Here is a 57,671-nt window from a genome sequence, read left to right on the forward strand (position 1 = left end):
AGCAAAAATATAGCCGCTATATTAAAGGCGCACCGCAGGATAAGGATTTACAACGTAAAGCAAGGACTGCGGTGGCAGCGAAGATGGCGCGTGTAGTGTATGGATTAGTGAAGTCAAAACAGATGTATCAAGGTTACTATGAAAAAGCTTTACCCAGTGGATCGATCCCTCTCTGTAGGGCCGTAGAGGCCGCAAGGACCTCGTAGATAATGTTTGGACCTTCCACTGGGACCTCAGATTGTTTTAAGTAGGGTAAAGACCAAAACGTGAAGTGGCGGATCTTGTGTTAATTATGGTTAATCGGGACCCCTGATTTATTTGTGGAAGTGACCGTTTGGGTATAGACAAGTAGTAAGTTTGATTTTTTTAACTGCAAATTGCAGTTACGGTATGGCTTTGCCTATCGCTGGAAAAAGTTCTTGCATTTAGTACGTTGTCCATATGCAATGCGTGCCCGTATGGCCCTGCACTACGCTGGCATTGAGGTGGAGCATCGTGAGATTACATTACGAAATAAACCCCGATCAATGTTGCTTGCGTCTCCCAAGGGCACGGTTCCAGTATTGTGTGTTGACGGGGCAGTGTTGGATCAAAGCATGGATATCATGCGATGGGCGTTGCAGCATTCAGATCGAGATGCTTGGGGCTTGGTTGATCCGAACAGCGCAAATGCCTGGATTGAGAAAAACGACGGACCATTTAAAAAGCTGTTAGACCAATATAAATATCCCAATAGATACCCCGAACTCAATCAAGCAGAAGTGTTGGGGGAGGCTATGGATTTGATGCTTCTACCCATGGAAATGGTGCTGCAATCTCATTCTTATTTAATGGGGGAAGGGCTTACTTATGTAGATGTAGCCATTTTTCCATTTATTAGACAGTTTTCCATGGTTAATCCACAGGAGTTTGAACGATTGCCAATTCCTTTTGTTAAGAGATGGTTAAATTCGTTGATTGAATCTGAGTTATTTAGAGCGGTGATGCAAAAACATCCAACCTACTTAGACTAATGCCATATGAGGAATGTATATGTCTCGGGAACGTAAACCAATATTGCTTGTAACAGGCGGTGCTAGAGGCATTGGTGCAGCCATTGTTCGGCTTGCAGCTAAAGCAGGCTATGCGGTTGCAATTAATTATCTGCATGCTGCAAATGAAGCTCATGCTCTGGCTCAATCCATTCAACAGCAAGGTGGTCTAGCATTCGCGATCCAAGCAGATGTGAGCAATGAGGAAGATGTAGTGAAGATGTTTAAGGAGGTAGATCAACATTTAGGCACTATTACAGCCCTTGTAAATAACGCTGGCATTGTGGATCAAAAAGCGCGCGTTTCAGAAATGCATTTAGATCGACTGCAAAAGATCTTTGCCACCAATGTATTTGGTAGCTTCTTGTGTTCACGTGAAGCCGTCTTGCGGATGTCAACTCAATCAGGTGGTCATGGCGGCGTTATTGTGAATATTTCTTCGATTGCATCTCGTTTGGGTTCTCCGGGGCAGTATGTTGACTATGCTGCATCTAAGGCAGCTATTGATACTTTGACAACAGGATTGGCAAAAGAAGTTGCCAGTGAGGGTATTCGAGTCAATGCAATATCACCTGGAATAATCGATACTGAGATTCATGCGAGTGGTGGCGAGCCAGATCGCGTTAAAGAAGCTGGCCCAATGATTCCGATTGGACGAGTTGGTACTGCAGAGGAAGTTGCAAATGCAGTACTCTGGGTTCTGTCTGATAAAGCTTCTTACGTTACGGGTGCCTGTATAGACGTTAGCGGCGGCAGATAGATCATTGAGTAATATCTGTAATTAAAAATGCCATCCCGGGGGTTGGCATTTTGCTTTAGAGGGACTTACCCTCAAAGTCGCTTGAATCATGTCGCTCAAGTAATTGCTCTGATGACTCACCCCAGGTTCGATTCACAATTCGACCGCGCTTGACAGCTGGGCGCTCAAGAATGGCATCAGCCCAACGTAAGACGTTTTTGTAATCATGTACGCTTAAAAATTCTGCGGCTCCATATAAGAAGCCCTTCACCAAGGCTCCATACCAGGGGAATACTGCAATATCAGCGATGGTGTAATCTGGGCCAGCAAGATAGGTGCTTTGTGCAAGGCGTTGGTCTAGTACATCCAGTTGTCGTTTGGCTTCCATTGCAAAACGATCGATGGGGTATTCCATTTTGTATGGCGCATACGCATAAAAATGACCAAAGCCTCCACCCAAATAAGGGGCACTTCCCATTTGCCAGAAAAGCCAATTCATGGTTTCGGTTCTTCCAGCAAGATCTTTGGGAAGAAAAGCATCAAATTTTTCGGCGAGATAAAGCAAGATAGAGCCAGATTCAAATACACGGAGTGGGGGAGAGACGCTGTGATCTAGTAGTGCAGGTATTTTTGAGTTTGGATTAATGTTCACAAAATCCGAACCAAATTGGTCGCCGTCACTAATCTTAATTAACCAGGCATCGTATTCTGCGCCAGTGTGACCTAGAGCAAGTAATTCTTCGAGCATGATGGTGACTTTGACGCCATTTGGTGTGCCCATAGAATAGAGTTGTAATGGGTGACGACCCACTGGCAGTAATTTTTGCTCCCGCGAGCCAGCAGTCGGGCGATTGATATTTGCAAACTTGCCGCCATTAGGCTGCTCCCAAGTCCAAACTTGAGGTGGTACGTATTCAGCTTGATTGGTCATGTTTTCACCTTATTAATGTATTAGTGATTTTAATCTAGCTAGCCTTCAATCCATTGATCAGAAGTGCTGCTGCATTGCCACATAAATGCCTTATTTAGGACTAAAGTCTATGCAATCACCCCTAGTAGGTGTAGATTGATATTAGGGTGAGATCTAGATAGGGTGACTTAAATGAAAACATATCCAATAGCGATAGAGCTGACTGCATGGGTTGAGTTGGGTCTTAATCAGTACGAGGTCACGATTGACGAAATTTCAAAAATCACTGTCAAGCGAACGGATGATGTATTGCACGCCAAAGAACTTACAGACGATCAGGCACAGCAGTTGATTGAGGCAATTGAGTTGATTGCGGCGCCAGTCATGTTAAATCCAGCCGATAAAACACTCAATAAAGCTGATTCTAGCTATGAATTAATTATTGAGTCAGCTCATTTTTCTATGGAGTTTAATTGGGAGGATGTGGAGGTGAATCATTCGCAAGCATTTCAAACACTAGTCAAACTCGCTGACTTGATTCAGAGTTTGGGTCAATTTCATTAATTTTTTGCATGGACAATGATGGAAGATAGTTCAAAACAGGATCAACCCCAATATTCAGGAAAAAATCTATCTGAGGAAGATTTGGCTGTGCTCGAGCGCGCACTAGAATTAGAGCAGTTAGAAGAGCGAGAATATCAAGGCACTTACCGCAATGACCAAGCATAACTAAGGCCAGTGAATTGGAGGCGGAAACCTAGAATCGAACCAGGGTATTAAGATTTGCAATCTTATGCATTGCCATTCCGCCATAGGCTATTTTAATGCTTACAAACGTCGTTATTCTGACAAAAGTATGCCTAAATGTGACTAACTGTCACATTCTTTTTGTAAGGTGACTGAATAATCACAGGAAAATTATGACTCGTTACTTTGTTTGGCAATTATCGATTGCCATGAGCCTCTATTTTGGAGTTCTCCTTGTTTTGGAGGGGGCTTCTAAAAATACTTTAATTCCTTTATGTATTTTCTTTGCCCTCAGTGTAGTGGGGGTAATAGATCAATTACAAAAAAAGCATGCAATTTTGCGAAACTATCCAATCATTGGGCACTTGCGTTTTTGGCTTGAGTTCATTCGTCCAGAAATACGCCAATATTTTCTCGAGTCGGATAGTGAAAAATTACCTTTTTCTCGAAACCAGCGCGCCTTGGTTTATCAACGCTCCAAAAATTTATCCGATCAAAGACCATTCGGAACCATTGAAAATGTGTATTGCAATGGTTATGAATGGTTGAGTTATTCGAATTCCCCATCACAGGTGGTGATTAAGCCGAATGACTTGCGTGTCAGCATCGGTAGCGAGACCTGTTCTCAACCTTATTCAATTTCGGTATTTAATATCTCAGCCATGAGCTTTGGTTCTTTGTCGGCCAATGCCATTCTGGCATTAAATAAAGGTGCAAAGTTGGGTGGGTTTGCTCAGGATACTGGTGAGGGATCAGTATCCGAATATCACAAAGTGCATGATGGTGATCTCATTTGGGAGATTGGTTCTGGCTATTTTGGCTGTAGAACCGAAGACGGGCACTTTGATATGAATAAGTTTATCCACGTGGCTTCTGATCCGCAAATCAAAATGATCGAGATTAAGTTATCTCAAGGTGCAAAACCTGGGCATGGTGGTATTTTACCGGCCGCTAAGATTACTCCAGAAATTGCGCAAACACGCGGAGTGCCAATGGGGGTCGATTGCATTTCTCCCAGTCGCCATACAGCATTCAATAGCCCAGTCGAAATGCTTCAATTCATAGCTACATTAAGAGAGAAGTCTAATGGTAAGCCAGTGGGCTTCAAGATGTGCGTGGGAAAACCAGAGGATTGGTTCGCCATATTAAAGGCGATGATCGAAACCAAATTGACTCCAGATTTTATTGTGGTGGATGGTAGTGAGGGGGGTACTGGAGCAGCTCCAGTGGAGTTCATAGATCATATTGGTATGCCCATGCGGGATAGCTTAAGATTAATCCACGCCACTTTACTTGGCGCCAACCTGCGGGACATTATTCGAATTGGCGCTGCTGGAAAAATTATTTCCGCGTTTGATATTGTGAGGGTGTGTTCGATCGGCGCCGATTGGTGTAACTCAGCACGTGGCTTCATGTTTGCGATTGGCTGCATTCAATCGCGTACCTGCAATACAGACATGTGCCCTACTGGGGTAGCAACACAAAACCAGTTAAGGCAAAAAGCCCTTGATCCAATTGATAAGGGTCAGCGTGTTTATCACTACCATCAAAATACACTCCATGCCCTTTCTGAAATTCTGATGGCTGCGGGCTTGAGTCACACTTCTGAATTAAACCCAGATTACATCATGAAGCGCGATGAAAATAGCGTTGCTCAACCATTTTCCAAAAATCTGATGCATATGGAAGCTGGGGCTCTAATTGATCAATCTCCAGAGTTGGCATTTAAAGCGGATTATCAATATCTGGCGCGCGCTTGGAGGCGCGCCAATCCAAGTCAATGGTAGTTGAGTCTGTTGGCCAGTGACTAGGTAATGATGGGGCTGGGTATTGGCTGTCGTCCAGAGGCAATTAAGTCCTCAAGCATTTCAAGACGATCCTGCCCCCAAAAAGGCTCGCCTTCATAAATGAAGAAGGGTGTGCCGAAGACCTGTTTTTCAAGACCCTCTTGCGTAAGGGCATTCAGCTTTTCTGTAATGGACTCTGCCTTATTTTGCTCATATAGTGCTGGCCCATCCAATCCGGAGCGATTTGCTACTGCAATCATGACATCGGGATCTGCGAGATTGAGATCATCAACCCAGAGTACTTTTAATGCATTACCAACAAAATCTTTGATATCTTGTTGATTGGCTATTGCAGCCAATAGCATGCGATGTCCAATCTCAGCGCTACAAGGATGATATTTTGGTTTTAATACCAGGGGAATATTTCTGATCAATGCCCAGCGCTGCATTTCAACCAAGCGATAGGATTGTCTTTGCGGCGGTCTTTTGCTAACGGGCAGTCCCCCGCTGGCTGTAAAGATCGCATGCAGATCAATCGGTTTGTAATTTACCTCTAAATCTAGGCGTTGTGCTAGATCTTGAAATGCTTCATAACCAATATAGGTATAGAGGGATACAAAGCTGAAATAGAAATCCACAACCTTTTTCTTACTCATCGTTACCTTTTCACTATTTATTCGGTTTGTTGGTGACGCCTTGGGTCGTAAAATCGATTGCATGTGGAAGATTTTGACTTGCAAAATTAATCATTTCAGTAGGCTCAATTCTTAATCTTCCCTGGAAGGGGTGTCCAAAGATCACAATAAGAAATAGAGTTGCTGCCAGGGATGCAGAGATGAATCCAGTTGATACCAGATGCATTGCAAAACTCTCTGCAGTGTAAAGGTAGCTTACAGCAATCGTTAAAAATCCAGACAGGAACATGACTGCCCAAATAACAGGTGGTACGTGATTTTTAGTTGCGAGGGTGCGATCACGCCGAGCATCAAAGAGCTCACTAATTCTGTCTAGTAGCTTTGATTCTGTGTTGGCTATTACAAGATCATTCGTTTTATAGTGGAGCAAACGCTCTCTACTGCGGATAATAATCAATCTAGCTTTATCTGGAATGGCTTCATTTGCAACCATTGCCGGCCATTCCTCTTTAGTAACAACCTCGATATACTCACTAATATCACTAGCTAATTGAGATTTAATCGGCTCGGGCATGCCTTGTGATAGGTGATAAAAATCCTCTACCTTGCGCGCCTCGGCATTGACGATCGTGTCGGTGTCATTATAAGAGTTCCACGTGTTAATAACGATTAAGGAAATTAACACCGAACTAAATAATCCTACCGTTCCTAAAGAAAGACTGATGCAATCATTATTTGCTTTATTAAATGAATGTGTCAGCAATTTTTTAAAGACAAATAATCCTATGAGGCAAAACGATACTGATATGCATACTGCGATGAGGCACATGACCCATGCGGGGATATTCGTATTGTTGACGTAGAGCAGATTAATCAAGTACATGTGCTGACACCTTTTTATTTGATCTTAGTTATTGTCTTTGGCGCAGGTAATTTTGCCCGTCTTGATTGCATGCAAAAAGGTGTCGTAATCGGCAGCATTTTGTTTGCTATATGCAATTGAAAAAGCAACAAGCGCATCATCTAAGGCTTCACCTCGGCCACAATATCCAGCTAGCACGGCAGGATCTCCTGAACGAGCATGTGCATTGGCTAAAGCCCAGCCGAATAGTTTCGCAAAGGGGGGGAATTCATCGACACCAATATCATCTGCGCTAATGGAAATACCACCCTTCATATCCCGTAACTGTCGAATGTAAAAATCCATTTCCCTTGTTTGGCCAAACCCCAAGAAAGCATCAGGCGCACCCTGGATTAGTCGTTGACCGAGTACCACTCTTTCACCTTGAGAGGAGTAGGTGTGCTCTGGAAAAAAGGGCGCAAGAACCGATGGTTGCGCTTGCTTGCTTTGCAGAAAAAGAGGGTCATTTTCAGAAGTCCCCTCCATATATAAAACCCAGCAGGCTGTGCCAACGCTGCCAACCCCAACAACCTTGCGAGCCCAATCAACTAATTTGTAGCGCATCAAAAGCTGTTTGCGGTCTGCTGAGAGAGACTGCGCATAGGAATTAAACCCCGCATCATTTAGCTCTGTGATCTTATGGCCATGGATGGAAATTTTAGGATGCTCAATTAACGGCGGCTGATTAATTAAGCGAACACCCAAGGGTGTTTTTTCGGTTAATTTGCCAACGACCCCCCAATTAGTATTACTTTTTGCCTTGTTGACTAATTTGGAGAGCATCTTTTGAACGGCAGGTATGGTGTAAGCAGCATGCTTTGATAGCCTGCCTTCATCAAGATAGGCGCGCGCCAAATCGATGAAAGGGGTATGGGCATACTCATTCATATAGCGTCGGTAAGTGCTGGAGATATTGCGAACAATCATTTCTCCGTATGCCTGGTCTTGGCCAAGCATTTGTGATGCAATCATTGCACTGGCTATCAGACGTTTTAAATCCCAATCAAAGTGACCGGGTAGGGTTTCATCAAAGTCGTTAATGCCAAATACCAGTTGGCGCTCTGTTGTGGAAAAGAATCCAAAATTACTAACATGCATATCGCCACACAGTTGCACGGTAATAGGGGGGCTTGGAGTCGTTGCCAAATCCGTAGCCATAATGCCGGCACCTCCACGAAAAAACGCAAATGGATTTGCCGCCATCCGAGCATGGCGTATTGGGACATATTCAGGAATGCGGGTTTTTGCCTGTTCAAGCAGAATATCTATGGGAGTTTGGCGCTTGGCTTTGATGGTAAATTCGGCCAGCGAAGATCGATTTGCTAGCTTACGTATCGATTTTCCGTGATCGAGCCTTTCTCGAATGCTAGGGCGCTTGCTAGTGAGGGACTTGTAGAGCTCGCTGGTCATACGCTTATGATGCCACAGGGGCTTGGCTCATAGGGCTCAATAGGAGCACCCCAGAAAGGATGCGGGATGGATTCGCCTGTTTATCCATTCATGGTATCGTGAATGTAAGTACTGAAAAAAGCCGTTCATAGCCCAAAAGTAATGCAGAATGTGTCATATCAATCATCGGAAAACTGTCGTCTATTTATGAAGCAATTGTTTCAGCCTTTAAAGCTCATATTGGTTGGAATGGGCTCCACTTTGTTTGCGACATCATGCATGATGGTTGGCCCCGATTTTGCTCGTCCTGCAAGTAAGGTTGAAACTACTTATAACAAGCCTACCAGTTCTGAATTTACAGCGGCTATCCCTGAATCACAGAATGCCTATTTAAATCCCGCACAATGGTGGGCTAGTTTTGATGACCCCACTTTGACCAAATTGCTTGAAAAGGCATCCGGTCAAAATTTGACCCTGCAACAAGCTGCATTGCGTGTTTTCCAAATGCAAGCGCAGTTAGGCGTGAGTGATGCATCGGTCTTGCCAACAGTGGAACTCAGCGCTTCATCTGCTCAATACCGAAATAGTGTTTTTCAAGAGATCACCAATAACTCTAACAACCTAATTACCAAAAACGTAGTAGTACAGGCTAATTGGGAAATTGATTTCTGGGGTAAATTGCGTCGTGGTGTAGAGAGTAATCTGTCGAGCTATTTATCGGCTGTGGCTGCTTACTATGCCTCTGATGTATCCATCAGCGCAGATGTTGCAAATGCCTATATCAACGTGCGTAATAACGAGGCACTCATTGAGGTAGCCAAGACCAATCTGGCGCTCCAGGCTGAGAGCTTGCGGATTGCCAATGCGCGTTTTAATTATGGCGCCACCTCCATGCTGGACTTGAGTCAGGCCACCTCTCAATATGAACAGACTAAGTCTGAGATTCCACCCCTGATTGCTTCCCTTAGAAAGTCGGAATATGCATTAAGTGTTTTATTGGGTGAGCCGCCTGATTACTATGCCAAACACTTTGGCGCCACCAAGGGCGCTTTAAAACCGCCCCCTGAGCTTGGCGTGGGCATCCCGAGAGACCTTTTGCGCCGCCGTCCAGACGTCTTGCAGGCAGAATATGCTGCTGCTGCCCAGTCTGCTCTCATTGGTGTCAATAAGGCGGCACTCTTTCCTAGTTTTACTTTGGGCGGCATATTTGGTTTTGCAACTTCAAACTACGGCAGTGTTAATCAGGGTCCGATGTTTTCTTGGGGCAACACCTCTTCTGGGCTAACTGGAGGCTTAGTCTTTCCACTCTTTTATCGTGGCGCGATCATTGATCAAATAAGAGTGCAGGATGCCGTTTTCCAGCAAAGCGTATTGGCATATCAAAATCAAGTATTGATGGCGCAAAAAGAGGTTGAAGAATCGCTCATTACGATTTCAACTTCAAAGAGTTCCGTTGAGGATTTGAAAAAATCAGTGGTAGCGGCCAAAAGTGCTGCTGAGTTAGCGCTCGAGCGCTACAAAGCAGGTCAAAATGACTACAGCACTGTCATTAGTGCACAGCAATCTCTATTGCGCGTCCAAAACTCCAGCGTTCAGATGCAAACCAACCAGCTGTTGGGCTATGTAGGTGCCTTTAAATCCCTGGGCGGTGGATGGGCTGCCGATATGAAGGTGCCGCAATTGCCCAAACAAATGGTCAGCGAGATGGAGGAGAGGACGGATTGGGGAAGCGTGCTCACTCAAACCGGCGATCCTACGAATGTGAGGATTGGAAAAGTGCTTACTGGCACCCCAGATTCATCGGCAACATCAGGTAAATGAAATGACTAATCTCAATTTAAAAAATACGCAACACACTCTTCAAGTTCTCTTAGTCTGCACTGCGCTAATGCTGATGACTGCGTGCGGGAAAAAGACCGTGGAGACAGGTGTTGCGGTGACGGTAGCCAAGCCCTTAAGCCAAGCCGTGTATGCCTATCAGCTATTTGATGGCACGGTTTCTCCTTTGCTGACCGTGAATTTAGATGCGCGCGTCCCAGGCTACCTCACTAAGATCTTGTTCCAAGATGGGGGTATGGTTAAAAAAGATGATTTGCTTTTTGTCATCGAACAGGACCAATACCAGCAGCAAGTCAAGTTGAATCAAGCGGTTTATGAGGAGGCCAAGATTGAGCATGCCCGTCAAAAGCATTTGCTAAAAGAAAATGCTACCTCTCAAGCTTCAGTTGATAAGGCTCTATCTTCTCTGCTGCAGGCTGAGGCCAACTTAAAGCTCGCGAAGATTAATTTAGGTTATACGGAGGTGAGGGCGCCGTTTGACGGCTTGATGGGGCGTCATTTAATTGATGTGGGTAGTTATCTTGGTAGTGACCCACAGGGCGTGAAGTTAGCCACCATTCAAAAAATTAGACCTATTTATGTTTACTTCTCAATAAACGAGCGTGATTTATTAACATTTAAATCAACCCATCCCGTTGATCTTGAGCATAAAACTTTGGTGAATACATTGCCAGTCTATGCTCAGTTACAGGGCGAAAAGGGCTATCCCCATAAAGGTATTTTGGACTACAGCGCCAATTTAGTCTCGACAGATACAGGCTCCCTACAATTGCGAGCTGAAATGCCAAATGAGGATTTGAGTTTGATTCCTGGCTTGTATGCGCGGGTTCTAGTGCAGTCCGGTGATTCACATCCAGCCATTCTGATTCCTTATTTGGCGGTGTTGTCCGATCAGCAGGGCAATTATGTGTATGTTTTGGATGCTCAGAAAAAAGCTACTCGCCAAAATATCACTTTGGGTCAAAAATTTAATCAATTGGTCGAAGTCACTAAGGGGTTGGATCCCAATCAAGTTATAGTCATCAATGGGTTTATTAACTTAAGTGAAGGCCAAGTAGCCGATCCAAAAGAAATTACCCTAGAACCATTGGCCGGTCAGTAAGTCATGCTATCTAAGTTTTTTATCGAAAGACCTGTATTGGCGAATGTGATCGCTTTGATCACCATGCTCATCGGCGCAGTATCTATTCTGGGCTTGCCGATTTCTCAATACCCAGCCATGACGCCGCCCACCATTCAGGTAACTACTTCTTATCCAGGTGCCAGTGCAGCACTGGTGCAGCAGTTGGTAGCTAGCAATATTGAAAATCAAGTCAATGGTGTACCCGGCATGCTGTATATGCAGTCCGACTCGACCAATGACGGTCGCTACACTTTGACGGTGACATTTGAGGTGGGTACTGACCCTGACCTCGCTCAGGTAAACGTGCAAAACCGAGTCGCCATTGCGGTGCCTTCACTCCCTTCAGCCGTGCAAAAGCAGGGGGTCACTACTAAAACTCAATCGACTGCCATTTTGCAGTTTGTGACATTAACCTCAAGCAATCCCGAACATGATGCATTGTTCTTAAGTAACTTTGCTAATTTGCAAATGCAAAATCGTTTAGCACGCCTTCCCGGTGTTGCTGCTGCAAATGTCTTTGGAGTTGGTAATTACAGCATGCGTATCTGGTTAGATCCAGCGCAAATGCAAATGCGCGGTCTTACCCCTAGTGATGTCATGACTGCCATCAATCGCCAGAACGTTTTACTATCTGCCGGTCAGGTTGGCGCTCCCCCGGTTCCAAAAGGTCAGGACTTTCAGCTCACTCTGAATGTCACCAGCGCATTAGATAACCCAGAAGAATTTGGCCGCATTATTTTGAAGGCAAATTCTCAGGGAGAAATTACGCGTCTAAGTGATGTTGCGCGCATTGAAATGGGTAGTCAAAATTACAGCCAGTTCTTTAAGATTGATGATAAGCCTGCTGGTGGTATAGCGATATACCAAACACCTGGTGCTAATGCGATTCAAACTGCGAATGCTGTTCGTGCCGAGATGGAGAAGATCTCCAAAACTTTCCCTAAAGAGCTTCATTGGGATATTCCATTTGACACCACTTTATTTGTCAGTGCCTCTATCCATGAGGTCTATCGCACTCTGTTTGAAGCTGGCATTTTAGTTTTGCTTGTCATCATGGTTTTCCTGCAAAATTGGCGCGCTACTCTGGTTCCCGCAACTACCGTACCAGTCACTATTATTGGCGCTTTTGCTGCTATGGCTGCAATGGGTTTCTCGATTAATTTATTAACCCTGTTTGCGATTGTGCTGTGTATTGGTATTGTGGTGGACGATGCAATTGTGGTTGTTGAAGCGGTCTCGAAGAAGGTTGAGCATGGCGAGGACCCAAGGGAGGGTGCTATCGATGCCATGACTGAATTGATGGGCCCAATCATTGGTATCACTCTGGTCTTAATGGCGGTGTTTTTGCCTGCATCGTTTATTGCAGGTATTACCGGTCAAATGTATCGTCAATTTGCTTTGGTCATAGCAGCTACAGCTCTGATTAGTGGTATTAATGCGATCACACTAAAGCCAACGCAGGCCGCATCGTATCTAAAGCCGCTTGATCCTCATGCCAAGAAAAATGCCCTGTATCTCAAGTTTGATTTTTATTTTGAGAAGTTGTCATCCTGGTACGGTCACATGATGGAGTACTTAATGGCGCATCGTTTTATTGCGGCCAGTTGTGGTGCGGTATTGATTTTGGTATCGATCATCGGTTTAGCTTTGGTGCCAACCGGCTTTATTCCCAACGAAGATCAAGGGTATTTAGTCGTAGCCACCCAATTGCCTGATGCCTCCTCTTTAGAGCGCACTGAGGTCGGCATGAAAAAAGTGGTGGATGTGATCAAGGCTGTGCCTGGTGTCGATCAAGTGGTCTCAATTGGCGGGGTAAATGCCTTAAATAACAATAGCTCACAGTCGAACTCTGGAACGCTTTACGTCATTATGAAAAGTTGGGATAAGCGTGGCAAGGGTGAGGACTTGAAGAATATTTATCTGAATATGAATCAAGCCCTGAAGCAGGTTCAAGAGGTTAAATCACTCGTTATTTTGCCACCAGCCATTCCGGGTCTTGGCTTGTCGGGCGGCTTTCAGATGCAATTGATTTTGACTGATGGTAGCAATGACTTCAAAAAACTTAGCGCTGCCACCCAAAATTTCTTAAAGAAAGCCCGAGAACTGCCTGAGATTGAACAAATCTTTACTCCGTTTCGGGATGACGTTCCGCAACTGCAGTTGACTTTTAATACTGCACGCGCAGAAACACTTGGAGTGGCTATTGGGGATGCATATGATGTGCTTCAATCCTACTTGGGATCTTCATATGTAAATCAATTCTTTAAATATGGTCAGACCTATCAAGTCTATGTCCAGGCAGATGGTCAGTTCCGCAATAGTGCTGACAAGATTGCGCGCCTCTATGTAAAAAATAAAGTGGGGGATATGGTTCCACTAGGATCATTCATTGATATTGAGGAAACTACTGGACCTCAAATTGCCTCTCAGTATCAGCTTTATCCTACTGCAGCAATTTTAGGTGGATCGAAAAGTGGCTATAGCTCCGGTCAAGTTATTGCCGCCTTGGAGGGTTTAGTAAAGACTGCATTACCAGCGGGCATGAGCTATCAGTGGACAGCAATGTCTTATCAAGAGAAGTTAGTTGGTAATACAGTGGTTTTGGTATTCGCTTTATCTATCTTGCTGGTGTACTTGGTGCTGGCTGCACAGTACGAATCATGGGTCTCGCCCCTTGCTGTCATTACTGCAGTACCACTCTCTTTATCAGGGATTGTGATTGCCTTATTTTTGACTGGAATGGCCAATAATATTTACGTTCAAATTGGTTTGGTCTTAATGATTGCGCTGTCATCCAAGAATGCCATTCTGATTGTGGAGGTTGCACTTGAGTCTAAGAGGGCTGGCATGAGTCTGGTTGACTCTGCTCTGAAAGCTTCACATGAGCGGTTCAGGCCGATTGTGATGACCTCTATTGCCTTCATCCTGGGGGTAGTTCCACTATTGACCTCTACTGGTGCAGGCGCTGCAGCTCGTGTATCGATCGGTATTACGGTTTTTAGTGGAATGATTGCATCTACTTGCTTAGCAGTTGCTTTGGTGCCGGTATTCTTTGTGCAGATTGAAGGTTGGTTTGAGAAAATGGCTCAGAAAAAAACACTGCCCAAAAAGTGAGTGAGTCCGATGGGCCTAAATCGCTTGCTTTGATTGAGTGTCGCTTGAGTTGTACATCATCAAAAGCAATATCACCACCATTGGAGGTAGCACAAAGCACCACATTTGTAGGAAGTTAAAAATGGCTGCTCCGCTGGCGCATCCAATTGCAAAGGTGATGATGACTGGAATCATATTTTTCAGCCGGCCATAAATCAAGGTTTTTTGCTCCCCATCAACCCCATGCAGAAGATCGGTAATGTCGAGCATGACTTGGGTAACCGTCATGGTCATTACTGTGGAGGGTGGCGCAGTAGATAGATGGACTCTATGCACAGCGTTTTGCAATGCCATGGCAGCTACAAAAATCAAGCCAGTAAATACCGCAATGAGTGCATTGCCATCTACAAATGGACCATAATGAATTGCTAGTGTCGCGCCAAGCGATAAGAGCATGAATTTGACTAAAAGCATCCTGCTAAATACGTCGATATTGTTGCGTACGAGTAGGTGGCGAAAAAGCCGACAGAGCACGATGGCTAAGCAAAAGACAGGTAGGGCCAGGGCTTTATCGATTGTGCCAGTTGACCCGCTTACCAGAGCGGCCCCCAGGGTGGCAAAGTTGCCTGTCACATGGCCGGTAAAGAGGCCATTTAAAGCCAAAAAACCGGCAGTATCAACATAGCCGCCATTAAAGCCCAGAACCGCTGGAATCCATTTTTTATTCCACATGGCCTATTTCCTAATGAAAAATTATATTAGGGGGTGAGGCGAAAGTTTAATGCTCCGCTAGGAGAGGCTAGAGCGGGATCAAGCGGCGTGATGAATCTAGGTGGTTGAATTATTTTGAGTAAATTGCGCTGAACATTGATCTGCTCTTTCAAGTAGGTTCCAACGTTCGGTGGTCGTAAACGCAAGTTTGCTTCAGAATCGCCCATCATATTGCGAGGCTTTAATCCATGTTTTTCACATAGGATCTTGATGGGACGGTTCCAACTGATGCAATGCATGTATAAATCTGTATAAAAGCGATTGCGAGACCAGGTGATTGCCTGATCCATCATGGCGCTTGCAATGCCTTTTTGGCGATATTGCTGCCCAACGATCACGCCAAATTCAACTTCTTGGTCATGCGTGGCGATATGAATAGTGCCGGCCCAGTTGCCATCAATCTTGGCAACCAGAATCCGGTTATTTTTTGGATCTGCTGAGAATTTCTCCACCAGAGTGTCGATTGCCTGAGTTCCAATGGCACATCCAAAGTAAAGGTGAATGGTTTCAGGGTCTTGGCTATTAAGCCAAGCCCCGTATTCAGGGAATTGATTCCGCGAGAGAAACTCAGTAGTTAGCACGTCTTAATCCCAATGCAGACCAAAGTCAGCATGCTTTTCTTGCCAAGCTTTTGCTTCGATCCAAGCATCTTTTAAGTCGCGGATGACGGTAATGATTGTTTTCATGCTTATAGACCCCTATAAGCTAGATAGTGCGCGAGGTAGTCGCTTGAATCAACTTCTTTATTAGTAGAAGCTTGATTGGTATTGATGAATTGCTGAAAACCATTGTTTTTGCTCTGGTTAGCAAACACTTGGCTGAAAAGGTTCAATAATTGTGTCATTTGAAGACTCCTTAATAATTACTAGGGTTAGTACCTAGGTATTATCACTTAATTTTGAAAATGTTGCAAGGCACCATTTAAGTTACCTATTGAGTAAAACCACCTTTAACGATTGAAAAATCAGGTTTTTGACCTCTATAGGTCTTTTCAAACAAATTGCTTAGATATTTTTTATAAATCATGGCTAATAGTCCTCATTTTTGGGAAAAATGACCTATGCGCTTTCCTTGAGGGTGTTTTCTAGTGTATTTTCGCTACCTGCAACTACAATCCAAACTCATTTTTAACTGAGGTAATTTATTTATGACGACTCCAAAGAGTGGTGGCTGGCATCCAATCTGGCTAATCCTTTTGCTTCCTTATATAGCCTTGTTATGGCTGCCTTTCTACAACCAAGCAATGCCAAATGTTTTGGGATTCCCTTTCTTCTATTGGTATCAATTTATTTGGGTTCCGCTGACATCTCTCTTAATCTACGTTGTTTATAAGGTTGCCAAATGAATATTGACGCTATTAATCCAATTGCAATGGCGGTATTTCTGGCCTTTTTTGCATTCGTAACCATTCTTGGTTTTGTGGCATCTCGCTGGAAGCGGGGCGATTTGACCCAGCTACATGAGTGGGGTTTGGGTGGCCGCCAGTTTGGCGGTGTGATCACTTGGTTCTTGGTAGGCGGCGATTTTTATACCGCCTACACTGTAATTGCTGTGCCCGCTTTGGTTTATTCGGTAGGCGCTTACGGTTTCTTCGCCTTGCCTTACACAATCATTGTGTATCCCGTGGTCTTTGCGATCATGCCAAAGCTCTGGGAAGTCTGCCATCGCAAAAATCATATTACTGCTGCCGACTTTGTGCAGGGTGAGCATGGTGGAAAGTGGTTCCCAGCTGCGATTGCTATTACCGGCATTATTGCAACTATGCCTTATATTGCCTTGCAATTAATCGGTATGCAGGTAGTGATCAAAGGGCTGGGTGTTTCTGGTGAACTTCCTTTGATTATTGCTTTCTTGGTGTTGGCTTTCTATACATACTCAAGTGGCTTGCGCGCACCTGCCATGATTGCCTTTGTAAAAGACATCATGATTTATATCGTAGTGATCGCGGCGGTTTGGATTATTCCTGAGAAGTTGGGTGGATACGGTTCTGTATTTGATGCGGCTGATAGCTATTTCACAGCTAAAGGCGGTGTTACTGGTATCTTGTTAAAGCCAACGCAATTTACCGCTTTTGCTTCTTTAGCACTGGGCTCTGCTTTGGCTGCCTTTATGTATCCGCATACATTAACTGGCATCCTCTCATCTAAATCTGCTAAGACAATAAAGATGAATGCCGTTTTCTTGCCAGCTTATACAGTTTTGCTTGGTTTGATTGCGTTGTTGGGTTATATGGCAATTGCAGCAGGAGTGCAAGCTAGTCCTGCTTCAGATGTGGTGCCAACCTTATTCAATAAGATTTTCCCGGCCTGGTTTGTTGGATTTGCTGCCGCTGCGATTGCTATTAGTGCATTAGTTCCTGCAGCGATTATGTCGATCGGTGCAGCAAACTTATTTACTCGCAATTTATGGCGTCCTCTAGTTAATCCAAATATTACTGATGAGCAAGAGTCCAAGAATGCTAAGGTCGTTTCCTTGTTTGTAAAGTTGGGCGCATTAAGTTTCATCATCTTCTTGCCAACCCAATTTGCAATTGATCTCCAGCTTCTTGGCGGCGTATGGATTTTGCAGATTTTCCCTGCTGTAGTGTTCTCGCTGTATACAAAGAGACTGTCCACCGTGCCACTGTTCTTCGGCTGGGTGACAGGTATTGTTTTGGGTACTACATTAGCCTTTATGCAGAATCTAAAGCCGGTTTATACATTGCACTTTGGCGATTTTGCTTTGCCTTTGTACATTGGTTTAATCGCATTTGCTGCCAACATTGTTGTAACAGCGATCTTTACTGTGATTCTGCCTAAGAAGAAATAAGCTGCTTAGTAGTGAGCAATGTAAAACCCCACCCAATCAGGTGGGGTTTTTGTTTTGGGGTCAGCCTACTTGGCACTTAATCCCACCGTTCTTCCTGGATACCCCGCAACATCAAAGTACATTTGCTCGCCCATTCGTTGGCGAATCAAAATGGTGGCGTGACCCTCTTGATCAGTTGTCGAGCGAACTTCTTCTTTAATAGCCTTGCCGATGAATCCGCCGGGTAGGGCTTCTGATAAAAAACGTCCTTTTAAATTACCCTTGGAGGCAATGGGAAGTTTTAAGAGCTCTGCGATCGTAATGCCAAGATCTGCATTGCTAGCAGGGAGTGGATCAATGTAATGTTTTTTGAAGCTTGGGCCAATGGCGCCCATCGTGTTCCGAGTGTCAGCTCGAGAAAAGCTACCATGCATTCCCTGACCTTGTTGCAGCAGGGTATCGGAAACCGTCACAGCGCATGTTGTTGGATCGAGACAGGTTTGCTCAAAGCTAGCAAAGTTCACAACAATATCTGGGGTCGGGGTAACCGCGCTGCCGAGCATGCCAATACTCGACATTGGTAATGTGCCAGCAAATCTACCAAGACGATCATTCACGAATATGCCGCTCACATAATCTTGTGAGGAGAGTGTATGGATGATTTTTTCAGCAACAGCTTTGTTGACTGTGGGTAAGTAAATTAAATCTGAGCCACCATTGGCTGCAACAATCGCCAGGGGGTTTGCGGGGTCTGCTCCAATCAGTCCATTGCCCTTTGACAGGCTAGCTCCTGGGCCTACTAAACCATTTTGATTATCAGGATCAAACAAAGGCATACCCAAGCTATGAGCAATATCCATTGCAAGAAAGCCGGGGGGTAGTTGGCCTGTGATCACATTTTTATATTGGCCCTTTGCTGATGGGCTAGTTTTGCTCTGCTTGGAGATAGTAGAAAAACCATGATCAGATACCAAAATAATATCGGTAGTGCTGTCCAGCTCAAGGTCTTGAACCGTTTTTTGAATCGCTGCTAAATCAGTATCTGCATTTTTAATCGCAGCCATACTGGTAGGGCCATTAATGCCTGGCATCAATTGGTTGAGACTATCGCCTTGATTGTGTTGTGAGCCATCTGGATCGCGTGACCAAAATACCAAAACGAAAGACTTCCCTTTTTCTTTGAAGGAGGGCAGGATTGCTCTGGTAGTGACATTGACAAAATAGTTTTGTTGTTCAGTATTGGCAACAGTAGTTCCGGGAGTGCTGCTGTTACCAGAATTTCCATTGAGACCTCGAGTCGGAGCAGTGTCCGGGAGGCCAAGAGCCTGTAATTGAGATTTCAATTCCGTTGACAGAGGAATGCCTGCACGACCAGTTGAATCATCAATGATGATGGACTCATCCCCACTGCGCGCCAAATGATCAAACATCAAAGTGGGCCCAAGCTTGCCAATAGCCGCCGTCATTAAACCTTTTTTACGTGCTGCCGCCAGAATTGTCTCTTCATTCAGATAATCCCCGGCAAAATGAGAGTCTAGTTCTCCTAGCACCGAGTCATTTTCAATAAATGGCGTCACAGAATTAGCAGCACTCTTGGTTGGGAAGTTTACAAAAATAGTATTGCTAAAAATGCCGTTGTCACCCAACAGGTGGCCTGAACTCATGCTGGCCGCATTGGCCATCGTAAAAGTTGGGAAGATGGAGTGGGAGTTTTCAAAGCGAACCCCATTTTTAAGTAGTGTCGCCATTGCAGGGGCATTTTTCTCATTAATGAGTCCTGGGCGCAGACCATCTGCAACAAATAGGATGACGTTGTGTGGTTTTTCATCTGCAATGGCCCAATTACAACTAAAAATGCACATTCCAAGGGTAAAGTAGATGTATGTTGCTAGCTTCATATCAGCCTCAATGTAATGAATAATCTCTAAGATAATGTATTGCATATCTGTGACATATTCATTGCATTTTCTAGGAAGTTTGGTTGGTAGCCTGAACATCTTCAAATCCAATCAGTTAACGCACTATGATGAGCTTTCATTCTGCAAATGGAGTATTTTGAAATTGAAGTCTAGATTCTGTGCTTTGCTCGTGCTTTCAACCTGCGCTATGGTGAGTCAGGCGCAATCTATTAATCCGCTGCCGATTGTCGATGACGAGGTGCGTTACTCTGTTGGCGTATCTGCTTGGTCACCTGCCTCAAAAACCAGTTCCTTTTTGGCAAATAATGTATACGCTGGATCCACTCAAGCAAGCGTTCCAGACAACATACAGAGGACTGGTGGTTTTGCAATGATCAATGCAGAGGCCCATCAAGATAACTGGGGTGTGATGGCTGATTTGGTTTATTGGCAAGTCAATAACGGCAGCACCAATACAACATCGTATATCAATAAGAAAACATCGGTATATGAGTCTCAAGGTGCAAATACCGATCAAACTATCTTAAGCGGAGCATTGACCTATACCGTTTTTAATGACGATGCTCTGTATGCCGACGCCTTGTTCGGAGTGCGCTATATCTCCTCTACGACTTCAGCAAACGTTAATTCAGTTATCACTACTACCCAAGGCAAGCGGGTAATAAAACAAGCAGCCACAGGCTATTATTCAGCTACACAGTCGGAGGCGAGCCCAATTATTGGATTGAAGGGGCGCTATCGTATAAATGAATCAGAGTGGTTTTTACCTTTCTATGTGGATGTGGGACAAGGATTTGATGCTGACAACCTAACTTGGCAAGCATTAGGTGGAGTAGGTTATGCATTTTCATGGGGCGATGTAGCCTTAACATACCGCGCTATGTATTTTGAATTAGGCGGCTCTCAAGGGTTAACAAAATATTCAAATTACGGTCCTCAGCTTGGCATCACCATCAACTTCTAATTTCGCTACAAATAATTCTGACTGATCCGCTGAACTGACTTAGAATGAATCGGCAAATAATCGCGCCGCAATGTTTTGCATTTAAGTAGCGCTTAATCAGGATTTCAAATGAAAAAACTCAGTACGTATTTATTCCTTATCTCGTTTCTTGGAGTTTTAGGGGCATGCAGTAATACGCCAAAATTGGCTAGTGAGCCAATGCCAAAATCAGGTTTCTTGCCGAACTACTCGGTTCTCCAGTCAATGTCGGTAAGCGAGTCTGATGCCAGAGTATGGCGCTACCGTAAGGCAAGCGTGAACCCTGGGTCTTACACAGCAGTGATTTTGGATCCGATTTACTTAAATCAGAATGCCACTCAAAATATTGGCGCAGATGTGATTGGCCAAACTAAGCTCGCTTTGCAGCAATCGATGATCGAGGCAATTAATAATAGAGGCAATGTGCGCATTGTGTCTCAGCCTGGCCCTGGCGTTGTGCGACTTTCTGTAGGTATTACGGGTGGTGAATTATCAAACGATAGCCTACAACCTTGGAATTTCACACCGGTTGGCTTGGCATTAAAAGCTGCGGCTTATGCAGGTGGTGTAAATTCTAAAACCCCAGCGTTGTTGGTCGAAAGCAAAATTACTGATAGCCAATCAAACGACCTGCTAGGGGAGGGCTTGGTTACCTTGCAGGGCGAGTCATTCAGAACGGGTTCTGGCTCAGTCGAATCTTTTGTAGCTATGGCAAAAAAAGTCGTTCGCCTTGCTATGGAGACATCAGCTAATCCAACACCAACATCGAGCAAATAAGAGGATGGGGCTTTCAATGCAACTCAACTTAAAACGGATTGTTTTTATAGGTGCTTGCACTATCCTTTGCATGCCATCTTTTTCTTATGCTGATAATGCTTCACGCAATCGCGAGATCGAAGAACGTTTTGCGGCAGCTGATAAAAACCATGATGGCAAATTAACGCTTGCAGAGGCTCAGGTAGGGATGCCTCGGGTGGCAGCCCATTTCAATGAAATTGATGTTGACCATAAAGGCTATGTGACCGTTGCTGAAATCGAGGCAATGGCCGATCGCTAAAATAGCGCGCTATGACTTTTCTGATTCCGGGATTTGAAAATAAATCGGTTTGTATCGAAACTAATGATGGGCCGATCGACATCGCCTATCAAATTGGCGGTTCTGGGCCGCCGATGCTTTTGCTGCATGGTTTTCCACAAACCAAGGCAATTTGGCATCGCACAGCACCAGAGCTTGCAAAGCACTATACGGTAATAGCTTCGGATTTAAGAGGGTACGGCCAATCTTCGCGGCCGCACGGCAAACCGGATCATTCTACTTATTCAAAGCGGGCAATGGCAGCCGATCAACATGCTTTGATGAGTGCACTAGGTTACTCACAATTTTTTCTAGTTGGTCATGACCGTGGTGGAAGGGTATCTCACCGTCTAGCAATGGATTTTCCTGAAAGCGTCCTGCGATTAATGGTCTTGGATATTTCTCCTACCTTGAACATGTATGAAAGCACCACGCAGCAGTTTGCAACTGGGTACTGGCATTGGTTCTTTTTGATTCAACCAGAGCCCATTCCTGAGGCAATGATTGGGAGTAATCCGGAATTTTGGATTCAGAACCATATGGGTCGTTATGCTGGTACTGGCGTATTTGAAAAGGCCTGTTGGTCTGAATATGTAGATCAAATCAGCGACCCAAAGAGCGTGCATGCGATGTGTGAAGATTACCGCGCAGCTGCGTCTATCGATCTAGAACATGATCGCGCTGATCGACAGATGGAAAAGATGCTGCAAATGCCTGTGCACGTATTGTGGGGTGAGCATGGCTTGGTGAATGCATGCTTTTCGCCAATCCATGATTGGCAGGCTGTTGCCAAGGAGGTGAGTGGTAAATCTTTGCCGTGTGGGCACTACATACCCGAAGAGCTTCCCAATGACTTGCTGAGTGAAATAAAAGCTTTCTTCCCTCTGGGCCTAGGGGAATAACTTAGGCAATTTTTTCGATTGTGGGATTACTGTCTGCAAGATCTTAGGATCGACTTTGAATATTTTTTTCGCCTTAAGAGGGTAGTTCACCCGAGATAATAGGTTGGCAATTAGGTTGAGGTGGGTAAGCTTTTTATCATTGGCGTCAATCACAGTCCAAGGCGCATCCAGAGTGCTGGTATTTAATAGCATTTGATCGCGCGCAATGCTATAGGCTTTCCACTTTCGTTGCGCCTGCTCATCAATTGGACTAATTTTCCACTGCTTCAGTGGATCAGTAGCGCGACTCTTGAGGCGAAGTGCTTGCTCTTGTTTGCTGATATCGAGGTAATACTTAATAATTTGTATGCCAGAGCCCACCAGTAAAGATTCGAATTCATTGACCGTAGCCATAAATTGCTGGTATTGAAGAGGGGTGCAAAATCCCATGACTTTTTCAACGCCTGCTCTGTTGTACCAACTGCGGTTAAAGATGGTGAACTCGCCAGCGGCTGGCAGCTCAGCGACATAACGTTGGAAATACCATTCACCTTCTTCACGCTCGGATGGTTTTCCCAAGGCAACTATGCGTGTATCTCTTGGACTTAAATGTTCGGTAATGCGTTTGATGGTGCCATCTTTGCCGGCAGTATCGCGACCTTCAAGAATGACCAGTAAACGGGTGCCTTTTGCAATGATTTGACGTTGTAGCTTGACTAGCTCAATTTGCAAAAGTCTTAACTCTGCATCGTAAGAAGTGTCATGCTTGGATGACTTTGCAGCTTTGCTCACGAGGCAGAGTTAATAGCGACTAGATTAAGAGGCGCTAGTTGGGGTTGCTGTAGCTGCCACTTTTTTAGCTGGCGCTTTTTTAGCCGCTACTTTTTTGACGGCTGCCTTTTTCGCTGGTGCCTTTTTAGCAGCAACCTTTTTTACGGCTGTTTTTTTAGAAGGAGCTTTCTTAACAGGGGTCTTTTTAGGGGTCTCCTTTTTGTCCATCTTATCTAAGGCTTTAGCAAGCTTGTCGATTAACTTCTCTCTATCGGCTTCTAGTTTGTCTAATTTTTTTAGTAATTGTTTTACTAGTTTCTTCTGGCTCATGAAATTCCTATCTTTATAAAATGAGAGCGCGATCAAAGCATCTGCTCCCATATGCTTGATCCTACGATTTATTGCTCTTTCTTACAAGCATTTATGACATCAAGCGCCTACTTTGTGTGCGTTCTAAATGTAGATTGACTCATCAATAAATGGATGAGAAAGATAGCTCGAAAAGCTTTTCCCTCAAGCGGGGACGTATGTCCGGTAAGGAAAAAACCCTAAATAAATGAATATTTAGGGTTTTGAAGAACTTTTACTCTGGGTGAAAGTTATTGCTTGCCATGAAGCTAATGGTGCGCTCAAAACCAAGAATTCGGATGTAGCGCCATGCGATATCTCGGTATTTGCTGTCTAAATAGCCAATTGCTACTTCAGGGTCGGTCTTTTTTGACAGATCGATCTCTTGAATTGCGCGGGCCCAACGTTTCAGTCTTGTTGACATATTTGCTACCTCCATGGGCATACAACGCATTGGAAAGCAGTCGAGATGACAGAAAAACAAAAAATTACCGATCATTTGAAGAAATTCTGAGAAATGGCTGTTTAACGCCCCAAAACCCTAGTTTTCTTGTGCGGCGAGCTCTTTTGCCAAAGTTTTGGCTCTGGTTTTGATTGGCTTGAGGTAAATGAGCAAGCAAATAAAGGCTAAAGTTGCCAAAATCACCTCTACAAGCGCCATCCAAAAGTTCAGGCCAGTTTCTAGAATACGAACCAAGCCTTCTGTAATGTAAAGGAGGATCAACATAGATGCCCACTGCATTGTGTATACCTTGCCCCTCCAGAGCCCTGGTATGGCAAAAAGGAGTGGTACCCCCTTCAAAACCAACCAAGAGCCGCCAGGACGCAGGGGTGAGATAAACCATTCCCAGGACACGCAAAGAATGAATAAATCAATAAATGCTGCAGTTGCTAAGAGTTGATAGGGATTCTTTGAGAGGATGCTTTGAAGAAAGTGGTTCTGGCGCATGCTTATGCCTCGATTAACTTCAAGGCTGTTTGGGCCAGGCGCTTGCCCTGAGCAATGGCTAGGCGCTGCTCCTCTGGGCTAATCGGGGCATTTCCAGCGGCGTGGGCAAGATGCGTGACGCCGTAAGGGCTGCCGCCCGTGCTTGAGCTCATCAGGTCGGGCTCGCTGTAAGGTAGTCCCAGCACCAACATCCCATGGTGCAGTAAGGGAATCATCATGGTGAGTAAGGTGCTTTCTTGGCCGCCATGCATGCTGCCGGTGCTAGTAAAGACACACGCTGGCTTACCAATCAAGGCTCCGCCGAGCCATTGGGAGGAGCTCCCATCCCAAAAGTACTTCATGGGAGCGGCCATATTCCCAAAGCGAGTAGGGGAGCCTAGGGCAAGGCCGATGCATTCTTGTAGGTCAGTGTATTCAGCATAAGGGGCACCATCGCTGGGTACAGCCGCTTGTGTCGCCTCGCAAACCGTGGAGATTGCAGGAACTGTGCGCAGGCGGGCATTAGCTCCTGGTACGCTTTCGATACCTTCAGCAATCAGGCGCGCCAAATCTCTGGTGGCGCCGTAGCGGGAGTAGTACAAAACTAAAATATCGTGATGACTCATATTGATCTCTTATGATACGGCGATGCGCCTATTTCGTAACCCCCAATTATGGCTTGCTCTTGCGAAAGAGATATGGGAGCGTAATCGCGGCCAAAATCTACAGCAAGTTGCGGCCAGCCTAGCATTCACCACAACCTTGTCGCTGGTTCCGATGGTTACGGTTGCCTCGATTTTGCTCAGTTACCTACCCAGGGTGATTCAGATCAAAAATGCGGTGCAAAACTGGCTGCTCGATACCTATATGCCGGGTGGTTTAAATACCCAGGTTTTCTTGTACATCAATCAATTTTCATCAAAGGCAAAAGGTCTCACCCTGGTAGGTTCCTTGGGGCTGGTGATCACTACCATGATGACCATGATGGTGATTGAGAGGGCATTCAATCAGTTATTTCGGGTTCAGAAAAGGCGCCCATTCATCAATAAAATAGCGATTTATTTGACTGCCACGATCCTTGGTCCAATCCTCCTGGGTTGTGGAATTTATCTAAGCGGTCTCTTGTTAAGTGCTGCAGAGGGGTGGACTCCAGCGCTCACCTTTGGCTTAGGCTTGTTTGCTACGGTTGCTCCGGTGTTTTTGGCAGTTGCTGTTTATGCCGTCGCTTACAAGTATTTGCCCTATGCCAAAATACTATGGAAGGATGCCCTGAGCGGTGCGCTGTTTGCTGCGCTGGCATTTGAAATCATGAAATTTGGTTTCGGCTTCTTCTTGACCAATGCCGTGTTTTATAAGACGGTCTACGGGGCCTTTGCCATCTTCCCTTTGGCGCTGACATGGATTTATCTAACCTGGTGGATCACCTTGGCTGGGGCCGTATTAGTGGCTAATCTACCGAAGATTCGTAGCGGTCTTATTAGGGTTATTCGCTACTGAATCAAACTATCCTGTTCTTGATTCTATTTAGGCTTGGGAATATATTGAAGCTATCAATCTAATGCTGGAGACCAAATGAAAGTTCGTGACATCTTGCGCGTGAAGGGTAGCACCCTGTTTACCGTAGCTCCAGAGACAGCATTACAAACTGCTGTGCTTGTCATGAGTGAGCATGATATTGGTTCATTGGTGGTGATGGAGTACGACAAGTTAGTAGGAATTCTCACCTTCCGTGAGGTGATATCTGCGCTTGCCAAGCATCATGGCAAGTTGGATGGATTGCAAGTCAATTCGGTAATGAATGCGACGCCACTGACCTGCAATATGGAAACTGAGATTGAGGAAGTGCGCAGAATGATGCTGGTGGAGCATGCTCGCTACTTACCGGTTATTGATCAAAAAATGTTGATGGGTGTCATTTCTTTCTACGACGTGGCTAAGTCGGTTGTAGAGGCTCAGGACTTTGAGAATACGATGCTCAAGGGTTACATTCGCGATTGGCCGGAAGATACAACAAAGGCAACTACTTAAAATTCAATCAGGCGGGGCCTCGATACACGCTCTACCCACTCCCGGCCGACAGATGACATAATGTCGATATGTCAGGAAATACATTAGGCCTTCTCTTTACGGTCACCACATTTGGTGAGTCCCATGGTCCCGCTATTGGTGCGGTAGTTGATGGTTGCCCTCCTGGAATGGCGCTGTGCGAAGCTGATCTACAGATCGATTTAGATCGCCGTAAGCCAGGAACCTCCCGTCATGTTACCCAGCGCAAAGAAGAGGATAAGGTTGAAATTTTGTCAGGCGTATACGAAGGCAAAACGACTGGTGCCCCTATTGGTTTGTTGATTCGCAATACCGATCAGCGCAGCCAAGATTATGGCAATATTTTGCAAACCTTTAGACCTGGTCATGCAGACTATGCCTATCACTACAAATATGGTTTACGTGACCCGCGTGGCGGTGGTCGTTCTTCCGCACGCTTAACTGCGCCAGTTGTCGCAGCCGCCGCGATTGCAAAAAAATGGTTGTATGAAAAATATGGCACGCAGTTTTATGGTTACATGAGTCAATTGGGTGAAGTTGAAATTCCTTTTGAAGACGCTGCGCAGATTGAGAAAAATCCCTTTTTTGCCGCTAATAGCGCAATCATTCCAAAGTTAGAAGCCTACATGGATGATTTGCGTAAATCAGGCGATTCATGTGGAGCAAAAATTGAGGTGCGGGCGCGCAATGTGCCAATTGGTTTGGGTGAGCCGCTCTTCGATAAATTAGATGCCGATATTGCACATGCCATGATGGGAATCAATGCCGTGAAAGGTGTTGAGATTGGCTCTGGATTTAAGTCTGTTGCGCAGCGTGGTAGTGAGCATGGAGATGAATTGCATCCCGATGGTTTTGCTAGTAATCATGCTGGTGGCACCCTTGGAGGAATTAGCAGCGGTCAAGATTTGCGCGTATCGATTGCAATAAAGCCTACCTCTAGTATTTTGAGCCCCAAACAATCTATTGATTGGGAGGGTAAGCCAATTACGGTTCAGACTAAGGGCCGTCATGACCCTTGCGTGGGCATTCGTGCTACACCCATTGCCGAAGCCATGTTGGCCTTGGTATTGATGGATCATGTTTTGCGCCATCGAGCTCAATGTGGCGATGTTTCTTTACCAATTCCGCCTATTCCAGCTGCTCGCCCTGGCTCAGTGAGCGATTAAATGATTCAAAAAGAAAAATGACGCCTTCTGTGCGCTGGGCCTTCGGGTCCTTTTTCTTTTTATATTTTGCTTATGTTGGCTTGGTTTCTCCATACGCCAGCCTCTTTTTCTTAGGTCGCGACTTTTCTGTCATGGAGATCGCGGTCTTAATGTCGATGCTCCAAATTACTCGCATCATTGGACCATTTTCTTGGGGTTGGTTATCTGATTACCTCTCCAACCGAATTGGCATTATTCGATTTTGTGCTTGCTTAGCTGCATTGGTTTTTTTGGCCATTTTTTTCTTGCACACCTACCTCGCTTTTTTTCTGTGGATGTTTATTCTCCACACGATTCTCAGTAGTTTGATGCCTTTGGGGGAGTCAGCAACCGTGCATGCTTTATTCAGAGATAACTCTTTTGATAAGCGTTATGGCCGCCTGCGTCTCTGGGGTTCCATTGGGTTTATAGCGATGGTGCTATTTGCTGGAGATCTTTTTCAGCGAATGGGAATTGAGTACTACCCACTCGTTGGTGCAATTGTGCTGATTTTTCTGGCGCTCGTAACATTTCGCTTACATGAGCCTAAACGCGAGCGTCATAAAATGGTGAAGGGCGAACTATTGGTGGTACTCTTGAATCCAGATGTGCGTTGGTTTTTGGTATCTGGATTTTTTATGGTTTTTGCCCATGCCGCTTTATATGTTTTCTATTCTTTGTACTTGGCAAATTTGGGTTATGACAAGTTTCAAATTGGATTATTTTGGGCGCTCGGGGTTTTTGCCGAAGTCATCTTCTTTTTTTATCAAAGTAAGGTACTGAGTCGCCTTGACTCAGAGGTGGTCTTGCAGGGCGCCTTTGGGATTGGCGTGATTCGATTTGTATTAATTGCTTTCTTTCCTGTAAGTTGGGTATTAATCTTGGCTCAAGTTATGCACGCGGGGACCTTTGCAGCGCACCACAGTGCTGCAACCAAGTTATTGCAACGCTGGTTTACTGGACCATTGCAGGCTCGGGGTCAAGCGCTGATGGCTACCGTCTCCTATGGATTGGGGGGAACACTTGGTGGTTTGTGTGCTGGCTGGATCTGGGATCAATTCCAGCCGCGAGATGTATTCGTTATGTCTGCACTGGCATGCGCTCTGGCGGGCATGGCAATTCAAAAACTAAGGCCGCGCCGCTACCCTTTGCGCAAAGAGTAGGGACGCCTTGTTGTAGGTTCCCTACATCGAGGCGTAATTAGGGCCGCCACCACCTTCAGGCGTTACCCAAATAATATTTTGGGTAGGATCTTTAATGTCACAAGTTTTGCAATGTACGCAATTTTGCGAATTAATTTGCAAGCGCGCTTTGCCATCAGTCTCGATGTATTCATAAACGCCAGCAGGGCAGTAACGCTGCTCTGGGCCTGCATAGTTTTTGAGATTGATATCAACCGGAACAGAGGCATTTTTGAGGGTTAAATGAATGGGTTGATTTTCAGCGTGATTGGTATTAGAAATAAATACAGATGAAAGGCGATCAAATGTAAGCTTGCCATCAGGCTTTGGATAATTAATTGGTTTATGCAGGGCAGCTGGTTCGAGGCACTCATGGTCTGCATGTTTTAAATGGATTGTCCATGGCATATTGCCACCGAGAATCTTTTGTTCAAGGCCAACCATGATGGTGCCCATATACAAGCCTTTAGACATCCAAGGTTTAAAGTTACGGGCTTGGTTCAGTTCCGTATGTAGCCAGCTATGCTCGAATGACTGTGGGTAGGTGGTTAGTAAGTCAGCAGAGCGATTTTCATTGATGGCTGCTACAGCAGCTTGCGCTGCCAACATGCCGGTTTTAATGGCCGCGTGACTGCCCTTGATGCGGGAGGCGTTTAAGAAGCCTGCATCGTCACCAATTAAGGCGCCACCTGGGAAGATTGTTTTGGGCAGGCTATTAAGACCCCCTGCAGTGAGGGCACGAGCACCATAGGCAATGCGTTTACCACCCTCAAAAGTTTCGCGAATTTTTGGATGTAATTTATAGCGTTGAAACTCTTCAAAAGGGGAGAGGTAGGGGTTCTTATATGAAAGACCAACCACCAGGCCTACTGCAACCTGGTTATCGCCCAGGTGGTAGAGGAAGGAGCCGCCGTACGTATCGCTGTCTAAGGGCCAGCCTGCTGTGTGAACAACTAATCCAGGCTTGCTCTTAGAGGGCTCAATCTCCCAAAGCTCCTTAATACCAATACCGTAACTTTGTGGATCGGCATCCTTATCCAGGGCATATTTAGAGATCAATTGCTTGCCTAGATGTCCGCGTGAGCCTTCAGCAAATAAGGTGTATTTGGCCCGCAGTTCCATGCCCAGTTGAAATTGGTCGGTGGGCTGCCCCTCTTTATCCAGACCCATAGAGCCAGTAATAACGCCACACACCGCACCTTGCTCATCGTACAAAATTTGTGCCGCCGGAAACCCAGGGAAAATTTCCACGCCGAGGGCTTCTGCCTGCTCGCCAAGCCAGCGAGTAATGTTAGCCAAGCTAACAATGTAATTTCCTTCGTTTTTAAAACAATGCGGCAAAAGCCAGTTAGGGACTTGATAAGATTGATTTGCGGTAAGAAATAAAAATTGGTCTGCTCTTACTTCGGTATTGAGTGGTGCGCCAAGCTCTTTCCAGTTCGGGAATAGTTCCGTAAGCGCTTTAGGATCCATCACTGCGCCAGACAAAATATGCGCGCCGATTTCAGAGCCTTTTTCTAGGACGCAAACGCTGATTTCTTTACCGGATTCATTGGCAAGCTGCTTTGCTTTGATAGCTGCGGATAGACCTGCTGGCCCACCCCCAACAATTACCAGGTCGTAGTCCATTGAGTCTCTTGGACCAAACTGTTCGAGTAATTCCTGGGCGTTCATGCAAATTCTCCGAGATATCTTAAAAATTGGGTATTACAGCCATCATAGTTTATTTCTGAGCCAAAAAACCCAGCTTGGTGCCTGCTAGGGTTGCCCCGAAGGGCTAAAGCGTTATGATTGGTTTTTTACTCTTATTGGCAATATTAGGAAAAGCTATGAATAAAACCTACCCATCGGCCGTAGAAGCCTTGCGGGATATTTTGAAGGATGGTCAAAAACTGGCTGTTGGCGGTTTTGGCTTGTGTGGAATCCCAGAGGCTTTGATTTTGGCGGTCAAAGATTTGGGTGCTCAAAATTTGACGGCTGTTTCTAATAATGCTGGGGTAGATGGTTTTGGTTTAGGTATTTTGCTGAACTCCCGCCAAGTTAAAAAAATGATCGCTTCATACGTTGGAGAAAATAAAGAGTTTGAGCGCCAATACTTAGCAGGTGAACTCGAGTTGGAATTTACGCCACAAGGAACCTTGGCTGAAAAGTTGCGCGCAGGAGGTTGCGGTATTCCGGCTTTTTACACGAAGACTGGTGTTGGTACTTTGGTTGCTGAGGGTAAAGAAGAAAAAGAATTTGATGGTGAGAAATACATCATGGAGCGTTCGATTGTTTCCGATATCTCGTTAGTGAAGGCATGGAAAGCTGATCGTTCGGGTAATCTGGTGTATCGACACACTGCTCGCAATTTCAATCCAGTCGTAGCAATGGCTGGCAAGATCACCGTTGCTGAGGTCGAAGAGATTGTTGAGAACGGTCATTTGGATCCAGCGGAAATTCATACTCCAGGAATTTATGTGCATCGCTTGGTGGTGAACAAAAATCCTGAGAAGCGCATTGAACAAAGAACCTTGGCCCCTTAATTGCGGCCCATTCATACAGCACTGATAGATATTAAGGAAGATCGATATGCCTTGGAATAGAGATGAGATGGCAGCACGCGCTGCTAAAGAGTTAAAAGATGGCTATTACGTAAACCTCGGAATTGGTATACCAACCCTTGTGGCCAATCATGTGCCGCCCGGAATGGAAGTTTGGCTTCAATCTGAAAATGGTCTGTTGGGAATCGGCCCCTTTCCAACGGAAGATCAGATAGATGCTGATTTGATTAATGCCGGCAAGCAAACTATTACAACCCTGCCAGGTTCCTCCATTTTTTCATCTGCCGATGCATTTGGAATGATTCGTGGCGGCAAAATCAATATTGCTTTCTTGGGTGCAATGCAGGTCAGTGAGCACGGTGATATTGCCAACTGGATGATTCCAGGAAAAATGGTGAAGGGCATGGGTGGGGCCATGGATTTGGTTGCTGGAGTCAAGCACGTGGTCGTGCTGATGGAGCACGTTGCCAAGAAAAAAGACGGCACTGAAGAAATCAAGATTCTGCCCAAATGCACATTGCCCTTAACTGGCCTGCGCGTGATTAGTCGCATCATTACTGATTTGTGCGTATTGGATATCACTCCAAAGGGTTTAAAACTAGTTGAATTGGCGCCTGGCGTCAGCAAGGAAGAAGTGATTGCCAAAACAGGCGCCCCTGTTGACACTACTGGTTTCTAACTGCTGCATCCAATTGATGGAATAATGGAAGCACCATGTCTGGCTTCCATCATCATTCCCACGGAAAAAAACACCATCACTCTCATCGGGCTGTAGAGAGTGACCCCGCTTTGCATGCCCATAAAAAAGGGGATGCAAAGCATTGCCATACAAAAGAAGCTTCAAATCAAAACCTGCTTCTCATCGCACTCGTTTTAACATTAGGGTTTTCTGTAGTTGAGGGTGCAGCAGCCTATTTCGCTGGTTCCCTTGCGCTGATTTCAGATGCCGGTCACATGGTGACTGATGCCGCTGCTTTAGGTTTGGCGCTCTTTGCACAAATTATTTCTCGGCGACCACCATCATCTAAACATTCATTTGGATTTGGTCGTGCAGAGGCCTTGGCAGCCTTTGTTAATAGTATTGCCATGCTTGTATTGGTAGCGTGGATTGTGATTGAGGCTATTAGTCGTTTCTATACACCACACGTCGTTGATGGTTATACCGTTTCCGTGGTCGCAGCGATTGGTTTACTCATGAATATCGTAGTGGCCTTGGTGCTTTCTCGGGATCAGCGCAGTGTCAATACACGCGCAGCCTTGGTCCATGTGATGGGCGATCTTCTTGGATCAGTAGCTGCTTTGGCTGCAGGCTTAATCATTCAATTTACTGGTTGGATGCCAATTGATGCCATTCTCTCGATATTGGTCTCGCTGCTCATTCTGAGGTCGACCATTTCGATTCTGCATGAGTCCTTCCATTTTTTGATGGAAGGGGTTCCACTGCATATTAATTACCTTGAGGTAGGGGGTGAGTTAAAAAAAATTGCGGGGGTATCAGCCGTGCATGATTTGCATGTATGGGAAATGACGCCAAATTTTCCAGCCCTGATTGGCCATATTGAAATTGAAGATATGCATCAATGGCCCGAAATTATGTCGCGCATTCGTGTGATGCTGCTTGAAAAATACGGCATTGACCACGTCACCTTGCAACCAGAACAAATTGGCCCAGATGATGTTCATGAGCATGATCATGCCCATGAACATGTTGAACATTGCGGCGATACCCTCTATGTGCTGTGTGGTGAGGGTGAGGGCGTGCATCGCATGGCATACCACGCCTGGGGTAATCCTGAGAATCCCAGGGTATTGATTTGTGTTCATGGCCTGACAAGGCGTGGTAGCGATTTCAATACGCTTGCGCAAGCAATGTGCAAAGACTATTACGTGGTGTGTCCTGATATCGTTGGTCGTGGAAATTCGGATCGCTTAAGTAATCCAATGCTGTATGCGGTGCCCCAATATGTTGCCGACATGATGAGCCTTGTGAAGCATTTAGGCGTATCTCATGTTGATTGGTTTGGTACCTCAATGGGTGGCTTGATTGGGATAGTTTATGCATCCATGCCAAATTCGCCTATTCGTCGCATGCTCATTAATGATGTGGGTCCGCGAATTGAGCCCGAGTCACTCAAGCGCTTAGGTTCCTATGTTGGCCAGCCTTTTGCATTTGCTAATCGGGCAGACGCATTGGAACGCCTTAATCAAATTTGCACCACCTTTGGCGAGCATACCCCCCAAGAGTGGGAAATCTATAACGGTCCAATGTTGGTTGAGCGAGATGGAATGTGGGTAATGCATTACGACCCAGCGATTTCGGTTCCATTTGCCTCTATTAACCCAGTCATGGCAAAAGCGGGTGAAGTTGCTATGTGGCACGCCTTCAAGCAAATTCACTGTCCTATGTTGATTGTGCGGGGTGGGAATTCGGATTTACTCTCATCGGCTACGGCTGCAGAAATGTGCAAAGTCAATCCACATGCAAGAGTGATTGAAATACCCGGTGTTGGTCATGCTCCCGCCTTTGTCAAGACGGAGCAGATTGCTTTAGCAAAAGAATTCTTTAGCTAATCTTTTACTCTTTCTTAGATTCATTTCGGGAGAGATTCATGATTGAGGAATAGCGGAAGCGGTAATGGCAATTTCAACTCAAAAAATTCAGATAGTCGACGGCTGGTATGGTGAGCCTGCTGAGCAGCATGCTGCTGGAGTAGTGACGCTTTTGGAAATGTTGAATTTGGATTCGGCCACACTATTGGCGGCGAAAAATATTGCCCGTACACATGGTAAAGAATCCTTAGTTAAATTAATTGGTGAAGAGCCCGCCAAGTTGCTAATTGGTTATCGCGGCCTACGTCAGGCGCAAGCTAAGTTAGTTCGGGAAGATGGTGGGCTAAGCGTTTCCGGCCAGGAAGAAATGCTGCGCAAAATGCTTTTGGCTTTTGGTGATGATTTGCGGGTCGTCTTAATTTACTTGGCATCTCGCTTGCAAACTCTACGCTGGATTACCCAAGAGAAGATCCCTATGCCTGCACCATGGGCACAAGAGATTCTTGATATTGATGCTTCATTGGCCAATAGACTGGGTATCTGGCAAATGAAGTGGGAGATGGAAGATTTAGCATTCCGGACTTTATCCCCCCAGATTTATCGTGATATCGCCAAAATGCTCGATGCCAAAAGAATTGAGCGAGAAGCTTTTATTGAGCAGATTGTTGCTCGCCTCAAAGAGGAATTAAGTGCAGTCAATATCGCAGGGGAAGTGCTTGGTCGCCCTAAGCACATCTACAGCATTTGGAAAAAGATGCAAGGAAAGTCCTTAGACTTTGCTAACTTATACGATGTGCGCGCGTTTCGAGTAATGGTAGACGATGTCAAATCGTGTTACGCCATTTTGGGAATTGTGCACAATGTCTGGCAACCTGTGCCACGCGAGTTTGATGATTACATTGCAAGGCCCAAGCCTAATGGCTATCAATCCCTGCACACCGTTGTAATGGATGAGGATGGCACTGCATTTGAAATTCAGATTCGTACTCATGAGATGCATCAACAAGCGGAGTATGGCCTGGCTGCGCACTGGCGCTATAAAGAGGGTGCTTATGTTGGCATGGCAACGCCAGCAAAATCAAGTAATACCGCCAATCCTCATCATGCAACCGGAACACATAGTGCCCAAGTAGCTTATGAGCGACAAATTGCCTGGGCTAGGCAATTAATTTCTTGGAAAGAGGATGCTTGGGAGCAACTCAAGCATCACGAGATCGACGATCATATTTATGTCCTTACGCCATTGGGAAAAGTAATCTCACTCGAAAAGGGTTCGTCACCTATCGACTTTGCCTATGCAGTACATACCGATTTGGGTCATCGTTGTCGTGGGGCTAGAGTAGATGGCGCCATGGTTCCTTTGGATACGCCTTTACAAAATGGACAAACCATTGAAATCATTGCGGTTAAGCACGGTGGCCCATCGCGGGATTGGATTAGCCCCGATCGTAATTACTTGCGCTCCCATAGGGCTCGAACTCGTGTGCGAGCTTGGTTTAATGCGCTTGACGATGAAGAGGCAGGGCAGGGCAGCAAAGCGTCTGAGGTCAAGGTAGATTTAAAGTCTGATGCTAAGCCAAGCACACCAGCAATCGTATTGCGCCATAGTAGTCATAAGCAGGTCAAGGGTGGTGATGTCTTGGTGGTTGGCGTGGATTCCTTGTTAACTCAATTGGCGCGCTGCTGCCGTCCTGTCCCACCCGATTCGATTGCTGGGTTTGTTACCCAGGGTAGAGGTGTATCGATTCACCGCCGTGCTTGCAAAACGTTTAAGGGCTTATTAGAAAGGGCGCCTGAGCGGGTGATTCAAACGGCATGGAGCCAATCAGCTGCTAGCGATAGTAAAAATGATCAAAAGCGAGTCTTTCCGGCCGACCTGGCTGTCACGGGGCTGGACCGCCCGGAGTTAATGCGCGAGTTATTTGAAATCCTTACGCGGCAAGGCATTCACGTGATTGACCTGCGTAAATCCGCCCGAAAAGGCTTGGCACAGATCCTGTTGACGGTGGAGGTAAAGGATTCTGAAGTGCTGCGGATAGTCCAAAACAGCCTTGAAGAAGTCAAAGGGGTGACCCAAGTGCGCCGCCGGTGATAAACTCTTGGTCTGATATATAGGCTCGTAGCTCAGCTGGTTAGAGCACCACCTTGACATGGTGGGGGTCGTTGGTTCGAGTCCAATCGAGCCTACCAACGAATAAAGACCCAAAAGGGAATACCCAAACCGGGAAAGCCCAAGAGGCGCGGATGCCCCAAAGCTACCGCGCTTTCTTTTTGGGAAAGATGTCTGTTATGAAGTTCAGTAAATAAGCAAATAAGATAGGGTCATTATGCTTGTAGTTACTCTGCCCGATGGATCAAAACGTGAGTTTGAGGCACCAGTTCGCGTAGCGGATGTGGCCCAAAGCATTGGTAGTGGTCTTGCAAAAGCTGCTTTAGGCGGTATCGTTGATGGCAAGATGGTGGATACCAGCTTTGTCATTGATAAAGATAGTCAATTAGCCATCATCACTGATAAAAGTCCGGAAGCGCTTGAGATTGTGCGCCACTCTACAGCGCACTTATTGGCATACGCTGTTAAAGAACTATTCCCAGAAGCGCAAGTCACGATTGGTCCAGTGATCGAGAATGGTTTTTACTATGATTTCTCATATCACCGCCCATTTACGCCAGATGACTTAGTTGCTTTAGAAAAGAAAATGACTGAGCTCGCGAAAAAAGATGAGCCAGTAACACGCACCGTAATGCCACGCGATGACGCGGTAGAGTTTTTCAAGAAGCAGGGTGAAAACTACAAAGCAGAACTGATTGCCAGCATCCCACAGGGCGAAGATGTTTCTTTGTATGCTGAAGGCAGGTTCACTGATTTATGCCGTGGCCCACACGTGCCATCTACTGGCAAACTGAAGGTCTTTAAGCTGCAAAGCGTTGCAGGCGCTTATTGGCGTGGTGACAGTAAGAATGAGATGCTGCAGCGTATTTACGGTACTGCATGGTTGCGCAAAGAAGACCAGGATGCTTATTTACTCATGCTTGAAGAATCCGAAAAGCGTGATCACCGACGTCTCGGCAAATTGCTTGATCTCTTTCATTTTCAATCGGAAGCGCCAGGCTTAATTTTCTGGCACCCAAAAGGTTGGTCCATTTGGCAAGAAGTTGAGCAATACATGCGTCGCGTGTATCAGCAAGAGGGTTACCAAGAAGTCAAAGCGCCGCAGATTTTGGATCGAGGGCTCTGGGAAAAATCAGGCCACTGGGAAAACTACAAAGAAAATATGTTCACAACGGAGTCGGAGAATCGTGCTTATGCATTAAAGCCAATGAACTGTCCTGGCCACGTACAAATTTATAACTCAGGTTTGCATAGTTATCGTGAGCTGCCATTACGTTTTGGTGAGTTCGGTCAATGTCACCGCAATGAACCGTCAGGTGCATTACATGGTCTGATGCGCGTGCGTGGCTTCACGCAAGATGACGGTCATATTTTCTGTACGGAAGACCAAATTCAATCTGAAGTTGCTGCTTTTGATAAAGCAGTTCGTGCTGTTTACCAAGACTTTGGTTTCACCGAGGTTGCTGTAAAGCTAGCCTTACGTCCTGCTAAGCGCGTTGGTGACGATGCCATTTGGGATAAAGCTGAAGAAGCCCTTCGCGGCGCTTTAAAGGCATCTGGCCAGGAATGGGAAGAATTACCAGGTGAGGGTGCTTTTTATGGTCCAAAAATCGAATATCACCTAAAAGACTCCATTGGGCGTACGTGGCAGTGTGGCACGATTCAGGTGGATTTCTCCATGCCAGCCCGTTTAGGTGCTGAATATGTCGCCGAAGACAACAGCCGCAAGACCCCAGTGATGCTCCATAGGGCAATTGTGGGCTCTTTAGAGCGTTTTATTGGTATTTTGATCGAAAATCACGCTGGAAACATGCCGGTTTGGCTTGCTCCAACCCAGGCTGTAGTTCTTAATATTTCAGGAAATTCTGCTGCATACGCACAACAAGTTCAGCAATCTCTGAAAAAACAAGGGTTTAGAGTCGAATCTGATTTGCGGAATGAGAAAATTACGTATAAAATACGCGAGCACGCATTACAGAAGATTCCATTTTTGCTAGTTGTTGGCGATAAAGAGTGTGAAAGTAATACGGTGGCCGTTCGTGCCCGTGGCGGAGTTGATCTAGGTGTAATGCCTCTTGATGCCTTCGTTGCCCGACTCCAGCAGGATATATCCCAGAAAGTCGGACCCGAGCCTAGCTAGGGGTGGAACGGTTTTTATTGTTTTTTTAAAGGAATTAAGAAGATCGCTACTGATAAATCGCAGCGCATTAACCGGGAAATTACTGCTCCTGAAGTGCGTCTGATTGGAATGGATGGTGAGCCCATCGGTGTAGTTAAGTTGAGTGAAGCCTTGGCTTTGGCAGAAGAGAAAGAGACCGATTTGGTTGAGATTGCTCCAACTGCTGTGCCACCTGTAGTCCGCATCATGGACTTCGGCAAATTCAAGTACCAAGAAGCTAAGCGGATGCATGAAGCGAAGCTTAAGCAGAAGGTGATTCAGGTGAAGGAGGTTAAATTCCGTCCCGGCACTGACGATGGTGACTACGGTGTGAAGCTGCGCAACCTAATCCGTTTTTTGGAAGATGGCGACAAAACAAAGATTACGCTTCGTTTTCGGGGTCGAGAAATGGCCCACCAAGAAATCGGAGTCAGAATGTTGGAACGTTTGAAGTTGGACCTGCAAGAGTATGGTCAAGTTGAACAGTTTCCGAAGATGGAGGGTCGTCAGATGGTGATGGTATTGGCCCCAATTCGTAAGGCTAAGTAACAAGTAGTAATGCTTGTTGTTTAAGTAGGGAGGTGTCGCAAGACACTGGTTGTTGGAAGTGTTTCTAGGTACAGGAAGAGTAACCGTCGGTTACCACCTATGTTGCACATGCAGATGAAGGGGTGCTTTATGCCCAAGATGAAGAGCAAGAGTAGCGCTAAAAAGCGCTTCACGGTTCGCGCAGGCGGATCGATTAAACGAGGACAGGCTTTCAAACGCCACATCCTCACGAAAAAAACCACAAAGAACAAGCGTCACTTGCGTGGTTCAACTGAAGTTGCGAAGTCAGACGTTAAGTCAATTCGCTCTATGCTTCCTTACGCTTAACCTCAGACTAGATAGGAGAACTAAATGCCAAGAGTCAAACGTGGGGTTACAGCAAGAGCCCGTCATAAGAAAATCACCGATGCCGCAACGGGTTATCGTGGACGTCGTAAAAACGTATTCCGTATTGCTAAGCAAGCGGTTATGCGTGCTGGTCAATATGCATACCGTGACCGTCGTAATAAGAAACGTGTATTTCGCGCTTTGTGGATTGCCCGTATCAACGCGGCAGTTCGTCAGCACGACCTAACCTATAGCGTATTCATGAATGGTATGAAGAAAGCATCGATCGAACTCGATCGTAAGGTGCTCTCCGATATGGCCATCAGAGACAAAGAGGCTTTTGCCGCTTTGGTTACTCGGATCAAATCCGTAGTAAGCGCTGCAGCTTAACTAATTAATAAGCTGCAATGGTTTCTCTCGACCAAATTGTCGAGGATGCTAAACGTGATTTCCTCGGGGCTGCCGATGCGGCAGCTCTTGAGGACGCGAAAGCCAAGTATCTCGGTAAATCAGGTGTTCTCACTGAGCGTCTAAAAGCGCTTGGTGGAATGTCGCCTGAAGAACGTAAGAGTGCTGGCGCCCAAATTAATCAAATTAAGAGTGCAGTAGAGACCGCTCTTAATGAGCGTCGCCAAGCTTTGGCTGATGCAGTTCTGCAGCAGCGCCTTGCTGCTGAATCAATCGATGTGTCATTGCCTGGTCGTGGACAAGCGGTAGGTAGCTTGCATCCGGTGATGCGTACCTGGGAGCGTGTAGAAGAAATCTTTCGCTCGATTGGTTTTGATGTTGCCGATGGCCCAGAAATTGAAACCGATTGGTTTAATTTCACAGCTTTAAATAGCCCCGAGAATCATCCTGCACGTTCTATGCAGGACACTTTTTATATCGATGGCAAGGATTCCAATGGGAAGCCTTTGCTATTACGAACACATACCAGCCCAATTCAGGTTCGTTATGCCAGTGAACATGTTAAAAAATATGCTCACGCCGACGTCATGCCACCAATTAAAGTGATTGCTCCAGGCAGAACATATCGCGTCGATAGCGATGCCACGCACTCCCCGATGTTCCATCAGGTTGAGGGTTTATGGATTGCTCAGAGTGTTTCATTTGCAGACCTCAAGGGTGTTTATACCGACTTCTTGAGAACATTCTTTGAAACCAATGAATTACAAGTGCGCTTCCGTCCATCGTACTTCCCATTTACTGAGCCTTCCGCTGAGATTGATATGGCCTTTGGTAGCGGTAAGTTGGCTGGACGTTGGTTAGAGATTTCTGGGGCAGGGCAAGTGCATCCGAATGTATTGCGCAATATGGGTATCGATCCTGAGCGATACACTGGTTTTGCTTTTGGTTCAGGTTTAGAGCGCCTCACTATGTTGCGTTATGGCGTTGATGATCTGCGCCTTTTCTTTGAAAACGATTTACGTTTCTTAGCGCAATTTCCTGCCTAAGTTGACCTTCACTTAGATAAGCTATGCAATTTTCTGAATCTTGGCTACGCCAATACGTTAACCCTGCTATCGATAGCGATGCCTTAGGTCATGCGATGACGATGGCTGGGCTTGAGGTAGAAGAGCAGCATTCAGTTGCACCGGCTTTTACGAATATCGTAGTGGCAGAAATTTTGTCTGCCGAACAACATCCAGATGCCGATCGCTTACGCGTATGCAAAGTGAATGCAGGTACTGGTCAGGAACTACAAATTGTATGTGGTGCACCGAATGCGCGCGCTGGCATCAAGATTCCCTGTGCCTTGGTTGGTGCTGTATTGCCTCCTGCAGAGGCCGGTGGCAAACCCTTTGTTATTAAGGTCGGAAAACTCCGTGGTGTAGAGAGTCAGGGTATGTTGTGCTCAGGTCGCGAGCTTGGTTTGGGTGATGACCATGAGGGCATATTGGAATTACCCTCGGTTGCCCCAGTTGGGCAAGATATTCGTCAGTATCTTGATCTAGATGACCAAATTTTTGTTATTAAATTAACACCCAATAAAGCCGATTGCCTTTCTTTAATGGGTATGGCTCGCGAGGTATCTGCGATTACTGGCGCTGCTTTATGCGCGCCTACTTGGACCGCTCCAGTGCCGTCCGTCACAGATAAGCTCAAAGTTTCTATTGAAGATAATCAGCTGTGCGGTCGTTTTGCTGGGCGAATTATTCTTGGCGTCAATCCGAAAGCGAAAACGCCAGAGGCAATCGTGCAGCGTTTAGCGCGCGCTGGCCAGAGAAGCATTTCTCCCTTGGTTGATTTATCCAATTACGTCATGCTGGAGATGGGGCAGCCTACCCATGTATTTGACATTAAGAAACTGTCCGGTGATCTTGTAGTGCGTTGGGCTAAAGTTGGCGAATCCCTTGAATTGTTAAATGGCCAGACTATTGCTTTGCAGGGTCCAGACTCTTCAGGAAAGATCCAAGATGCAGGCGTAGTCGCAGACCAGACTGGCCCTGTTGCCTTGGCTGGAATTATGGGTGGCAATCACTGTGCAGTAACAGACGATACCCAAGATATTTATGTGGAAGCGGCTTACTGGTTGCCATCAGCAATTCAAGGTCGTGCACGTCGTTTTAATTTCAGCACAGATGCAGCACATCGCTTTGAGCGCGGTGTTGATCCCCAAAATACAGCGAACTGTTTGGAATACCTTAGTGCATTGATTCTCCAGGTATGTGGTGGTCAAGCCGGCCCCGTGGATGATCAAGTGGTTAATGTGCCAGAGCGCAAGCCGGTAGCCATGCGTTTGGCTCGTGCCGTCAAAGTGATTGGGATTGCTCTGACAAACGAGATTGTTGCTGATGTATTTAAACGCCTAGGCTTTGAGTTCAAGCAAGAGGCGAACGACGTTTTTGTTGTCACACCACCAAGCTATCGTTTTGATATTGAGATCGAAGAAGATCTCATCGAAGAGGTGGCGCGCATGTATGGCTTTGAAAATATCCCTGATACGCCGCCGATCTCCTCTTTGAAAATGAGCGCTAAGCCAGAAGCAAGGCGTGGCATCCATTTATTACGTCAACGTTTGGCTTTACAAGGCTATCAAGAGGCAGTCAATTTTGGCTTTACCGATCTTGAGAGTGAGCAGCGCTTGACTGGTGCAACTGACAATGATTTGATTGCTGTTGTCAATCCGATTGCTAGTCAGTACGGTGTCATGCGCAGTAATCTTTGGGGTGGCCTGCTTAGCAATCTAAAAGCTAACTTGAATCGTGGCGCAGCACGCGTGCGTTTATTTGAAGCGGGGCGCGTATTTAAGCGCGATATCCATGTTCAAGAGGAGGCTGGAAAGGTAGCTGGTTTCTATCAGCCACAGCATATTGGCGGACTTGCATATGGATCATTTGTTCCCGAACAATGGGCAAGCGAAAACCGTTTGGTTGATTTCTTTGATGTCAAGGGTGATCTTGAGCGCGTTTTAGATCCCCTGCATTTCACTACTGAAGCTGCATTGCATGTGGCCTTGCATCCTGGTCGTAGCGCCCAAGTCCAATTAAAAACTGCTCAAGGCTTGGTGAGTATTGGTTGGATTGGAGAGCTGCATCCTGGATTACAGCAAGCTTATGAATTGCCCCAGGCCCCCGTTTTATTTGAGTTGGATCTAGAAGCGATTAGTCAATTGGGTTTGCCTCAACCAGAAGAATTGAGTAAGTTTCCTGCTGTTCAGCGTGATTTGGCGGTGGTTGTTAAGCAATCTGTTTCTGCTCAGTCCTTGCTCGATGCCATGAATGCAAGTAAGCAAGCCCTTATTCGTAAGATTGAGCTATTTGATGAGTTCAAACCAAAGGCTGGTTCGAGCTCTATGGCTGATGATGAGAAGAGCTTAGCATTTAGGGTTACATTATTAAATCCGCAAGAGACATTGCAGGATGCACAAATTGAACCGGTGATGAGCGCTTTATTGGCTGCGCTAGAAAAAAAATGTGCGGCTCGCCTGCGCTAGGTATAGTATTAATAAATATTTGAATTAATCGTTTTTCAAGAGACATTAAAAAGAGTGCGGCAATGACCCAATTAAACACAAACGATACGGTTACTAAAAACGAATTGTCTGAAGCCCTTTTCGATCAAGTTGGCTTAAATAAACGCGAAGCCAAGGATATGATTGATGCATTCTTTGATCGAATTGGACAGTCTTTGGAGTCTGGTGTAGAGGTCAAGATTTCTGGGTTTGGTAATTTTCAGTTGCGTAATAAATCAGCACGTCCTGGCCGCAATCCAAAGACGGGTGAGATGATTCCAATAGCTGCCCGTCGCGTAGTTACTTTTCATGCCAGCCAAAAGCTGAAGGATGTAGTGGAGTCCAATGCTAGAGAAAACGGAATTTGATGCTGGGTCGGGACTGTTAAGTTCACAGTTGCCGCCGATACCCGCAAAGCGCTACTTCACCATTGGCGAGGTAGCAGATTTATGCGGCGTACGTTCCCATGTTTTACGCTATTGGGAGCAAGAGTTTTCACAGCTCAGCCCACAAAAGCGCCGTGGTAACCGCCGCTACTATCAGCATCATGAGGTTGTTTTGATTCGCAAGATTCGCTCACTTCTTTATGAAGAGGGTTTTACGATCAGTGGCGCACGCAATCGATTGGATGAAGCGCGGGGCGAATTACGTTTGCGCGATGAGCTCCAAGCAGTTTTGCAGATTCTGTCTAAATAGTTACTGATACAATTTCGTCTTTCGTCGGGGCGTAGCGCAGCCTGGTAGCGTACTTGCATGGGGTGCAAGTGGTCGGAGGTTCAAATCCTCTCGCCCCGACCATTCTTCTTCATAATTTTGATAGCTTGCGGGTCTCCCATGTCAAATACCCATACTCCTACGGATTTCTTTGGTTTAAACATTCCCTTTCTGGATCACTTAGGCGTTATTCCTGAGCATGCCAAAGACGGTAAGTCGCGAATTAGCCTGGAGATTCGTCCCGAGTATGAGAATAGCTTTCATATTGCCCATGGTGGCGTCATCATGACACTCCTCGATTTTGCGATGGGTGCAGCTGCTCGTAGCACCACTTCTGAGGGATTTGGGGCTATGACAATCGATATGACTGTCAGTTTTATGCGTCCAAGCACTGGAAAAATTATTGTTGAGGGAAGTGTGCTCAAGGTCGGTAAAACTGTTAATTACTGTGAGGCAGTGGTATTAAATACCGCTGGCGAAATTACCGCTAAGGCAAGTGGTACCTTTATGCTGCGGAAATAATATTAATAATAAATATAATATTTATAATTATTATTAATAATGCTTCGATAGCATATTAAAATCTTATTATTTAAAAGGCTTATATTTAAATATAATATTGCCTATTTGTATATTATCTATATAATTCTTACTAGAATCAGATTATTCGATCTGGTTTAAAACATATTATTTGGAGAAATAAACCATGTCTTCTTATAAAGAGCTTTTGGCTCAACGTGAGCAATTAGATAAGCAAATTAAAGAAGCAGTGCTTCGCGAAAAAGCAGAGGGTATTGCAAAAGCAAAATTAATTATTGAAGAATACGACTTAACAGCGGCTGATCTGTTCAGTCGCAAGGCGGGTGGTGCACGTAGTCCTAGCGGTAAAGTGGCGCCAAAGTATCGCAACCCATCCACTGGTGAAACTTGGACTGGTCGCGGTAAGGCTCCCAAGTGGATTGAAGGCAGAGATCGCAACAGCTTTCTCATCTAACCCTCTGAATTAAAAGACTATAAGGCCGCCTCAATAGCTGAGGCGGTTTTTTTATTTCCTTAATGGCACTTTTTAGCCAGGGCCTGTATAAAAATCGGCTCTAAGAGCTCATGTCTGTTTTGTAGGTTCAAACTTGCATCCGCCTCAGAATCAGTCGCTGGATAGCCAATAATCAGTGGATTTTGGCTGATTAAACCGTTTTCGAGATCTTCCTTGATCTGTGCCGGTCGTTCTAGAGGAATTCCATAGGAGTTTTGATCTGCCAAGCTGATCACACCAGGGTGTAGTTTGATAAAACCTTCATCTACCAAAATAGGAATGCGCTGTGTATCCTTGTTTTTGCTCAAATAATGTATCAGATGGACTTGTTCTACCGGTGGAATCAATGCATCTAAAAAGATAAGATCTGGGGCTATAGAAACAGCTGTCATTAATCCCTCCAGGCTATCTACCGCGATTTCCATTTCAACCTTCAATTGCCAGAATTGAATTGACTCCATTAATTCATGACTATTTTCAATCCGCCTAAATATCCCCATTGCAATACATTTTTGAGTGGTCTTTTGGCGCATCGCACGTTTTCTTCTCTGCAGTTGTTGTTCTAGCGAGCTGACTAGAATCCGGCGGTGGCCGCCCCTGGTTTTCCAGGCGATTAATTCACCTAATTCAACCATTTTTTGGACTGTTCCTAGGGAAACTTGAAGTACTTTGGCACTTTGACGCGTACTGAGATATTCCAAGTCCGGGGTAATTGCTTTCATATGTTCTTAATCCCATTTATTTGTTTGAAGATTTAGAGAATAAAAACCATATTCATTTGAATCTGTCAGGAGGCGATTAAAAGGAAGTAGGAAAGCTCTTATTAATTGTTTTCCTTGGTACTTTCCCCGATTTGGTAAAAAATCAGGGAAAGCCCTTTAGGGTAGGGTGGTTACTCGTGTTAAATTACTGCTGTAGTACCAGTAATTGCACAGAGCAATCCGCCAAACGGTAGAGCCGCATAACGGATGGTTATAACCACAGTTTTTATTCGGGAAACCCGATGAAAGGTGAGCATCATGATGCAGGACCAAAGAGATAACTCCTATCTCTTCGGCGGAAACGCCCCTTACGTAGAAGAACTCTACGAATCCTATTTGCTTGATCCAACTTCCGTAGAGGATCATTGGCGAGCCTATTTTGATAATGTGAAACAAGTTCCGGCGGCAGATGGTTCTTCTAGAACAGATATTGCCCATGGACCGATTGTTGCCTCTTTCGCTGAGCGCGCTAAGCAGGGTCCTATCCGAACTGTTTCAGATTCAGCTGACTCTGAAATGGGGCGCAAGCGCGTTGCCGTTCAGCAGCTGATTGCTGCATACCGAAATGTTGGAAACCGCTGGGCTGATATTGATCCGTTAAAACGCACTGAGCGTCCGGACATCCCTGAATTGAATCCTGCTTTTTATGGCTTTACTGATGGCGATATGGATATCGTCTTCAACACTAGCAATACCTTTTTTGGCAAAACGCAAATGCCCTTACGCGAATTATTGCAGGCGTTGCGAGAGACCTATTGCGGCACCATTGGTGTTGAGTACATGTTTATTGCTGACCAGAAAATTAAAAAATGGTGGCAAGAAAAATTAGAGTCGATTCGCTCAACTCCTAAATTTAATGTCGAAGAAAAGCGTCAGATTTTAGATCGCGTAACTGCGGCAGAAGGTCTTGAGCGCTATCTTCAAGCGAAATACGTTGGTCAAAAGCGTTTCTCACTTGAGGGTGGCGAAAGCTTTATTGCCTGTATGGATGAATTGATCCGTGAGGCTGGCTCTAAAGGTGTTCAAGAAATTGTGATTGGCATGGCCCATCGTGGTCGTCTGAATGTTCTGGTAAATACCTTGGGCAAAATGCCGACCGACTTATTTGCTGAGTTTGAACATAAAGGCCCTGAAACATTACCTGCCGGTGACGTTAAATATCACCAAGGTTTCTCGAGCGACATTTCAACTCCCGCTGGCCCAGTGCATTTATCCTTGGCGTTTAACCCCTCCCATCTAGAAATCGTGAACCCAGTAGTGGAAGGTTCAGCACGTGCCCGTATGGAGCGCCGTGGCGATATGTTGGGTGAGCAAGTTCTGCCTGTATTGGTCCATGGAGATGCGGCTATTGCTGGTCAAGGTGTAATGCAAGAAACACTAGCAATGTCTGAGGTTCGTGGTTACTCCACTGGCGGTACGGTGCACATCGTCATTAATAACCAGATTGGCTTTACAACTTCTGATCCTCGCGATTTGCGTTCAAGCTTGTATTGCACTGACATCATGAAAGTAGTTGATGCGCCCGTGCTACACGTCAATGGAGATGATCCAGAGGCAGTTGTTTTGGCAACTAAATTGGCAGTTGAGTTCCGTACTCAATTCCATAAAGACGTTGCGATCGATATTGTTTGTTTCCGTAAATTGGGTCACAACGAGCAAGATACGCCTGCGATGACGCAGCCCTTGATGTATAAAATTATTGCTGCTCATCCTGGTACGCGTAAGGTCTATGCGGATAAATTAGAGGCGCAAGGTGTGTTGCCTGTTGGTACTGGTGACCTCATGGTCAAAGAGTATCGCGCTGCAATGGATGCCGGTAAACAAACCTCTGATCCTGTGCTGAGTAATTTCAAGGGTAAGTTTGCAGTCGATTGGAGTCCCTTCCTCAATAAGAAGTGGACCGACGAAGCTGATACTGCTATTCCTTTGGCGGAGTGGAAGCGTTTAGCCGAGAAGATTTCTACCATTCCTGAAGACTTCAAGGTACACCCGCTAGTTGAGAAGGTCTACAAAGATCGCGCAGCGATGGGTCGCGGTGAGATAAATATTGATTGGGGTATGGGCGAGCACATGGCTTTTGCCTCTTTGGTAGCCAGCGGTTATCCGGTGCGCTTGTCTGGAGAGGATAGTGGACGCGGCACCTTTACCCACCGTCACGCTGTTTTGCACAATCAGAACCGTGAGAAATGGGATTCTGGTACTTACATGCCATTGCGTCATGTAGCTAAAGATCAAGCCCCATTCCTTGTGATTGATTCCATCCTCTCAGAAGAGGCGGTATTGGGCTTTGAATACGGTTATGCGGCAGCAGAACCAAACACTTTGACTATTTGGGAAGCGCAGTTTGGCGACTTTGCTAACGGCGCTCAAGTGGTGATCGACCAATTTATCGCATCTGGTGAGGTGAAGTGGGGTCGCGCTAACGGTTTGGTGATGATGTTGCCACACGGCTATGAAGGTCAGGGTCCTGAGCACTCATCAGCACGCCTAGAGCGTTTCATGCAGCTCTGTGCTGACACCAATATGCAGGTGATTCAGCCTACAACCGCAGCGCAGATCTTTCACGTATTGCGTCGTCAAATGATTCGTCAGTTCCGCAAACCGCTGATCTTGATGACACCAAAATCTCTATTGCGCAATAAAGAAGCCGCTTCACCATTATCTGAATTTACCAAAGGCGGCTTCCAAACGATTCTGCCTGAACGTGATGAATCGATTGATGGCAAGCAAGTGACTCGTTTAATTATGTGCTCTGGTAAGGTTTACTACGATTTGGTCAAGGCACGCACCGATAAGAAGATTGCCGATGTTGCGATTATTCGCTTAGAACAGTTGTATCCATTCCCGCATAAGGCATTGGCTGCTGAGTTGAAAAAATATCCTAAATTGGAAGAGGTGATTTGGTGTCAGGATGAGCCACAAAACCAAGGGGCGTGGTTCTTTGTCCAGCATAATATTTTGGAGAATATGGCCGACGGTATGAAGTTGGCTTATGCCGGCCGTCCTGCTTCTGCATCTCCTGCTTGCGGATATGCACATCTTCACCAAGAACAACAAAAATCATTACTCAATGCAGCATTTGCCAAACTGAAAGGTTATGTGATCACGAAATAATCGTCGACATAACCAATATAAATACATAGATAGGATTAATCATGGCCATATTCGAAGTTAAAGTACCCCAACTCTCTGAGTCTGTAGCGGAAGCTACCTTGTTACAGTGGAAAAAAAAGGTAGGTGATGCCGTTGCTCAGGACGAAATCTTGGTGGAAATCGAAACCGACAAAGTAGTGCTTGAAGTGCCTGCGCCATCCGCCGGTGTAATTACAGAACTGGTAGTTGCTGATGGTGGCACGGTAGTAGCAGATGAGCTGATTGCAAAAATTGATAGTACCGCCGTTGCAGCCGCAGCTCCTGCGGCAGCCGTACCAGTGCCAGCTCCTGCGGCGGCACCAGCGCCTGCCAAGTCAGCTGCTCCTGCAGCTCAATCTAGTGCGGCCGCAGCTCCATCTGCTGCTAAGTTGATGGCGGAGAATAATTTAAGCGCAAACCAGGTTGCTGGTTCTGGTCGAGATGGCCGCATTACAAAAGGCGATGCCTTGAATGCGGTTGCTGGAGCTTCTAAATCAGCACCTGTAGCAACTGCACCAATTCCAATGAGCGATCGTCCAGAAGAGCGCGTACCCATGAGTCGTTTACGCGCTCGTATTGCAGAGCGCTTGCTTGAGTCACAAGCAAACAATGCGATTTTGACAACTTTTAATGAAGTCAATATGGCGCCGGTGATTGCAATGCGCAATAAATACAAAGATCAATTTGAGAAGGTCCATGGCGTTAAATTGGGCTTCATGTCTTTCTTTGTCAAAGCGGCTACACATGCTTTGAAAAAATTCCCGCTTCTCAATGCTTCTGTTGATGGCAATGACATCATCTACCACGGTTACTTTGATATTGGCATTGCCGTGAGTTCACCACGTGGTTTAGTGGTGCCCATCTTGCGTGATGTAGACCAAATGAATTTAGCTGATATTGAGAAAAAGATTGCTGAGTTTGGCGTCAAAGCTCGTGAAGGTAAGTTGACGATTGAAGAGTTGACTGGCGGTACATTCTCTATCTCCAATGGAGGGGTATTTGGCTCAATGCTTTCTACTCCAATCATTAATCCACCCCAATCAGCAATCTTGGGCATTCATGCCACTAAAGAGCGTGCAGTTGTCGAAAATGGTCAGATTGTGATTCGTCCAATTAATTACTTGGCGCTTTCTTATGATCATCGAATCATCGATGGTCGCGAGGCAGTTTTAGGTTTGGTAGCCATGAAGGATGCCTTAGAAGATCCTTCACGTCTTCTCCTTGATTTGTAAGAAGGGAAGATCATGAGCCAAGCTTTTGATGTACTCGTTATTGGTGGCGGCCCTGGCGGCTATATCGCTGCAATTCGTGCAGCGCAACTCGGATTTAAAGTTGCCTGTGCAGAATCTAATGCCTATGATGATCCAAAAGGGGAGCCGCGCCTAGGTGGCACCTGCTTGAATGTCGGCTGCATTCCTTCTAAGGCTTTATTAGCATCTTCGGAAGAGTTTGAAAAGATTGCACACCATGCCGCTGACCACGGAATTAAAGTGGGTGCTGTGAGTATCGATTCGAAGAAAATGATTTCTCGAAAAGATGACATCGTGACTAAGATGACCGGCGGTATTCAGTTTTTATTCCGCAAGAATAAAATTACGTTATTAAAAGGCCACGCTTCTTTCGAGGGCAAAACGGCTGATGGCTATCAAGTGAAGATTGATGGCAAGGATAAAGAAACTGTCACTACAAAAAATGTGATTATTGCTACTGGCTCTAAAGCACGTCATTTGCCAGGTATTGCTGTTGATAATGTATTGATCTGCGATAACGAGGGTGCCCTCAAGTTTGATTCGGTACCTAAGAAGTTGGGTGTGATTGGTGCCGGCGTCATCGGCTTGGAATTAGGTTCTGTGTGGCGTCGCGTGGGCTCTGATGTGACTATTTTGGAAGCAATGCCATCTTTCTTGGGTGCTTGTGATCAAGGCATTGCTAAAGAAGCGCAAAAGTTACTGAGCAAACAAGGCCTCAACATCAGCACTGGCGTCAAGATTGGTGAAGTAAAAGCTGACAAGAAGGGTGTAGTAGTGAACTACACCGATGCTACTGGAAAGGCCAGTAAGTTGGAATGTGATCGTTTGATCGTTTCCGTTGGACGGGTGCCAAATACCGAAAATCTTGGACTAGACAAGATTGGTTTGAAAGTCGATGAGCGTGGCTTTATTCCTATTGATGATCATACTTGTGCTACAGCTGCGCCGGGTGTGTATGCAGTTGGTGATGTTGTGCGCGGACCCATGTTGGCACACAAAGCTGAAGATGAAGGTGTCTTAGTTGCTGAAGTGATCGCTGGTCAAAAACCCCATATCGATTACAACTGTATTCCATGGGTGATCTACACCGATCCAGAAATTGCTTGGGTTGGTAAAACTGAAGAACAACTCAAGGCTGAAGGCCGCGCTTATAAGCCAGGCCAGTTCCCATTTGCTGCCAATGGCCGTGCATTGGGCATGGGTCGTGCCGATGGTTTTGTTAAGGTCTTGGCTGATGCGAATACCGATGAAATCTTGGGTGTTCATATTATTGGTGCTAATGCATCCGATTTGATTGCTGAAGCTGCGGTTGCAATGGAATTTAAAGCGGCTGCTGAAGATATTGCACGTATCTGTCATCCGCATCCAAGTCTGTCTGAAGTAGTTCGTGAGGCAGCTTTGGCGACAGATAAACGCGCATTAAACATGTAATTGAAGGCTTTAGAGTATTACCATCAAGAGTTAAAGGCGCGCGGGTATCACACAGATCCCGCGCAGCTTGCTGCTATCGAACGTTTGCAAGTCTGTGAAGACGAGTGGATTGCTTATAAAGAAATCCGCAGCAATAGGCTAAAAAAGAAACTCTTTAAACCTAAACTTCCTCGCGGTTTATATTTATGGGGCGGGGTAGGGCGCGGCAAATCTTTTTTAATGGATTGCTTTTTTGCTGCATCCCCATTAGAAAAAAAGATACGCATTCATTTTCATGAGTTCATGCGTGAAGTTCATCGTGAGCTACATGAGTTATCTGGTTTGGCCGACCCCTTAAACGAGCTTGCCTTACGCATTTCAAAACGCTATCGTTTGATTTGTTTTGATGAATTTCATATCAACGATATTGCGGATGCCATGATTTTGTATCGCTTGCTTAGCGCCTTGTTTGCTGATCGAGTGCAGTTTGTCATGACATCTAACTATCGCCCCGATCAACTCTATCCAAATGGCTTGCATCGTGATCGCCTTTTGCCTGCCATCAAGCTGCTAGAAGAACAGCTTGATATTTTGAATGTAGATGCTGGCAATGACTATCGTCGTGTACAGATGGCGCAAGTGGAGGCCTACCTAGCTCCTTTAAATGCGCAATCCGATGCCCGTTTATTGGAGATGTTTCACGCCTTAATTGGTAACCAGCAAGAGCCTTCTAATCCCAGTTTAAATATTGAATCGCGCGAATTAAAGCCTTTGCACATGGTTGATGGGGTAGTGTGGTTTGACTTTAATACGCTGTGTTGTGGTCCGCGCTCTCAAAACGACTACCTCGAGATTGCAAAGCGCTTTCATACAGTTATTTTGTCTGGGGTGCCCTATATGCCTCCCAGGATGACCAATGAGGCACGGCGCTTTATCTGGCTGATTGACGTTTTATATGACCATAAGGTCAAATTAATCATTTCCGCCGAAGTCGATGCCCCCGAGCTATATACAGAGGGTCAAATTACGGCTGAATTCTCCAGAACTGTCTCCCGCTTGATAGAAATGCAGTCTCGAGACTACTTGGATGCTCCGCGTCGGGTAATTGACACCAGCTTGACCTAAAATAGGCCAATGATCAGTAATTTAAGCCTCAATGCCGATTTGCATTGCCACTCGGTCGTTTCTGACGGGACTTTAACTCCCGAAGAATTGGCTCAGCGCGCCTATGCCAATGGTGTGCGCTTGTGGGCTTTAACTGATCATGATGAGCTAGGCGGACAAAAGCGTGCCTCAGATGCCGCCAAAGCCCTTGGAATGAAGTATCTGGGTGGCGTTGAAATTTCAGTGACTTGGATGGGGCAAACGATCCATATCGTTGGGCTTGGAATTGATCCAGACAATACCGGCTTAGTGGAAGGCCTGCGTCAAACGAGAAATGGTCGCGGAAATCGCGCCAAGCTCATGGCTGAGCAATTGCTCAAGGCCGGAATACCAGACGCCTATGAGGGCGCACTCCATTTTGCCGGTAACCATGATTTGATTTCGAGAACCCACTTTGCGCGTTTTTTGGTGGAGCAGGGTATCTGCAAAAATACTGAACAGGTATTTAAAAATTATTTAGTCGAAGATAAGCCCGGTTATGTGCCGCATATGTGGGCCAAGCTTGAAGATGCTCTTGCTTGGATCAAGGCGGCAGGCGGAGTAGCGGTGATTGCCCACCCCGGTAGATATTCCTTTAATGCAATGCAGATGGAGCAGTTATTCATCCGCTTTAAGGAGCTGGGTGGACTGGGTATAGAGGTGATTACTGGTAGTCATAGCCCCGATCAATATAAAACATACGGCAAAATAGCCCAGCAATATGGCTTCCTAGCCTCGCGTGGGTCTGATTTTCATGATCCAAATGAAAGCCATATTGATTTGGGTGTATTGCCTTTGCTCCCAGATAACCTGACCCCGATTTGGTCTGTATTGCATTAACCTATTTCCCCATTACAACAAAGAATAAAGATAAAGATGTTTGCTGAACGTGTACTCTCAGGCATGCGACCAACTGGTAGCCTGCACCTTGGTCATTACCATGGTGTTTTGAAGAATTGGGTCAAGCTACAAAATGAATATCCTTGCTTCTTTTTTGTCGCTGATTGGCATGCATTAACCACCCATTACGAAACACCCGATGTGATAGAGCAGTCGGTATGGGATATGGTGGTTGATTGGTTGGCTGCCGGAGTTGATCCCAATCAGGCCACTTTATTTATTCAAAGTAAGGTGCCTGAGCATGCAGAACTATTTCTCTTGCTTTCGATGGGTACACCACTGGGTTGGTTAGAGCGCGTACCTACTTACAAAGATCAGATTGAGAAGCTCAAAGAAAAAGATTTGCAGACTTATGGTTTCCTGGGGTACCCATTACTGCAAGCTGCCGATATCTTGATTTATCGAGCGCAATTTGTCCCTGTGGGCGAAGACCAGGTGCCTCATGTTGAAATGACACGTGAAGTCGCGCGCCGCTTTAACTATCTATACGGTCGTGAGCCTGGTTTTGAAGAAAAGGCCTTGGAGGCTGTGAAGAAGCTGGGTAGTAAGCGCGCCAAAATGTACGCTGAATTAAGAGTAGCCTTCCAAGAGCGGGGCGATGATGAGGCCTTAGAGCAAGCAAAAGCCTTGCTGCAAGAGGCGCAAAGTTTGTCGATGGCTGATCGTGAACGCTTATTTGGCTTCTTAGAAGGTGCTCGCAAAATTATTCTGCCTGAGCCACAAGCATTGCTGACTACAGCATCGCGCATGCCTGGAATAGACGGGCAAAAAATGTCCAAGTCCTATGGCAACACCATTAGTATTCGCCAGAAGCCGGAGGATGTCATCAAGTCTATCCGCACGATGCCAACTGATCCGGCGCGTGTTCGTAGAACTGATCCAGGTGATCCTGCTCGTTGCCCAGTGTGGCAGCTACATACGGTGTATTCGAATGATGAGACTAAGCAATGGGTTCAGAAAGAATGTCAATCAGCAGGTATTGGTTGTCTAGAGTGTAAGCAGCCCGTGATTGATGCCATCTTGCTCGAGCAGCAACCGATGTTTGAGCGTGCACAAAAGTATTTGGATGACCCTAGCTTGCTCCGCTCCATCATTGCTGATGGTTGCGACAAGGCGCGAAAAGTGGCGCAAGAAACCATGCGCGAAGTTCGCGAGGCAATGGGTCTGGCGTACGACTAAGAGCTTGCCAGTCTTGAGTCATCCGCATGATTCGTTAAGCCTCCCATCTAATTGGGTAAGGCGTTATGCGCCGTTCATCCCTAAAAATGGTTTGGTTTTAGATCTTGCCTGTGGATCAGGCCGGCATACTACTTTTTTAGCTCAGTTGGGTTATCAAGTAATGGCGGTTGATCAAGATATCAACACAATCTCACAAAATCACTTGCCTACAGTGACTGCTAGGGCGATGAACTTAGAGGGTGAAGATTGGCCGCTCGATGGTGAGCGTTTTTCTGGGATTGTGGTGACTAACTACCTGTACCGCCCTTATTTGGATCGCTTGCCAGAAATGCTCGAGGGGGGAGGGGTTTTGATTTATGAAACCTTTGCTCAGGGAAATGCCCAATTTGGTAAACCCTCAAACCCGAATTTTTTGCTTAAACCCGGTGAATTATTGGCTTTTGCGCTCAATCAAGGCCTAAAAGTGCTCGCTTATGAGGATATTTATGAAGAAGTGCCTAAACCCGCCATGGTTCAACGGATTTGCACCGTAAAAGGCGAGCAAAAAGGGCGCATTCCGTTACAATTTCATGGTTAATACAGGTACGGATTCGGTATAAGTTCAGTGACAAATACAGCACACTCTAAAGGTAGTAAAAATCCCATAGCTGGGAGTATGCCAGCCATTGTTACTCCCATGTTTGAGGACGGCAGTCTTGATTTCGATGGCCTGCGCGGTCTCTTGGACTGGCACGTAGCCGAAGGCACTGATGGCATTGTGATTGTTGGCACAAGCGGTGAATCACCGACTGTCTCCGTTCAAGAGCACTGTGAACTGATTCGTGTAACGGTTGAACATATTGCTGGACGCATTCCGGTAATTGCCGGCACTGGTGGAAACTCTACCCAAGAAGCGATTGAGTTAACGAAGTTTGCTAAAAATGTTGGCGCTGACGCCAGTCTTCAAGTGGTGCCTTACTACAACAAGCCTACACAAGAGGGTATGTACGCCCACTTCAAAAAAATTGCTGAGGCTGTCGATCTACCTGTGATTTTATATAACGTACCAGGGCGAACTGTTGCTGATTTAGCCGGCGATACAGTGGTTCGATTGGCCGATGTGCCTGGAATCATTGGTATTAAAGATGCTACTGGAAGTCTTGAGCGTGGCACACTCTTAATTGCCGATCTGAAGCGTGCAGGGCACAGCGATTTTTCTGTATTTTCAGGTGATGATTTAACTGCAGCAATGCTGATGTTGATGGGTGGTAAGGGAAATATTTCTGTCACTGCCAATATTGCCCCACGCTTAATGCATGAGCTTTGTGTTGCCGCCATGTCTGACGATGTTGTCAAAACTCGCGCGATTCAATATCAGCTATTGGCGGTGCATAAAGCCATGTTTACCGAAGCCAATCCAATTCCAGTGAAGTGGGCCCTACATGAAATGGGCAAAATTACTGCTGGTATTCGTTTGCCATTAACCCCTTTGAGCGTCTCTTTGCGAGAGCCTCTGAAAACTGCAATGAAACAGGCCGGCTTACTATGAACCAAATGATGCAATTTTTTCGTCGACACTCTATATCTCTTTGCGCAATTGCGATTACTGCTGCAAGTGTAGTTGGCTGCAAATCAGTCACAACGAATGACACGGTTGATTACAAAAATACAGGCGCTGTGCGCGGACCTAATTTATCTTATCCACCTGATTTAATTACAGCACAAGCAGATCGTCGCTATATTGTTCAGGATGGTAGTGCGACCATGTCTGAATACTCTGCTGCTGTTAAGAAGACTGCGCAAATGAAAACCAATGTCTTAACCGGTATTCCGGGTATGCACATTGAGCGTGATGGAGAAAGACGTTGGTTGGTAGTTGAAAGGCCCGCGACTGAGCTCTATCCGCAAGTAAAGGATTTTTGGCAAGAGAATGGTTTCCTACTGGTGGTGGATTCACCTTCAACTGGCATCATGGAAACCGATTGGGCTGAAAACCGCGCAAAGATTGCTCAAGACTGGATTCGCTCGACTGTTGGTGGAGCTTTAGATTCAATATTTGATACTGGTGAGCGTGATAAATATAAAACCCGTTTGGAAGTGGTTAAGCCAAATGAAACAGAGATTTATATCACCCAAAAAGGCGCAATTGAAAAGTGCGTTACCGATACAACCGGTGCCTGTATCTCAACTATCTGGACAGCTCGCCCCAATGATCCTGAGCTAGAAGCAGCTTTCCTGGCTCGCTTGATGGAGCGCTTGGGTATGACGCAAGAACAAGCGAAGGCAATGGCCTCTAAACCGCTTCCAGCAAAGCTTGCTAAGGCAAAGTTGGTTCAAGAGGGTGCGAATACTGCACATATTGATTTGAGCTCTGGCTTTGATCGCGCTTGGAGAGATGTGGGTCTCGCACTTGATCGATCTAGCTTTACTGTTGAAGATCGTGATCGCTCGACTGGAACATATTATGTGCGTTATGTAAATTCAAAAGATCTTGGTGAATCCAAGGGAGGCTTCTTCTCGAACCTCTTTAGTAGCAAAGACGACTCTAATTTAAAAGCCAAGAAATATCGTGTTGTAGTTAAAGCAAATGGCGATGCTGCTTCAACCATCATTGTTCAGGATGCAGATGGTGGTCCTGAAAATACCCCGGCTGGCCTGCAGTTGTTGACGCTGTTAACGGAGCAACTTTCTCGATAGGGGAAGTTGTTTTTTCTGCCTAATACTTATAGATAAGAAACGGCAGGCAATAAAAAAGCCGCTTTGCAGCGGCTTTTTCTCTTCAAGAAGAAGATTACTTGCCAGCAGCAGGCATAGCAGCAGGAGCAGCAGGAGCAGCAGCAGCTGGAGCTTCAGCAGCAGGAGCAGCAGCAGGTGCAGCAGGAGCAGCGGCTTCAGCAGGTTTAGCTTCTTC

56 protein-coding genes, 2 tRNA genes and 1 pseudogene (1 of these 59 running past the window's edge) are annotated in these 57,671 nt (G+C 45.8%); 44 read left to right on the plus strand and 15 right to left on the minus strand.

Annotated features, from left to right (window positions below):
* From BOQ04_RS02385 to BOQ04_RS02395, 3 genes and pseudogenes are all read left to right on the plus strand, one after another.
* Window positions 1-206, plus strand: a pseudogene (locus tag BOQ04_RS02385) (IS110 family transposase); the annotation flags it as partial.
* Between the two features lie 213 nt (window positions 207-419).
* Entirely contained in the window at window positions 420-1,013 is a 594-nt protein-coding gene (locus BOQ04_RS02390; RefSeq protein ID WP_233126610.1) for a glutathione S-transferase, read from the plus strand.
* A 19-nt stretch (window positions 1,014-1,032) separates the two neighbouring features.
* On the plus strand, window positions 1,033-1,791 hold the full coding sequence (locus BOQ04_RS02395) for an SDR family oxidoreductase (RefSeq protein ID WP_076023194.1): 759 nt from the start codon (window positions 1,033-1,035) through the stop codon (window positions 1,789-1,791).
* 55 nt (window positions 1,792-1,846) lie between these two features.
* Here the strand turns inward: BOQ04_RS02395 and yghU are convergent, their stop codons facing one another.
* Window positions 1,847-2,701, minus strand: a complete 855-nt coding sequence (gene yghU / locus BOQ04_RS02400) for a glutathione-dependent disulfide-bond oxidoreductase (protein ID WP_076023195.1) — start codon at window positions 2,699-2,701, stop codon at window positions 1,847-1,849.
* Between the two features lie 171 nt (window positions 2,702-2,872).
* On the opposite strand from yghU, the gene BOQ04_RS02405 reads away from it, so the two are divergent.
* The 3 genes from BOQ04_RS02405 to BOQ04_RS02415 all read left to right on the plus strand — a co-directional run bounded on the left by BOQ04_RS02405 (window position 2,873) and on the right by BOQ04_RS02415 (window position 5,214).
* Window positions 2,873-3,244: a hypothetical protein gene (locus BOQ04_RS02405; RefSeq protein ID WP_076023196.1), complete on the plus strand. Its 372-nt coding sequence runs from the start codon at window positions 2,873-2,875 to the stop codon at window positions 3,242-3,244.
* Window positions 3,245-3,262: 18 nt separating this feature from the next.
* A complete protein-coding gene (locus tag BOQ04_RS10695) occupies window positions 3,263-3,409 on the plus strand; it encodes a hypothetical protein (RefSeq protein WP_158025472.1) in 147 nt (48 codons plus the stop codon).
* Between the two features lie 191 nt (window positions 3,410-3,600).
* Window positions 3,601-5,214: an FMN-binding glutamate synthase family protein gene (locus BOQ04_RS02415; protein WP_076023197.1), complete on the plus strand. Its 1,614-nt coding sequence runs from the start codon at window positions 3,601-3,603 to the stop codon at window positions 5,212-5,214.
* Window positions 5,215-5,234: 20 nt separating this feature from the next.
* Here the strand turns inward: BOQ04_RS02415 and BOQ04_RS02420 are convergent, their stop codons facing one another.
* From BOQ04_RS02420 to BOQ04_RS02430, 3 genes are read right to left on the minus strand one after another with little or no spacing between them, the layout of a single operon-like run.
* The gene (locus tag BOQ04_RS02420; RefSeq protein WP_076023198.1) at window positions 5,235-5,870 is read right to left on the minus strand and encodes a 2-hydroxychromene-2-carboxylate isomerase; all 636 of its coding nucleotides are present in this window, start codon (window positions 5,868-5,870) and stop codon (window positions 5,235-5,237) included.
* 13 nt (window positions 5,871-5,883) lie between these two features.
* Window positions 5,884-6,732: a bestrophin-like domain gene (locus BOQ04_RS02425; protein WP_083657490.1), complete on the minus strand. Its 849-nt coding sequence runs from the start codon at window positions 6,730-6,732 to the stop codon at window positions 5,884-5,886.
* Between the two features lie 24 nt (window positions 6,733-6,756).
* On the minus strand, window positions 6,757-8,160 hold the full coding sequence (locus BOQ04_RS02430) for a DUF2252 domain-containing protein (RefSeq protein ID WP_076023200.1): 1,404 nt from the start codon (window positions 8,158-8,160) through the stop codon (window positions 6,757-6,759).
* Between the two features lie 186 nt (window positions 8,161-8,346).
* Here BOQ04_RS02430 and BOQ04_RS02435 point away from each other — a divergent pair, with 186 nt between their 5' ends.
* Genes BOQ04_RS02435 through BOQ04_RS02445 form a run of 3 tightly spaced genes read left to right on the plus strand, consistent with a single transcriptional unit; the run spans window position 8,347 to window position 14,215 of the window.
* Window positions 8,347-9,960, plus strand: a complete 1,614-nt coding sequence (locus BOQ04_RS02435) for an efflux transporter outer membrane subunit (protein WP_158025473.1) — start codon at window positions 8,347-8,349, stop codon at window positions 9,958-9,960.
* A gap of 1 nt (window position 9,961) precedes the next feature.
* On the plus strand, window positions 9,962-11,080 hold the full coding sequence (locus tag BOQ04_RS02440) for an efflux RND transporter periplasmic adaptor subunit (RefSeq protein ID WP_076023202.1): 1,119 nt from the start codon (window positions 9,962-9,964) through the stop codon (window positions 11,078-11,080).
* Between the two features lie 3 nt (window positions 11,081-11,083).
* Window positions 11,084-14,215, plus strand: coding sequence for an efflux RND transporter permease subunit (locus BOQ04_RS02445; RefSeq protein WP_076023203.1), 3,132 nt, complete (start codon window positions 11,084-11,086; stop codon window positions 14,213-14,215).
* A 15-nt stretch (window positions 14,216-14,230) separates the two neighbouring features.
* Here BOQ04_RS02445 and BOQ04_RS02450 read toward each other — a convergent pair whose 3' ends face one another.
* Together BOQ04_RS02450 and BOQ04_RS02455 are read right to left on the minus strand one after the other, a co-directional pair.
* Window positions 14,231-14,926, minus strand: a complete 696-nt coding sequence (locus BOQ04_RS02450; protein ID WP_076023204.1) for a YoaK family protein — start codon at window positions 14,924-14,926, stop codon at window positions 14,231-14,233.
* Window positions 14,927-14,952: 26 nt separating this feature from the next.
* Window positions 14,953-15,546 carry a GNAT family N-acetyltransferase gene (locus BOQ04_RS02455; RefSeq protein ID WP_076023205.1) on the minus strand — a complete coding sequence of 198 codons (594 nt, stop codon included), beginning with the start codon at window positions 15,544-15,546 and terminating at the stop codon, window positions 14,953-14,955.
* Between the two features lie 566 nt (window positions 15,547-16,112).
* On the opposite strand from BOQ04_RS02455, the gene BOQ04_RS02460 reads away from it, so the two are divergent.
* Window positions 16,113-16,310 carry a DUF3311 domain-containing protein gene (locus tag BOQ04_RS02460; protein WP_076023206.1) on the plus strand — a complete coding sequence of 66 codons (198 nt, stop codon included), beginning with the start codon at window positions 16,113-16,115 and terminating at the stop codon, window positions 16,308-16,310.
* A complete protein-coding gene (gene mctP / locus BOQ04_RS02465) occupies window positions 16,307-17,773 on the plus strand; it encodes a monocarboxylate uptake permease MctP (RefSeq protein WP_076023207.1) in 1,467 nt (488 codons plus the stop codon). The genes BOQ04_RS02460 and mctP overlap by 4 nt, the downstream gene beginning before the upstream one ends.
* Window positions 17,774-17,838: 65 nt before the next feature.
* Here the strand turns inward: mctP and BOQ04_RS02470 are convergent, their stop codons facing one another.
* Window positions 17,839-19,695, minus strand: a complete 1,857-nt coding sequence (locus BOQ04_RS02470; RefSeq protein WP_198929276.1) for an alkaline phosphatase family protein — start codon at window positions 19,693-19,695, stop codon at window positions 17,839-17,841.
* A gap of 4 nt (window positions 19,696-19,699) precedes the next feature.
* Between BOQ04_RS02470 and BOQ04_RS02475 the strand changes: the two genes are divergently transcribed.
* From BOQ04_RS02475 to BOQ04_RS02490, 4 genes are all read left to right on the plus strand, one after another.
* Entirely contained in the window at window positions 19,700-20,635 is a 936-nt protein-coding gene (locus BOQ04_RS02475; protein ID WP_143742145.1) for a hypothetical protein, read from the plus strand.
* Window positions 20,636-20,743: 108 nt separating this feature from the next.
* Window positions 20,744-21,430 carry a DUF3313 domain-containing protein gene (locus BOQ04_RS02480; protein ID WP_076023209.1) on the plus strand — a complete coding sequence of 229 codons (687 nt, stop codon included), beginning with the start codon at window positions 20,744-20,746 and terminating at the stop codon, window positions 21,428-21,430.
* A 16-nt stretch (window positions 21,431-21,446) separates the two neighbouring features.
* Entirely contained in the window at window positions 21,447-21,710 is a 264-nt protein-coding gene (locus tag BOQ04_RS02485) for an EF-hand domain-containing protein (RefSeq protein WP_076023210.1), read from the plus strand.
* Between the two features lie 11 nt (window positions 21,711-21,721).
* Window positions 21,722-22,630 (plus strand): alpha/beta fold hydrolase, encoded by a 909-nt coding sequence (locus tag BOQ04_RS02490; RefSeq protein ID WP_076023211.1) that lies wholly within the window; start codon window positions 21,722-21,724, stop codon window positions 22,628-22,630.
* Here the strand turns inward: BOQ04_RS02490 and ppk2 are convergent.
* The 5 genes from ppk2 to wrbA form a co-directional block, all read right to left on the minus strand.
* Window positions 22,619-23,401 (minus strand): polyphosphate kinase 2, encoded by a 783-nt coding sequence (gene ppk2 / locus BOQ04_RS02495; protein WP_076023212.1) that lies wholly within the window; start codon window positions 23,399-23,401, stop codon window positions 22,619-22,621. The two genes, BOQ04_RS02490 and ppk2, sit on opposite strands and share 12 nt — an antisense overlap.
* Before the next feature lie 24 nt (window positions 23,402-23,425).
* A complete protein-coding gene (locus BOQ04_RS02500) occupies window positions 23,426-23,761 on the minus strand; it encodes a serine/threonine protein kinase (protein WP_233126611.1) in 336 nt (111 codons plus the stop codon).
* A 202-nt stretch (window positions 23,762-23,963) separates the two neighbouring features.
* Window positions 23,964-24,152, minus strand: coding sequence for a hypothetical protein (locus BOQ04_RS02505; protein ID WP_143742146.1), 189 nt, complete (start codon window positions 24,150-24,152; stop codon window positions 23,964-23,966).
* Window positions 24,153-24,269: 117 nt separating this feature from the next.
* Window positions 24,270-24,677 (minus strand): DUF2069 domain-containing protein, encoded by a 408-nt coding sequence (locus BOQ04_RS02510; protein WP_076023214.1) that lies wholly within the window; start codon window positions 24,675-24,677, stop codon window positions 24,270-24,272.
* Between the two features lie 2 nt (window positions 24,678-24,679).
* Window positions 24,680-25,282 (minus strand): NAD(P)H:quinone oxidoreductase, encoded by a 603-nt coding sequence (wrbA, locus tag BOQ04_RS02515; protein WP_076023215.1) that lies wholly within the window; start codon window positions 25,280-25,282, stop codon window positions 24,680-24,682.
* A 22-nt stretch (window positions 25,283-25,304) separates the two neighbouring features.
* On the opposite strand from wrbA, the gene BOQ04_RS02520 reads away from it, so the two are divergent.
* The 4 genes from BOQ04_RS02520 (at window position 25,305) to BOQ04_RS02535 (ending at window position 29,049) form a co-directional block, all read left to right on the plus strand.
* Window positions 25,305-26,153: a YihY family inner membrane protein gene (locus tag BOQ04_RS02520; RefSeq protein WP_076023416.1), complete on the plus strand. Its 849-nt coding sequence runs from the start codon at window positions 25,305-25,307 to the stop codon at window positions 26,151-26,153.
* 75 nt (window positions 26,154-26,228) lie between these two features.
* Window positions 26,229-26,684 (plus strand): CBS domain-containing protein, encoded by a 456-nt coding sequence (locus BOQ04_RS02525; RefSeq protein WP_076023216.1) that lies wholly within the window; start codon window positions 26,229-26,231, stop codon window positions 26,682-26,684.
* 68 nt (window positions 26,685-26,752) lie between these two features.
* The gene (gene aroC, locus BOQ04_RS02530; RefSeq protein ID WP_076023217.1) at window positions 26,753-27,868 is read left to right on the plus strand and encodes a chorismate synthase; all 1,116 of its coding nucleotides are present in this window, start codon (window positions 26,753-26,755) and stop codon (window positions 27,866-27,868) included.
* 17 nt (window positions 27,869-27,885) lie between these two features.
* Window positions 27,886-29,049 (plus strand): MFS transporter, encoded by a 1,164-nt coding sequence (locus BOQ04_RS02535; RefSeq protein WP_076023218.1) that lies wholly within the window; start codon window positions 27,886-27,888, stop codon window positions 29,047-29,049.
* A gap of 21 nt (window positions 29,050-29,070) precedes the next feature.
* Here the strand turns inward: BOQ04_RS02535 and BOQ04_RS02540 are convergent, their stop codons facing one another.
* Window positions 29,071-30,741, minus strand: a complete 1,671-nt coding sequence (locus BOQ04_RS02540) for an electron transfer flavoprotein-ubiquinone oxidoreductase (RefSeq protein WP_076023219.1) — start codon at window positions 30,739-30,741, stop codon at window positions 29,071-29,073.
* A gap of 155 nt (window positions 30,742-30,896) precedes the next feature.
* On the opposite strand from BOQ04_RS02540, the gene BOQ04_RS02545 reads away from it, so the two are divergent.
* From BOQ04_RS02545 to BOQ04_RS02620, 16 genes are all read left to right on the plus strand, one after another.
* Window positions 30,897-31,592, plus strand: a complete 696-nt coding sequence (locus tag BOQ04_RS02545; protein WP_076023417.1) for a CoA transferase subunit A — start codon at window positions 30,897-30,899, stop codon at window positions 31,590-31,592.
* Between the two features lie 46 nt (window positions 31,593-31,638).
* Entirely contained in the window at window positions 31,639-32,289 is a 651-nt protein-coding gene (locus BOQ04_RS02550) for a CoA transferase subunit B (protein WP_076023220.1), read from the plus strand.
* 35 nt (window positions 32,290-32,324) lie between these two features.
* Complete coding sequence (locus tag BOQ04_RS11020; protein ID WP_076023221.1) at window positions 32,325-34,181, plus strand: alpha/beta fold hydrolase; 1,857 nt, start codon at window positions 32,325-32,327, stop codon at window positions 34,179-34,181.
* A 64-nt stretch (window positions 34,182-34,245) separates the two neighbouring features.
* Window positions 34,246-36,252 (plus strand): RelA/SpoT family protein, encoded by a 2,007-nt coding sequence (locus BOQ04_RS02560; RefSeq protein ID WP_076023222.1) that lies wholly within the window; start codon window positions 34,246-34,248, stop codon window positions 36,250-36,252.
* 21 nt (window positions 36,253-36,273) lie between these two features.
* Window positions 36,274-36,350 (plus strand) — tRNA-Val (locus BOQ04_RS02565).
* Between the two features lie 137 nt (window positions 36,351-36,487).
* Window positions 36,488-38,410 carry a threonine--tRNA ligase gene (gene thrS / locus BOQ04_RS02570; protein WP_076023223.1) on the plus strand — a complete coding sequence of 641 codons (1,923 nt, stop codon included), beginning with the start codon at window positions 36,488-36,490 and terminating at the stop codon, window positions 38,408-38,410.
* Between the two features lie 33 nt (window positions 38,411-38,443).
* A complete protein-coding gene (gene infC, locus BOQ04_RS02575; RefSeq protein ID WP_420875821.1) occupies window positions 38,444-38,977 on the plus strand; it encodes a translation initiation factor IF-3 in 534 nt (177 codons plus the stop codon).
* Between the two features lie 129 nt (window positions 38,978-39,106).
* Window positions 39,107-39,304, plus strand: a complete 198-nt coding sequence (gene rpmI, locus BOQ04_RS02580; protein WP_076023225.1) for a 50S ribosomal protein L35 — start codon at window positions 39,107-39,109, stop codon at window positions 39,302-39,304.
* A gap of 24 nt (window positions 39,305-39,328) precedes the next feature.
* Entirely contained in the window at window positions 39,329-39,694 is a 366-nt protein-coding gene (gene rplT / locus BOQ04_RS02585) for a 50S ribosomal protein L20 (RefSeq protein ID WP_076023226.1), read from the plus strand.
* A gap of 17 nt (window positions 39,695-39,711) precedes the next feature.
* Window positions 39,712-40,758 (plus strand): phenylalanine--tRNA ligase subunit alpha, encoded by a 1,047-nt coding sequence (gene pheS, locus BOQ04_RS02590; RefSeq protein WP_076023227.1) that lies wholly within the window; start codon window positions 39,712-39,714, stop codon window positions 40,756-40,758.
* 23 nt (window positions 40,759-40,781) lie between these two features.
* On the plus strand, window positions 40,782-43,241 hold the full coding sequence (gene pheT, locus BOQ04_RS02595; protein WP_076023228.1) for a phenylalanine--tRNA ligase subunit beta: 2,460 nt from the start codon (window positions 40,782-40,784) through the stop codon (window positions 43,239-43,241).
* Window positions 43,242-43,303: 62 nt separating this feature from the next.
* Window positions 43,304-43,627: an integration host factor subunit alpha gene (locus BOQ04_RS02600; RefSeq protein WP_076023229.1), complete on the plus strand. Its 324-nt coding sequence runs from the start codon at window positions 43,304-43,306 to the stop codon at window positions 43,625-43,627.
* Window positions 43,605-43,955 (plus strand): MerR family transcriptional regulator, encoded by a 351-nt coding sequence (locus BOQ04_RS02605; protein ID WP_076023230.1) that lies wholly within the window; start codon window positions 43,605-43,607, stop codon window positions 43,953-43,955. The genes BOQ04_RS02600 and BOQ04_RS02605 overlap by 23 nt, the downstream gene beginning before the upstream one ends.
* Window positions 43,956-43,980: 25 nt before the next feature.
* A tRNA-Pro gene (locus BOQ04_RS02610) sits at window positions 43,981-44,057 on the plus strand.
* 36 nt (window positions 44,058-44,093) lie between these two features.
* Entirely contained in the window at window positions 44,094-44,495 is a 402-nt protein-coding gene (locus BOQ04_RS02615; RefSeq protein WP_076023231.1) for a PaaI family thioesterase, read from the plus strand.
* A 184-nt stretch (window positions 44,496-44,679) separates the two neighbouring features.
* Window positions 44,680-44,967: an H-NS histone family protein gene (locus BOQ04_RS02620; RefSeq protein WP_076023232.1), complete on the plus strand. Its 288-nt coding sequence runs from the start codon at window positions 44,680-44,682 to the stop codon at window positions 44,965-44,967.
* Window positions 44,968-45,026: 59 nt separating this feature from the next.
* Here the strand turns inward: BOQ04_RS02620 and BOQ04_RS02625 are convergent, their stop codons facing one another.
* Window positions 45,027-45,728: a helix-turn-helix domain-containing protein gene (locus BOQ04_RS02625; RefSeq protein WP_076023233.1), complete on the minus strand. Its 702-nt coding sequence runs from the start codon at window positions 45,726-45,728 to the stop codon at window positions 45,027-45,029.
* Window positions 45,729-46,025: 297 nt separating this feature from the next.
* Between BOQ04_RS02625 and BOQ04_RS02630 the strand changes: the two genes are divergently transcribed.
* The 9 genes from BOQ04_RS02630 to bamC all read left to right on the plus strand — a co-directional run bounded on the left by BOQ04_RS02630 (window position 46,026) and on the right by bamC (window position 57,457).
* On the plus strand, window positions 46,026-48,881 hold the full coding sequence (locus tag BOQ04_RS02630) for a 2-oxoglutarate dehydrogenase E1 component (protein ID WP_076023234.1): 2,856 nt from the start codon (window positions 46,026-46,028) through the stop codon (window positions 48,879-48,881).
* 41 nt (window positions 48,882-48,922) lie between these two features.
* Window positions 48,923-50,131 carry a 2-oxoglutarate dehydrogenase complex dihydrolipoyllysine-residue succinyltransferase gene (odhB, locus tag BOQ04_RS02635; protein WP_076023235.1) on the plus strand — a complete coding sequence of 403 codons (1,209 nt, stop codon included), beginning with the start codon at window positions 48,923-48,925 and terminating at the stop codon, window positions 50,129-50,131.
* A 12-nt stretch (window positions 50,132-50,143) separates the two neighbouring features.
* Window positions 50,144-51,580, plus strand: a complete 1,437-nt coding sequence (gene lpdA, locus BOQ04_RS02640; RefSeq protein WP_076023236.1) for a dihydrolipoyl dehydrogenase — start codon at window positions 50,144-50,146, stop codon at window positions 51,578-51,580.
* Complete coding sequence (gene zapE, locus BOQ04_RS02645) at window positions 51,581-52,684, plus strand: cell division protein ZapE (RefSeq protein WP_076023237.1); 1,104 nt, start codon at window positions 51,581-51,583, stop codon at window positions 52,682-52,684.
* 9 nt (window positions 52,685-52,693) lie between these two features.
* Window positions 52,694-53,542, plus strand: a complete 849-nt coding sequence (locus tag BOQ04_RS02650) for a 3',5'-nucleoside bisphosphate phosphatase (RefSeq protein ID WP_076023238.1) — start codon at window positions 52,694-52,696, stop codon at window positions 53,540-53,542.
* 36 nt (window positions 53,543-53,578) lie between these two features.
* The gene (locus BOQ04_RS02655) at window positions 53,579-54,781 is read left to right on the plus strand and encodes a tryptophan--tRNA ligase (RefSeq protein ID WP_076023239.1); all 1,203 of its coding nucleotides are present in this window, start codon (window positions 53,579-53,581) and stop codon (window positions 54,779-54,781) included.
* Between the two features lie 13 nt (window positions 54,782-54,794).
* A complete protein-coding gene (locus BOQ04_RS02660) occupies window positions 54,795-55,358 on the plus strand; it encodes a class I SAM-dependent methyltransferase (protein ID WP_076023418.1) in 564 nt (187 codons plus the stop codon).
* Window positions 55,359-55,436: 78 nt separating this feature from the next.
* Entirely contained in the window at window positions 55,437-56,309 is an 873-nt protein-coding gene (gene dapA / locus BOQ04_RS02665; protein WP_076023240.1) for a 4-hydroxy-tetrahydrodipicolinate synthase, read from the plus strand.
* A gap of 8 nt (window positions 56,310-56,317) precedes the next feature.
* Window positions 56,318-57,457: an outer membrane protein assembly factor BamC gene (bamC, locus tag BOQ04_RS02670; RefSeq protein WP_233126612.1), complete on the plus strand. Its 1,140-nt coding sequence runs from the start codon at window positions 56,318-56,320 to the stop codon at window positions 57,455-57,457.
* A 94-nt stretch (window positions 57,458-57,551) separates the two neighbouring features.
* On the opposite strand, the gene BOQ04_RS02675 is transcribed toward bamC, so the two are convergent.
* Window positions 57,552-57,671, minus strand: the 3' portion of a protein-coding gene (locus BOQ04_RS02675; RefSeq protein ID WP_076023242.1) for a hypothetical protein. 63 nt of this gene lie beyond the right edge of the window; 120 of the gene's 183 nt are visible here — the last part of the coding sequence; the start codon falls outside the window, past its right edge; it ends in the stop codon at window positions 57,552-57,554.

The organism is Polynucleobacter sphagniphilus (assembly GCF_001953355.1).
GTDB classification, from domain to species: Bacteria; Pseudomonadota; Gammaproteobacteria; order Burkholderiales; family Burkholderiaceae; genus Polynucleobacter; species Polynucleobacter sphagniphilus.

Coding starts and splice junctions, on each gene's coding strand:
- BOQ04_RS02395 (WP_076023194.1), top strand. CDS start 1,033: ATGTCTCGGGAACGTAAACCAATATTGCTTGTAACAGGCGGTGCTAGA.
- yghU (WP_076023195.1), bottom strand. CDS start 2,701: ATGACCAATCAAGCTGAATACGTACCACCTCAAGTTTGGACTTGGGAG.
- BOQ04_RS02405 (WP_076023196.1), top strand. CDS start 2,873: ATGAAAACATATCCAATAGCGATAGAGCTGACTGCATGGGTTGAGTTG.
- BOQ04_RS10695 (WP_158025472.1), top strand. CDS start 3,263: ATGGAAGATAGTTCAAAACAGGATCAACCCCAATATTCAGGAAAAAAT.
- BOQ04_RS02415 (WP_076023197.1), top strand. CDS start 3,601: ATGACTCGTTACTTTGTTTGGCAATTATCGATTGCCATGAGCCTCTAT.
- BOQ04_RS02420 (WP_076023198.1), bottom strand. CDS start 5,870: ATGAGTAAGAAAAAGGTTGTGGATTTCTATTTCAGCTTTGTATCCCTC.
- BOQ04_RS02425 (WP_083657490.1), bottom strand. CDS start 6,732: ATGTACTTGATTAATCTGCTCTACGTCAACAATACGAATATCCCCGCA.
- BOQ04_RS02430 (WP_076023200.1), bottom strand. CDS start 8,160: ATGACCAGCGAGCTCTACAAGTCCCTCACTAGCAAGCGCCCTAGCATT.
- BOQ04_RS02435 (WP_158025473.1), top strand. CDS start 8,347: ATGAAGCAATTGTTTCAGCCTTTAAAGCTCATATTGGTTGGAATGGGC.
- BOQ04_RS02440 (WP_076023202.1), top strand. CDS start 9,962: ATGACTAATCTCAATTTAAAAAATACGCAACACACTCTTCAAGTTCTC.
- BOQ04_RS02445 (WP_076023203.1), top strand. CDS start 11,084: ATGCTATCTAAGTTTTTTATCGAAAGACCTGTATTGGCGAATGTGATC.
- BOQ04_RS02450 (WP_076023204.1), bottom strand. CDS start 14,926: ATGTGGAATAAAAAATGGATTCCAGCGGTTCTGGGCTTTAATGGCGGC.
- BOQ04_RS02460 (WP_076023206.1), top strand. CDS start 16,113: ATGACGACTCCAAAGAGTGGTGGCTGGCATCCAATCTGGCTAATCCTT.
- mctP (WP_076023207.1), top strand. CDS start 16,307: ATGAATATTGACGCTATTAATCCAATTGCAATGGCGGTATTTCTGGCC.
- BOQ04_RS02470 (WP_198929276.1), bottom strand. CDS start 19,695: ATGCAATACATTATCTTAGAGATTATTCATTACATTGAGGCTGATATG.
- BOQ04_RS02480 (WP_076023209.1), top strand. CDS start 20,744: ATGAAAAAACTCAGTACGTATTTATTCCTTATCTCGTTTCTTGGAGTT.
- BOQ04_RS02485 (WP_076023210.1), top strand. CDS start 21,447: ATGCAACTCAACTTAAAACGGATTGTTTTTATAGGTGCTTGCACTATC.
- BOQ04_RS02490 (WP_076023211.1), top strand. CDS start 21,722: ATGACTTTTCTGATTCCGGGATTTGAAAATAAATCGGTTTGTATCGAA.
- BOQ04_RS02500 (WP_233126611.1), bottom strand. CDS start 23,761: ATGGGAGCAGATGCTTTGATCGCGCTCTCATTTTATAAAGATAGGAAT.
- BOQ04_RS02505 (WP_143742146.1), bottom strand. CDS start 24,152: ATGTCAACAAGACTGAAACGTTGGGCCCGCGCAATTCAAGAGATCGAT.
- BOQ04_RS02510 (WP_076023214.1), bottom strand. CDS start 24,677: ATGCGCCAGAACCACTTTCTTCAAAGCATCCTCTCAAAGAATCCCTAT.
- wrbA (WP_076023215.1), bottom strand. CDS start 25,282: ATGAGTCATCACGATATTTTAGTTTTGTACTACTCCCGCTACGGCGCC.
- BOQ04_RS02520 (WP_076023416.1), top strand. CDS start 25,305: ATGCGCCTATTTCGTAACCCCCAATTATGGCTTGCTCTTGCGAAAGAG.
- BOQ04_RS02525 (WP_076023216.1), top strand. CDS start 26,229: ATGAAAGTTCGTGACATCTTGCGCGTGAAGGGTAGCACCCTGTTTACC.
- aroC (WP_076023217.1), top strand. CDS start 26,753: ATGTCAGGAAATACATTAGGCCTTCTCTTTACGGTCACCACATTTGGT.
- BOQ04_RS02535 (WP_076023218.1), top strand. CDS start 27,886: ATGACGCCTTCTGTGCGCTGGGCCTTCGGGTCCTTTTTCTTTTTATAT.
- BOQ04_RS02540 (WP_076023219.1), bottom strand. CDS start 30,741: ATGAACGCCCAGGAATTACTCGAACAGTTTGGTCCAAGAGACTCAATG.
- BOQ04_RS02545 (WP_076023417.1), top strand. CDS start 30,897: ATGAATAAAACCTACCCATCGGCCGTAGAAGCCTTGCGGGATATTTTG.
- BOQ04_RS02550 (WP_076023220.1), top strand. CDS start 31,639: ATGCCTTGGAATAGAGATGAGATGGCAGCACGCGCTGCTAAAGAGTTA.
- BOQ04_RS11020 (WP_076023221.1), top strand. CDS start 32,325: ATGTCTGGCTTCCATCATCATTCCCACGGAAAAAAACACCATCACTCT.
- BOQ04_RS02560 (WP_076023222.1), top strand. CDS start 34,246: ATGGCAATTTCAACTCAAAAAATTCAGATAGTCGACGGCTGGTATGGT.
- thrS (WP_076023223.1), top strand. CDS start 36,488: ATGCTTGTAGTTACTCTGCCCGATGGATCAAAACGTGAGTTTGAGGCA.
- rpmI (WP_076023225.1), top strand. CDS start 39,107: ATGCCCAAGATGAAGAGCAAGAGTAGCGCTAAAAAGCGCTTCACGGTT.
- rplT (WP_076023226.1), top strand. CDS start 39,329: ATGCCAAGAGTCAAACGTGGGGTTACAGCAAGAGCCCGTCATAAGAAA.
- pheS (WP_076023227.1), top strand. CDS start 39,712: ATGGTTTCTCTCGACCAAATTGTCGAGGATGCTAAACGTGATTTCCTC.
- pheT (WP_076023228.1), top strand. CDS start 40,782: ATGCAATTTTCTGAATCTTGGCTACGCCAATACGTTAACCCTGCTATC.
- BOQ04_RS02600 (WP_076023229.1), top strand. CDS start 43,304: ATGACCCAATTAAACACAAACGATACGGTTACTAAAAACGAATTGTCT.
- BOQ04_RS02605 (WP_076023230.1), top strand. CDS start 43,605: ATGCTAGAGAAAACGGAATTTGATGCTGGGTCGGGACTGTTAAGTTCA.
- BOQ04_RS02615 (WP_076023231.1), top strand. CDS start 44,094: ATGTCAAATACCCATACTCCTACGGATTTCTTTGGTTTAAACATTCCC.
- BOQ04_RS02620 (WP_076023232.1), top strand. CDS start 44,680: ATGTCTTCTTATAAAGAGCTTTTGGCTCAACGTGAGCAATTAGATAAG.
- BOQ04_RS02625 (WP_076023233.1), bottom strand. CDS start 45,728: ATGAAAGCAATTACCCCGGACTTGGAATATCTCAGTACGCGTCAAAGT.
- BOQ04_RS02630 (WP_076023234.1), top strand. CDS start 46,026: ATGATGCAGGACCAAAGAGATAACTCCTATCTCTTCGGCGGAAACGCC.
- odhB (WP_076023235.1), top strand. CDS start 48,923: ATGGCCATATTCGAAGTTAAAGTACCCCAACTCTCTGAGTCTGTAGCG.
- lpdA (WP_076023236.1), top strand. CDS start 50,144: ATGAGCCAAGCTTTTGATGTACTCGTTATTGGTGGCGGCCCTGGCGGC.
- BOQ04_RS02650 (WP_076023238.1), top strand. CDS start 52,694: ATGATCAGTAATTTAAGCCTCAATGCCGATTTGCATTGCCACTCGGTC.
- BOQ04_RS02655 (WP_076023239.1), top strand. CDS start 53,579: ATGTTTGCTGAACGTGTACTCTCAGGCATGCGACCAACTGGTAGCCTG.
- dapA (WP_076023240.1), top strand. CDS start 55,437: ATGCCAGCCATTGTTACTCCCATGTTTGAGGACGGCAGTCTTGATTTC.
- bamC (WP_233126612.1), top strand. CDS start 56,318: ATGCAATTTTTTCGTCGACACTCTATATCTCTTTGCGCAATTGCGATT.